Annotated in this window: 59 protein-coding genes and 6 pseudogenes; 34 read left to right on the top strand and 31 right to left on the bottom strand. The window is 41.7% G+C overall.

From position 1 onward, the window contains the following. Positions 1 to 91 precede the first annotated feature (91 nt). The 14 genes and pseudogenes from ACSLFW_RS11115 (at position 92) to ACSLFW_RS11050 (ending at position 14,099) form a co-directional block, all read left to right on the top strand. Complete coding sequence (locus tag ACSLFW_RS11115) at positions 92 to 343, top strand: TetR/AcrR family transcriptional regulator (RefSeq protein ID WP_436555791.1); 252 nt, start codon at positions 92 to 94, stop codon at positions 341 to 343. Further along, positions 331 to 672, top strand: coding sequence for a TetR family transcriptional regulator C-terminal domain-containing protein (locus ACSLFW_RS11110; RefSeq protein ID WP_436555790.1), 342 nt, complete (start codon positions 331 to 333; stop codon positions 670 to 672). The genes ACSLFW_RS11115 and ACSLFW_RS11110 overlap by 13 nt, the downstream gene beginning before the upstream one ends. A 170-nt stretch (positions 673 to 842) precedes the next feature. Then, positions 843 to 1,529, top strand: a complete 687-nt coding sequence (locus tag ACSLFW_RS11105; RefSeq protein ID WP_436555789.1) for an efflux RND transporter periplasmic adaptor subunit — start codon at positions 843 to 845, stop codon at positions 1,527 to 1,529. Between the two features lie 41 nt (positions 1,530 to 1,570). Next, positions 1,571 to 1,807 (top strand): hypothetical protein, encoded by a 237-nt coding sequence (locus ACSLFW_RS11100; protein WP_436555788.1) that lies wholly within the window; start codon positions 1,571 to 1,573, stop codon positions 1,805 to 1,807. 8 nt (positions 1,808 to 1,815) lie between these two features. Beyond that, the gene (locus tag ACSLFW_RS11095; protein WP_436555787.1) at positions 1,816 to 2,073 is read left to right on the top strand and encodes a hypothetical protein; all 258 of its coding nucleotides are present in this window, start codon (positions 1,816 to 1,818) and stop codon (positions 2,071 to 2,073) included. Positions 2,074 to 2,094: 21 nt separating this feature from the next. Continuing rightward, positions 2,095 to 2,955: an efflux RND transporter permease subunit gene (locus ACSLFW_RS11090; protein WP_436555786.1), complete on the top strand. Its 861-nt coding sequence runs from the start codon at positions 2,095 to 2,097 to the stop codon at positions 2,953 to 2,955. Next, positions 2,952 to 5,266, top strand: a pseudogene (locus ACSLFW_RS11085) (efflux RND transporter permease subunit). The gene ACSLFW_RS11090 and the pseudogene ACSLFW_RS11085 overlap by 4 nt, the downstream one beginning before the upstream one ends. Before the next feature lie 20 nt (positions 5,267 to 5,286). Continuing rightward, on the top strand, positions 5,287 to 6,681 hold the full coding sequence (locus ACSLFW_RS11080) for an efflux transporter outer membrane subunit (protein WP_436555785.1): 1,395 nt from the start codon (positions 5,287 to 5,289) through the stop codon (positions 6,679 to 6,681). A gap of 24 nt (positions 6,682 to 6,705) precedes the next feature. Then, the gene (locus ACSLFW_RS11075) at positions 6,706 to 6,882 is read left to right on the top strand and encodes a hypothetical protein (RefSeq protein ID WP_436555784.1); all 177 of its coding nucleotides are present in this window, start codon (positions 6,706 to 6,708) and stop codon (positions 6,880 to 6,882) included. Between the two features lie 497 nt (positions 6,883 to 7,379). Continuing rightward, a pseudogene (locus ACSLFW_RS11070) lies at positions 7,380 to 8,425 on the top strand (glycoside hydrolase family 130 protein). Positions 8,426 to 8,526: 101 nt separating this feature from the next. Next, complete coding sequence (locus ACSLFW_RS11065; RefSeq protein WP_436555783.1) at positions 8,527 to 11,097, top strand: hypothetical protein; 2,571 nt, start codon at positions 8,527 to 8,529, stop codon at positions 11,095 to 11,097. Continuing rightward, positions 11,070 to 11,282, top strand: a complete 213-nt coding sequence (locus ACSLFW_RS11060; RefSeq protein WP_436555782.1) for a T9SS type A sorting domain-containing protein — start codon at positions 11,070 to 11,072, stop codon at positions 11,280 to 11,282. The genes ACSLFW_RS11065 and ACSLFW_RS11060 overlap by 28 nt, the downstream gene beginning before the upstream one ends. Before the next feature lie 44 nt (positions 11,283 to 11,326). Then, a complete protein-coding gene (locus ACSLFW_RS11055) occupies positions 11,327 to 12,289 on the top strand; it encodes a D-2-hydroxyacid dehydrogenase family protein (RefSeq protein WP_436555781.1) in 963 nt (320 codons plus the stop codon). Between the two features lie 142 nt (positions 12,290 to 12,431). Next, entirely contained in the window at positions 12,432 to 14,099 is a 1,668-nt protein-coding gene (locus tag ACSLFW_RS11050) for an FAD/NAD(P)-binding protein (protein WP_436555780.1), read from the top strand. Positions 14,100 to 14,102: 3 nt separating this feature from the next. On the opposite strand, the gene ACSLFW_RS11045 is transcribed toward ACSLFW_RS11050, so the two are convergent. Together ACSLFW_RS11045 and ACSLFW_RS11040 are read right to left on the bottom strand one after the other, a co-directional pair. Further along, positions 14,103 to 15,044 (bottom strand): alpha/beta fold hydrolase, encoded by a 942-nt coding sequence (locus tag ACSLFW_RS11045; protein WP_436555779.1) that lies wholly within the window; start codon positions 15,042 to 15,044, stop codon positions 14,103 to 14,105. A gap of 143 nt (positions 15,045 to 15,187) precedes the next feature. After that, positions 15,188 to 15,454, bottom strand: coding sequence for a hypothetical protein (locus ACSLFW_RS11040; protein ID WP_436555778.1), 267 nt, complete (start codon positions 15,452 to 15,454; stop codon positions 15,188 to 15,190). A gap of 120 nt (positions 15,455 to 15,574) precedes the next feature. On the opposite strand from ACSLFW_RS11040, the gene ACSLFW_RS11035 reads away from it, so the two are divergent. After that, positions 15,575 to 16,135 carry a DUF4256 domain-containing protein gene (locus ACSLFW_RS11035; protein WP_436555777.1) on the top strand — a complete coding sequence of 187 codons (561 nt, stop codon included), beginning with the start codon at positions 15,575 to 15,577 and terminating at the stop codon, positions 16,133 to 16,135. 30 nt (positions 16,136 to 16,165) lie between these two features. Here ACSLFW_RS11035 and ACSLFW_RS11030 read toward each other — a convergent pair whose 3' ends face one another. From ACSLFW_RS11030 to ACSLFW_RS11010, 5 genes are all read right to left on the bottom strand, one after another. Then, complete coding sequence (locus ACSLFW_RS11030) at positions 16,166 to 16,360, bottom strand: hypothetical protein (RefSeq protein ID WP_436555776.1); 195 nt, start codon at positions 16,358 to 16,360, stop codon at positions 16,166 to 16,168. Position 16,361: 1 nt separating this feature from the next. Further along, entirely contained in the window at positions 16,362 to 16,679 is a 318-nt protein-coding gene (locus ACSLFW_RS11025) for a hypothetical protein (RefSeq protein WP_436555775.1), read from the bottom strand. 93 nt (positions 16,680 to 16,772) lie between these two features. After that, the gene (locus tag ACSLFW_RS11020; protein ID WP_436557437.1) at positions 16,773 to 17,012 is read right to left on the bottom strand and encodes a hypothetical protein; all 240 of its coding nucleotides are present in this window, start codon (positions 17,010 to 17,012) and stop codon (positions 16,773 to 16,775) included. Next, the gene (locus ACSLFW_RS11015; protein ID WP_436555774.1) at positions 16,922 to 17,206 is read right to left on the bottom strand and encodes a hypothetical protein; all 285 of its coding nucleotides are present in this window, start codon (positions 17,204 to 17,206) and stop codon (positions 16,922 to 16,924) included. The genes ACSLFW_RS11020 and ACSLFW_RS11015 overlap by 91 nt, the downstream gene beginning before the upstream one ends. Positions 17,207 to 17,218: 12 nt before the next feature. Next, positions 17,219 to 17,578 (bottom strand): hypothetical protein, encoded by a 360-nt coding sequence (locus ACSLFW_RS11010; RefSeq protein WP_436555773.1) that lies wholly within the window; start codon positions 17,576 to 17,578, stop codon positions 17,219 to 17,221. 202 nt (positions 17,579 to 17,780) lie between these two features. Between ACSLFW_RS11010 and ACSLFW_RS11005 the strand changes: the two genes are divergently transcribed. The 9 genes from ACSLFW_RS11005 to ACSLFW_RS10965 all read left to right on the top strand — a co-directional run bounded on the left by ACSLFW_RS11005 (position 17,781) and on the right by ACSLFW_RS10965 (position 26,225). After that, positions 17,781 to 18,725 carry a patatin-like phospholipase family protein gene (locus ACSLFW_RS11005; RefSeq protein WP_436557436.1) on the top strand — a complete coding sequence of 315 codons (945 nt, stop codon included), beginning with the start codon at positions 17,781 to 17,783 and terminating at the stop codon, positions 18,723 to 18,725. A gap of 71 nt (positions 18,726 to 18,796) precedes the next feature. Beyond that, complete coding sequence (locus ACSLFW_RS11000) at positions 18,797 to 20,044, top strand: hypothetical protein (protein ID WP_436555772.1); 1,248 nt, start codon at positions 18,797 to 18,799, stop codon at positions 20,042 to 20,044. A 544-nt stretch (positions 20,045 to 20,588) separates the two neighbouring features. Further along, positions 20,589 to 21,530, top strand: a complete 942-nt coding sequence (locus ACSLFW_RS10995; protein WP_436555771.1) for a hypothetical protein — start codon at positions 20,589 to 20,591, stop codon at positions 21,528 to 21,530. A gap of 364 nt (positions 21,531 to 21,894) precedes the next feature. Beyond that, on the top strand, positions 21,895 to 22,212 hold the full coding sequence (locus tag ACSLFW_RS10990) for a hypothetical protein (protein ID WP_436555770.1): 318 nt from the start codon (positions 21,895 to 21,897) through the stop codon (positions 22,210 to 22,212). Between the two features lie 984 nt (positions 22,213 to 23,196). Then, positions 23,197 to 23,670 carry a hypothetical protein gene (locus ACSLFW_RS10985; protein ID WP_436555769.1) on the top strand — a complete coding sequence of 158 codons (474 nt, stop codon included), beginning with the start codon at positions 23,197 to 23,199 and terminating at the stop codon, positions 23,668 to 23,670. Positions 23,671 to 23,927: 257 nt separating this feature from the next. Continuing rightward, positions 23,928 to 25,184, top strand: a complete 1,257-nt coding sequence (locus ACSLFW_RS10980; protein ID WP_436555768.1) for a hypothetical protein — start codon at positions 23,928 to 23,930, stop codon at positions 25,182 to 25,184. A 159-nt stretch (positions 25,185 to 25,343) separates the two neighbouring features. Then, positions 25,344 to 25,799, top strand: a complete 456-nt coding sequence (locus ACSLFW_RS10975; protein WP_436555767.1) for a VOC family protein — start codon at positions 25,344 to 25,346, stop codon at positions 25,797 to 25,799. Continuing rightward, positions 25,796 to 25,993, top strand: coding sequence for a YqaE/Pmp3 family membrane protein (locus ACSLFW_RS10970; protein ID WP_436555766.1), 198 nt, complete (start codon positions 25,796 to 25,798; stop codon positions 25,991 to 25,993). The genes ACSLFW_RS10975 and ACSLFW_RS10970 overlap by 4 nt, the downstream gene beginning before the upstream one ends. Positions 25,994 to 26,024: 31 nt before the next feature. Next, positions 26,025 to 26,225 (top strand): hypothetical protein, encoded by a 201-nt coding sequence (locus ACSLFW_RS10965; RefSeq protein ID WP_436555765.1) that lies wholly within the window; start codon positions 26,025 to 26,027, stop codon positions 26,223 to 26,225. Positions 26,226 to 26,323: 98 nt separating this feature from the next. On the opposite strand, the gene ACSLFW_RS10960 is transcribed toward ACSLFW_RS10965, so the two are convergent. From ACSLFW_RS10960 to ACSLFW_RS10910, 11 genes are all read right to left on the bottom strand, one after another. Continuing rightward, the gene (locus tag ACSLFW_RS10960) at positions 26,324 to 28,225 is read right to left on the bottom strand and encodes a glycoside hydrolase family 97 protein (protein ID WP_436555764.1); all 1,902 of its coding nucleotides are present in this window, start codon (positions 28,223 to 28,225) and stop codon (positions 26,324 to 26,326) included. 144 nt (positions 28,226 to 28,369) lie between these two features. After that, positions 28,370 to 29,611 (bottom strand): glycoside hydrolase family 71/99-like protein, encoded by a 1,242-nt coding sequence (locus ACSLFW_RS10955; protein ID WP_436555763.1) that lies wholly within the window; start codon positions 29,609 to 29,611, stop codon positions 28,370 to 28,372. Positions 29,612 to 29,679: 68 nt separating this feature from the next. Further along, the gene (locus tag ACSLFW_RS10950; RefSeq protein ID WP_436555762.1) at positions 29,680 to 31,047 is read right to left on the bottom strand and encodes a RagB/SusD family nutrient uptake outer membrane protein; all 1,368 of its coding nucleotides are present in this window, start codon (positions 31,045 to 31,047) and stop codon (positions 29,680 to 29,682) included. After that, positions 31,023 to 31,220 (bottom strand): hypothetical protein, encoded by a 198-nt coding sequence (locus ACSLFW_RS10945; protein WP_436555761.1) that lies wholly within the window; start codon positions 31,218 to 31,220, stop codon positions 31,023 to 31,025. Before ACSLFW_RS10945 ends, ACSLFW_RS10950 begins: the two co-directional genes overlap by 25 nt. After that, positions 31,210 to 31,518 (bottom strand): hypothetical protein, encoded by a 309-nt coding sequence (locus tag ACSLFW_RS10940; protein WP_436555760.1) that lies wholly within the window; start codon positions 31,516 to 31,518, stop codon positions 31,210 to 31,212. The genes ACSLFW_RS10945 and ACSLFW_RS10940 overlap by 11 nt, the downstream gene beginning before the upstream one ends. Next, entirely contained in the window at positions 31,451 to 31,636 is a 186-nt protein-coding gene (locus ACSLFW_RS10935; RefSeq protein ID WP_436555759.1) for a hypothetical protein, read from the bottom strand. Before ACSLFW_RS10935 ends, ACSLFW_RS10940 begins: the two co-directional genes overlap by 68 nt. Continuing rightward, on the bottom strand, positions 31,617 to 32,981 hold the full coding sequence (locus tag ACSLFW_RS10930) for a TonB-dependent receptor domain-containing protein (RefSeq protein ID WP_436557435.1): 1,365 nt from the start codon (positions 32,979 to 32,981) through the stop codon (positions 31,617 to 31,619). The genes ACSLFW_RS10935 and ACSLFW_RS10930 overlap by 20 nt, the downstream gene beginning before the upstream one ends. Next, positions 32,971 to 34,146 (bottom strand): carboxypeptidase-like regulatory domain-containing protein, encoded by a 1,176-nt coding sequence (locus ACSLFW_RS10925; protein ID WP_436555758.1) that lies wholly within the window; start codon positions 34,144 to 34,146, stop codon positions 32,971 to 32,973. Before ACSLFW_RS10925 ends, ACSLFW_RS10930 begins: the two co-directional genes overlap by 11 nt. 29 nt (positions 34,147 to 34,175) lie before the next feature. Beyond that, positions 34,176 to 35,000, bottom strand: a complete 825-nt coding sequence (locus tag ACSLFW_RS10920) for a hypothetical protein (protein WP_436555757.1) — start codon at positions 34,998 to 35,000, stop codon at positions 34,176 to 34,178. Then, positions 34,961 to 35,251, bottom strand: a complete 291-nt coding sequence (locus tag ACSLFW_RS10915; RefSeq protein WP_436555756.1) for a hypothetical protein — start codon at positions 35,249 to 35,251, stop codon at positions 34,961 to 34,963. The genes ACSLFW_RS10920 and ACSLFW_RS10915 overlap by 40 nt, the downstream gene beginning before the upstream one ends. A 6-nt stretch (positions 35,252 to 35,257) precedes the next feature. Continuing rightward, positions 35,258 to 35,776 (bottom strand): DUF5004 domain-containing protein, encoded by a 519-nt coding sequence (locus ACSLFW_RS10910; RefSeq protein WP_436555755.1) that lies wholly within the window; start codon positions 35,774 to 35,776, stop codon positions 35,258 to 35,260. A gap of 385 nt (positions 35,777 to 36,161) precedes the next feature. On the opposite strand from ACSLFW_RS10910, the gene ACSLFW_RS10905 reads away from it, so the two are divergent. Together ACSLFW_RS10905 and ACSLFW_RS10900 are read left to right on the top strand one after the other, a co-directional pair. Further along, complete coding sequence (locus ACSLFW_RS10905) at positions 36,162 to 36,335, top strand: hypothetical protein (protein ID WP_436555754.1); 174 nt, start codon at positions 36,162 to 36,164, stop codon at positions 36,333 to 36,335. A gap of 38 nt (positions 36,336 to 36,373) precedes the next feature. Continuing rightward, positions 36,374 to 37,759 (top strand): DUF6377 domain-containing protein, encoded by a 1,386-nt coding sequence (locus tag ACSLFW_RS10900; RefSeq protein WP_436555753.1) that lies wholly within the window; start codon positions 36,374 to 36,376, stop codon positions 37,757 to 37,759. A gap of 2 nt (positions 37,760 to 37,761) precedes the next feature. On the opposite strand, the gene ACSLFW_RS10895 is transcribed toward ACSLFW_RS10900, so the two are convergent. The 4 genes from ACSLFW_RS10895 to ACSLFW_RS10880 all read right to left on the bottom strand — a co-directional run bounded on the left by ACSLFW_RS10895 (position 37,762) and on the right by ACSLFW_RS10880 (position 41,537). Beyond that, a complete protein-coding gene (locus ACSLFW_RS10895; RefSeq protein ID WP_436555752.1) occupies positions 37,762 to 38,424 on the bottom strand; it encodes a response regulator in 663 nt (220 codons plus the stop codon). Next, positions 38,418 to 39,188, bottom strand: coding sequence for a sensor histidine kinase (locus tag ACSLFW_RS10890; protein ID WP_436555751.1), 771 nt, complete (start codon positions 39,186 to 39,188; stop codon positions 38,418 to 38,420). The genes ACSLFW_RS10895 and ACSLFW_RS10890 overlap by 7 nt, the downstream gene beginning before the upstream one ends. 643 nt (positions 39,189 to 39,831) lie before the next feature. Next, a complete protein-coding gene (locus tag ACSLFW_RS10885) occupies positions 39,832 to 40,143 on the bottom strand; it encodes a hypothetical protein (protein WP_436555750.1) in 312 nt (103 codons plus the stop codon). Between the two features lie 38 nt (positions 40,144 to 40,181). Next, entirely contained in the window at positions 40,182 to 41,537 is a 1,356-nt protein-coding gene (locus ACSLFW_RS10880; protein ID WP_436555749.1) for an MFS transporter, read from the bottom strand. A 114-nt stretch (positions 41,538 to 41,651) separates the two neighbouring features. Here ACSLFW_RS10880 and ACSLFW_RS10875 point away from each other — a divergent pair, with 114 nt between their 5' ends. Then, a complete protein-coding gene (locus tag ACSLFW_RS10875; RefSeq protein WP_436557434.1) occupies positions 41,652 to 42,227 on the top strand; it encodes a pentapeptide repeat-containing protein in 576 nt (191 codons plus the stop codon). Here the strand turns inward: ACSLFW_RS10875 and ACSLFW_RS10870 are convergent. The 6 genes and pseudogenes from ACSLFW_RS10870 to ACSLFW_RS10845 form a co-directional block, all read right to left on the bottom strand. Next, the gene (locus ACSLFW_RS10870; RefSeq protein ID WP_436555748.1) at positions 42,224 to 42,721 is read right to left on the bottom strand and encodes a GNAT family N-acetyltransferase; all 498 of its coding nucleotides are present in this window, start codon (positions 42,719 to 42,721) and stop codon (positions 42,224 to 42,226) included. The two genes, ACSLFW_RS10875 and ACSLFW_RS10870, sit on opposite strands and share 4 nt — an antisense overlap. Positions 42,722 to 42,767: 46 nt before the next feature. Further along, positions 42,768 to 43,355 (bottom strand): tRNA-(ms[2]io[6]A)-hydroxylase, encoded by a 588-nt coding sequence (locus ACSLFW_RS10865; protein ID WP_436557433.1) that lies wholly within the window; start codon positions 43,353 to 43,355, stop codon positions 42,768 to 42,770. A gap of 206 nt (positions 43,356 to 43,561) precedes the next feature. Beyond that, positions 43,562 to 45,598 (bottom strand): outer membrane beta-barrel protein, encoded by a 2,037-nt coding sequence (locus ACSLFW_RS10860; RefSeq protein WP_436555747.1) that lies wholly within the window; start codon positions 45,596 to 45,598, stop codon positions 43,562 to 43,564. A gap of 23 nt (positions 45,599 to 45,621) precedes the next feature. Beyond that, complete coding sequence (locus tag ACSLFW_RS10855) at positions 45,622 to 45,999, bottom strand: carboxypeptidase-like regulatory domain-containing protein (RefSeq protein WP_436555746.1); 378 nt, start codon at positions 45,997 to 45,999, stop codon at positions 45,622 to 45,624. A 191-nt stretch (positions 46,000 to 46,190) separates the two neighbouring features. Continuing rightward, on the bottom strand, positions 46,191 to 47,006 hold the full coding sequence (locus tag ACSLFW_RS10850) for a serine hydroxymethyltransferase (protein ID WP_436557432.1): 816 nt from the start codon (positions 47,004 to 47,006) through the stop codon (positions 46,191 to 46,193). 10 nt (positions 47,007 to 47,016) lie between these two features. Continuing rightward, positions 47,017 to 47,468: pseudogene (locus ACSLFW_RS10845) on the bottom strand (hypothetical protein). Between the two features lie 108 nt (positions 47,469 to 47,576). On the opposite strand from ACSLFW_RS10845, the pseudogene fahA reads away from it, so the two are divergent. Further along, positions 47,577 to 48,858: pseudogene (gene fahA, locus ACSLFW_RS10840) on the top strand (fumarylacetoacetase). A gap of 350 nt (positions 48,859 to 49,208) precedes the next feature. Beyond that, positions 49,209 to 50,396, top strand: a complete 1,188-nt coding sequence (locus ACSLFW_RS10835; RefSeq protein WP_436555745.1) for a hypothetical protein — start codon at positions 49,209 to 49,211, stop codon at positions 50,394 to 50,396. On the opposite strand, the gene ACSLFW_RS10830 is transcribed toward ACSLFW_RS10835, so the two are convergent. The 3 genes from ACSLFW_RS10830 to ytxJ form a co-directional block, all read right to left on the bottom strand. Then, on the bottom strand, positions 50,397 to 50,789 hold the full coding sequence (locus ACSLFW_RS10830; protein ID WP_436555744.1) for a hypothetical protein: 393 nt from the start codon (positions 50,787 to 50,789) through the stop codon (positions 50,397 to 50,399). It abuts the gene before it with no gap. 446 nt (positions 50,790 to 51,235) lie between these two features. Further along, entirely contained in the window at positions 51,236 to 51,733 is a 498-nt protein-coding gene (locus tag ACSLFW_RS10825; protein ID WP_436555743.1) for a DinB family protein, read from the bottom strand. Between the two features lie 71 nt (positions 51,734 to 51,804). Further along, positions 51,805 to 52,191 (bottom strand): bacillithiol system redox-active protein YtxJ, encoded by a 387-nt coding sequence (gene ytxJ, locus ACSLFW_RS10820; RefSeq protein ID WP_436555742.1) that lies wholly within the window; start codon positions 52,189 to 52,191, stop codon positions 51,805 to 51,807. A gap of 164 nt (positions 52,192 to 52,355) precedes the next feature. On the opposite strand from ytxJ, the pseudogene clpB reads away from it, so the two are divergent. The 5 genes and pseudogenes from clpB (at position 52,356) to ACSLFW_RS10795 (ending at position 57,458) form a co-directional block, all read left to right on the top strand. Continuing rightward, a pseudogene (gene clpB / locus ACSLFW_RS10815) lies at positions 52,356 to 54,939 on the top strand (ATP-dependent chaperone ClpB). A gap of 334 nt (positions 54,940 to 55,273) precedes the next feature. After that, a complete protein-coding gene (locus tag ACSLFW_RS10810) occupies positions 55,274 to 55,699 on the top strand; it encodes a hypothetical protein (RefSeq protein ID WP_436555741.1) in 426 nt (141 codons plus the stop codon). Positions 55,700 to 55,711: 12 nt separating this feature from the next. Beyond that, positions 55,712 to 56,267: pseudogene (locus ACSLFW_RS10805) on the top strand (YdeI/OmpD-associated family protein). A 12-nt stretch (positions 56,268 to 56,279) separates the two neighbouring features. After that, a complete protein-coding gene (locus ACSLFW_RS10800) occupies positions 56,280 to 56,744 on the top strand; it encodes a DUF1572 domain-containing protein (protein WP_436555740.1) in 465 nt (154 codons plus the stop codon). A 6-nt stretch (positions 56,745 to 56,750) separates the two neighbouring features. After that, a complete protein-coding gene (locus ACSLFW_RS10795) occupies positions 56,751 to 57,458 on the top strand; it encodes a DNA alkylation repair protein (protein ID WP_436555739.1) in 708 nt (235 codons plus the stop codon). The last annotated feature ends 213 nt before the right edge of the window (positions 57,459 to 57,671 follow it).

The raw sequence follows: 57,671 nt of genomic DNA, 5'->3' as shown, positions 1-57,671 counted from the left end.
ATCAACTTTGGTTAAAAAACTGAAAATAATTTCTATTTTGAAATGATTGTTTCAGAATTAATCATATCTTTGTCCCATAAATTTGCATACCATGGCACGTACTGTTGAATTCAACGAATGTGAGATCATAGAAAAAGCGATGAATGTCTTTTGGGAAAAAGGCTATCACAACACTTCTATGCAGGATCTTGTTGATGCTATGCAGATCAACAGGAGCAGTTTGTACAATACGATTGGCGACAAACATTGTTTGTTCATGAAATGTGTGACGTCTTACGCTGAAATGGGAATTTGTGAAACCAGGAAAAAATCAGAAATGCATCTTCTCCATTGCAGGCGTTAATCAGGATCATCCGCGATAAGGCTGCCTGGGTTGCAGATTCAGACAAAGGCTGTCTCGGCATCAAGACCATCTTCGAAATCGCACCCGAAGATGAAGCAGTCAGAAATCTTTTGCACAAAAACAATGAGATTTTCCTTGTGATGATGACTGATTTGATTCAGGATGCGATTGATAAAGGCGAATTAGACGGAAGCGAAGATGCATCATTATTGGCAGAATACATCATGACAACATTCACCGGATGGAAACAGGCTTTTATTCTGAACAGCGATCCAATCAAGATTAAAAAGATGTCAGAATACCTTATCAAAAGTATTACACGCCAGTAATATTTTTTTGAATAATTTTGGAACATTCATTTCAAAATGAATGTAGGAAAAATTATATAATATTTAAAAAACAGCATTAATTTTGGAACAATCATTTCAGAATTAACAATAAATAAGTGAAAAATTTTAACAATCAGCAATAATTCTGGAACGTTTATTTCAAAATAATTATGAGAACAACAGCAAATAGAAATCAAAAACCATCAATAACAATCAAATCCAACATCATGAAAACCATTAATGAAACCCCAAAAAACAATTTCTTCTCAATGCGCACGAGTTTAATGACCATGAGCCTGCTTGCTTTATTTTTAGCAAGTTGTGCCGACAAAAACGCCAACGCTCCTGCCCCGCCGCCGGCAACGCTTCCTGTAATGGATGTTGCTTATGCCTCAACCACGACTGACACCGAATTCCCGGTAGCCATTCAAGGAAAAACCGATATTGAAATCAGGCCGCAAGTGAGCGGTACACTTGACAAGGTTTATGTTGATGAAGGTGCTTATGTAACTGCCGGACAACCGTTATTCAAAATCAACGACAATCCGTACCGCCAGCAGTACAACAATGCAGTAGCCACTTTAAATGCTGCTGAAGCTGCCGTTATCAACGCACAACTCGAAGTTGAAAAGCTACAGCCATTAGTACAGAATAAAGTGGTTTCAGATTTCCAACTGAAAACTGCAAAAGGAAACCTCGCCATTGCAAAAGCAACTGTTTCTCAATCAAAAGCCGTAGTTGCATCGGCACAAATCAACCTTGATTATACAACAATCAAGTCGCCGGTATCAGGCTACATCGGAAGATTGCCGAAGAAACAAGGCAGTCTAGTGGTCCGTCAGATCCTGAATATCTGACCAAACTTTCTGATACCAAAGAAGTATATGCTTATTTTTCCTTGAGTGAAAATGATTTCATCAACTTCAAGTCGCAATACAAAGGCAATTCGGTTAACGATAAACTGAAAGGATTGGCGCCGGTTTCACTCCTATTATCAGACAATACCGAATATCCCCAAAAAGGCAAAATCGATATGGTTGACGGGCAATTTGACAAAACTACGGGTGCGATTACGCTCAGGCCACATTTCCAAATGCCAATGGATTATTACGTTCAGGCAATACCGGAAAAGTAAAAATCTCGATGCAACACGAAAATTCTATCGTGATTCCGCAAGAAGCGACCATTGAAATCCAGGATAAAGTTTATGTATTCCTTTTAGATAAAAAGAACGCGGTGACCAGGCAACCCGTGGTTGTTTCCGGAAAAAGCGGGTCGACTTATCTGATCAGCGAAGGCATCGCAACCGGCGACCGCATCGTTCTCAAAGGCTTTGAAAACCTGCCTGACGGCGCTGTAATCATTCCTGAAAACGCTAAAAAAACCGTAGCGAAATTATAATCTAAGACAAAAACCAACATCATGTTACAAAAATTCATTGACAGGCCAGTACTGTCGACAGTCATCGCTGTGCTTATTGTGATCCTCGGAGCGATAGGCTTAAAAACACTTCCGTTGCAGCAATTTCCCGATATCGCGCCGCCATCCGTTCAGGTTGTGGCCGTTTATCCGGGTGCGAATGCAGAGACCGTTTTACGTTCGGTTGCACCTTCTTTGGAGGAAGCCATCAACGGTGTAGAAAATATGAGCTATATGAGTTCTACCGCCAGTAACGACGGTTCGCTCGTAATCACAGTCAACTTTAAATTAGGCACTGATCCTGACCAGGCGGCTGTGAATGTGCAAAACCGCGTTTCACAGGCGACGAGCCAATTGCCGCAGGAAGTTGTTCAGGCAGGAATCCAGACTACCAAAAAACAGAACAGTCTTTTGATGGTGGTAGATTTATACACCGAAAATGAAAAACAATACGACCAGACTTTCCTTAATAATTATGCTCAGATCAACATTATTCCCGATATAAAAAGGATTCCGGGTGTCGGACAGGCTTTTATTTTCGGAGGAAGCCGCGATTATTCAATGCGCGTTTGGCTGAATCCTGCAAAAATGGCGACTTACAAATTAAGTGCGCAGGAAGTTCTGGCAGCCATCCAGGATAAAAACCTCGAAGCCGCTCCGGGAAGGTTCGGCGAAAGCAGCAAAGAAGCGTTTGAATACGTCATCAAATACAAAGGAAAATTAAACAATCCGGGTGCGTATGAAAATATCGTAATCCACTCGAATTCGGATGGTTCTGTGTTAAGATTGAAGGATGTAGCGCGGGTTGAATTCGGTTCGTATTCTTACGGAAGTGCCACGCGCATCGACGGAAAATCCGATTGAATATCGGAGTTTTCCAATTACCCGGTTCCAATTCGAGCGATGTACAGATTGCCATTAAAGCGATGATGGAAAAAGCGGCTAAGGATTTTCCGAAAGATGTCAAACACCTGATTCTTTACAATACTAAGGATTCACTTGATATGTCTATCGAGCAAGTTGAACATACTTTAATTGAAGCTTTTATATTGGTATTCCTTGTTGTATTTTTATTCCTTCAGGATTTCAGGGCGACGCTGATTCCGGCGATTGCGGTTCCGGTTTCTATTTTAGGAACATTCTTTTCATGCAGGTTTTCGGATTTTCGATCAACTTACTGACCCTTTTTGCCTTGGTTTTAGCCATTGGAATTGTCGTAGATGACGCCATCGTCGTTGTTGAAGCCGTGCACGAAAAAATGCACAGCAAGAAACTTTCCGCGAAAGCCGCAACGACATCTGCGATGAGCGAAATTACCGGTGCGATTATTTCTATTACTTTGGTAATGTCTGCAGTGTTTTTGCCAGTCGGATTTATGGAAGGTTCGACAGGTGTTTTTTACCGTCAATTCGCCTTTACATTAGCGATTGCGATTGTGATTTCTGCGGTAAATGCCTTAACACTGAGTCCGGCACTTGCGGCTTTATTCCTCAAAGATATCCCGCATGACGATCACCATCATTCAGAAGAAAAGCCGAAAAATTTCAAAGAAAGATTCTTCGTTGGTTTCAACACCGGTTTTGACAAGCTGACCAAAAAATACATCAACAGCGTTCGCTTCCTGATCAAAAATAAATGGTTGAGTTTTGGCGGACTGGCAGTCGTAATTGCTGCAACATTTTATATGGTGAAAACTACGCCGACCGGATTTATTCCATCAGAAGACCAGGGATTTATCGCGATTTCACTTTCAATGCCGGCGGGTGCTTCTCTGGAGCGCACGAAGGAAGCAATGAAAGAAGTGGAAGGCACTTTGGGCAATCTTCCCTCAAAAAAAGTACTGAACATCATTTCCGGATTCAATATGCTGACGTCTTCTACAAGTTCGTCTGCCGGAGTTGCTTTCATCTTATTGAAACCAGCCAAAGAACGTGGCGAAGTTCAGGATATTAACGACATTATGAACGATGTGCGAGGCAGGCTCTCCGGAATTAAAGGCGCGAATTTCTTCGTGTTTACCTTCCCGACCGTTCCCGGATTTAGCAATGTTGATGCTTTGGATATCGTACTCAAAGACAAAACCGGCGGCAGTATCAGCAAATTCTCTGGCGTGAGTAATGCTTTTATTGGTGAATTGATGAAACGCCCGGAAATTGCAGTAGCATTTACAAGTTTCAAAGCTGATTATCCGCAGCTCGAAATGGAAGTCGACGATGTGAAAGCTGAACAATTAGGCGTGAATGTAAGGGACATTCTTCAAACGATGCAAACCTATTACGGAAGCGCACAGGCATCAGATTTTAACCGATTCGGGAAATATTACCGTGTGATGGTACAGGCCGATGTAGCCTCGAGAACAAGCGCTGAATCGCTCAATAATATTTTCGTCAAAAACAGGCTCGGCGAAATGGTTCCGATAAGTTCGCTCGTAACTTTAAAACCGGTTAACGGTTCGGAAACGGCTTCGCGATACAATCTTTTTAATTCGATTGGCGTGAATGCGATTGCAAAACCGGGATATAGTTCAGGTGCCGCCATCAAAGCGGTTCAGGAAGTGGCCGACGCCAAACTGGCAAAAGGGTATACGATTGAATTTTCCGGTTTGACCAATGAAGAAATCGCTTCGTCAGGACAATCGGCTGTAATTTTCGGGTTGAGTTTGTTGTTCGTATTCTTCCTTCTGGCGGCGCAATATGAAAGTTATATCCTTCCGATGGCGGTTTTACTGTCGATTCCAACAGGAATATTCGGTGTATTTGCAGCCATTGGCCTGACCGGAATCGAAAATAATATTTATGTGCAGGTTGCCTTAATCATGCTCATCGGATTGCTCGCCAAGAACGCTATCCTTATCGTAGAATATGCCGTCCAGCGAAGAAAGGCCGGCAAGTCGTTACTGGCTTCGGCGTTGGAAGCAGCCAAATTGCGTCTGCGTCCTATCATCATGACCTCCTTTGCTTTTGTGGTTGGATTGACGCCAATGATGCGCGCAACCGGACCATCGGCATTAGGAAATCACTCGATTAGTATCGGTGCCGCGGGCGGAATGGTTTCAGGGGTAATCCTTGGGATTTTCATTATCCCGGTATTATTCGTCGTATTCCAGTATTTACAGGAATTGATCACCGGGAAACCACTCGCTGTCATCAATAACGAAAAACACGAACAAGTCTAATCGACTAAAATTAAATTCAAATGAAACAATATATTAATATAGGAATGATGATTTTGCTGACAAGCTTTGCGTCATTCGCCCAGCAAAACCAGCCTGAAGTTCCCGGGAATTTCAGGAACAGTACGGCAACTGATACGACGAGCATTGCCGACATCGAATGGAAGAATTTCTTCGCAGAAAAAGATTTGGTGCAACTGATTGACGTCGCTTTGGCGAAAAACAACGATTTGCAAATCGCAGACAAAAATACAGCCATCGCCAACCAATTGTTCAAACAAGCAAAATGGGGCAATGTGCCGCAACTGAACGCTTACGCAAATGCAACAAGCACACGCCTTTCTGATAACAGCCTTAACGGTCTGAGCACGCAGCAATTCCTTGGGCAACATCACGTTGACGATTTTAATGCAGGATTGAATCTTTCATGGGAAGCGGATATCTGGGGAAAAATCCGCAACAGGAAAAAAGCGGCGCAGGCTTCCTACTTACAAACCGCCGAAGCGAAAAAAGCGCTGCAAACAACAATCGTAGCAACAGTTTCAAAAGGTTTTTATGATTTGTTGATGCTTGACGCGCAACTCGCCATTGCTAAAAAAACGCTGGAACTGAATGACAATACGCTTTTCGCAGTGAACCTTCAATATGAATCCGGGCAAGTGACATCATTGGCGAAAGAGCAAACCGAAGCACAAAGTCTGGTTGCTGCGCAATTGATTCCGGAACTTGAAAAAAATATCCAATTGCAGGAAAATGCACTGAGTGTTTTATCCGGAACTTTTCCTGAAGCTAAGGAACGCGAAAGTAAATTGGAGAATATTGTTGTAAAAGACAATCTTTCTGCCGGAATTCCGTCGCAATTGCTAAGCAAACGTTCGGATGTAAAAAGTGCTGAATTAGCGTTAACAGCGGCGAATGCCAAAGTCGGAATTGCTAATGCGAGCCTCTACCCTTCCTTAACCATCACTGCTGTCGGCGGCGTAAATGCTTTTGAATCGAGCAATTGGTTTACAATTCCGGCCTCGCTTTTTGGTTCCGTCGCTGGCGGTTTGACAGCACCTCTTTTAAATGGAAAAAGGCTCAGAACGCAATATGAAGTTGCGAAACTCGAACGTGAGCAATCAGTGATTCGCTTTAGGCAAACAGTTTTGGTGGCTGTAGCTGAAGTGTCTGATGCGCTGGCGAAAATTGATAAGCTCTCACAGCAATATACGATTGCTAACCAACGCGTTGAAACTTTAAAACGAGGTGTCAATAATGCCAATATGCTTTTTAAAAGCGGCATGGCAACTTATTTCGAAGTCAACAATGCCCAGGGAAATCTGTTACAAGCCGAACTCGAACTCGCAAACATTAAAAAAGAAAGACTGTCAGCCAATGTAGAATTGTATCGCGCACTCGGCGGCGGCTGGCAATAATTAATAACAACCAAAACTATAACTATGAAAAACATAATCATTTTTGACCAACTGAAATTTTTCTTTACCGGAAAATGTAACAGCTTTAAAAATGCTGAAAATGCAAGACCTGAAAAAGAAATGACAACCAAAAAACAGCAGGAATCTGGGCTACAATCCAAATTCCAATTATTTGACATTGACAAAGTTTTTGCCAACTGATCTAACTGAAAACCGAAATCAGCTATAACGCATTATTTGATGTTGTTTGTTAAATCAGGATGTTGTTGTTAAAAGTCGTCGCTTTTGAAAAATCCGGCGACCGGATGACGTATTTTGATTGGGTTTTTGTTTGAGTCCCGGAGTGGTTCCCGGGACTTTTTTGTTTTTGGGAAATCTTGAGATAATCGGCGCTGTATAAAAATATCACAAAGATAATTCGGCTATAAATGACTTCAAAACTTTAACAATTTTTACGGCAATCCCGTAACCGAAAATTTTGATTTTTTCGTAGGGATGCATCCTCCCCTTCCCTGAAGGTAAAATACAATTTATTTCGATACGTCGTATTGCGGGATTGCCGTAAAAATTGTTAAAGCTTTTCTCCAAAACCGACTTGCAAATTTTAAACCCAAGCTAAATCTTATAAGAATGCAGCAAACATTGTGTAATAATTACGTTTGAATTTTCCGGTAACTTTGAGCTTACATTCTATTGATATGCCAGACATTGCCCAACGTTTTCCCGAAAATCCGCTGCTGATTCCGAAGCAAATAAATCCAAGTGCTGACGGGCTCGAAGTCATTTGCTTATTAAATCCCGGCGTTTTCAGATATGACGGAAAAATCTGGCTGCTTGTGAGGGTTGCTGAAAGTATTGCTCCAAAAGCTGGTGTTATATTTTTTCCCGTCGTCAATACTAATGGAAAAACAGAAATCATCGAAGTGCCGCTGGACGATCCTGAACTGATTACCGACGATGCGCGCGTTATCCAATACCGCGGATCAGATTATCTCACCACTTTATCGCATCTTCGGTTATTATGCAGTTTTGACGGTATCCATTTTTATGAACCGGTAAATCATGATCCGCTGATCGGCATCGGTAAATTGGAACAATTCGGTATTGAAGATTGCCGCGTCAGTAAAATTGAAGACGTTTATTACCTGACTTACACCGCTGTATCTGATAATGGCGTCGGCGTCGGGCTTCGCACTACAAAAAACTGGAAAAATTTCGAATCCAAAGGTATGATCCTTCCTCCTCACAATAAGGACTGTGCTATTTTTGAAGAAAAAATTAATGGCAAATATTACATGCTGCACAGACCGAGCAGCGTTGCAATTGGCGGCAATTTTATTTGGCTCGCCGAATCAGTCGATGGGATTCATTGGGGAAATCACCAGTGCCTCGTCAAAACCCGCACAGGATTATGGGACAGCGCGCGTGTTGGTGCCGGCGCAGCACCTATTCGTACAAAAATGGGTGGCTCGAAATTTATCATGGCGCCAATTCAGAAAATGAATATTGCCTCGGCGCTTTCCTTATGGATCTGGAAGATCCTTCTTCAATCATTTCGAGAACTGTTATGCCAATTATGGTACCTACAACAGATTATGAACGCAATGGTTTTTTCGGGAAAGTGATTTTTACCAACGGCCACATCGTCGAAGGTGATAAACTCATAATCTATTATGGTGCTGCGGATGAATTTGTATGCGGCGCACATTTTTCGATTGCTGAAATTCTGTCTCTGCTGGAATGAGCATAATACATATTGATTATATTTTTGGAAAGATTAGGGAATTTTAGTTCATAACTGTTACATCCATGAAACTGAAACCCATGTTTAAGTAACCACCAAAGATGAAACAAAAACTACTTTTACTCACGCTCCTATTTACCTTAAATGCCATTTCGCAAGAATTAGACCCGACATTCGGCAACAATGGAAAAACCGTAACGGGTTTTGGCAACAACAGGAGTTCAGCCAACGCCGCTGCATTGCAACCCGACGGAAAGCTCATTGTCGGCGGCTCCTACACCAGCAGCCACGGAGACAATGATTTTGCATTGGTGCGTTATAACACCGACGGTACACTCGATCCAACTTTCGGAGCAGGTGGAAAAGTCGTAACCGATTTCCTCGAAATTAACAACGATTACAGTTACATCAATGCTGTGTATGTATTGCCCGACGGCAAAATTATGGCGCTGGGCACCACCGGAAAAACAGGTTTCATTCCTAGTCTTGTCGTTGTAAAATATAACCATGACGGCACGCTTGATACGGCTTTCGGCACCAATGGAAAAGTCACGAACGATTTATTTCCTTTAGATAGCTTCGGAAGCAAACTCACACTTTTGCCTGACGGAAAATTCGTTGTCACATCAGCAAAGACTTACAATGGCGACCCAAATTATTATTTCGGCTTAAGAAAATATACTGCCGACGGACAGATTGATGAGACATTTGGCACGGCCGGAGAAGTCGTCACTTCATTTGGCAATGGAAAAAGCGGGCCAGCCTCAATAGCCTTGCAGCCTGACGGAAAACTGCTTGTAGCCGGGAAATTCCTGCAAAGCGGCATGCAGCAGATGGCCGTCGCAAGATACAATCCCGATGGTGCTCTCGATACTTCTTTTGACGGCGATGGCAAAGTATTGACGAATTTTGGAGGCACAACTTCCTGCAACGCAATGGATGTTGCCATAAAGCCGGATGGGAAAATAATAGTCTCCGGAATCGTCTATACCCTGGTCAGGAATTTCGGGGTTGTACAGTATAATAGCAACGGCAGCCTGGATACTTCCTTTGATGGCGACGGAAAGGCCACAGCAGCATTTGCAGATGATTACGACAACATAAGCGCTGTCACAAGGCAGCCCGACGGTAAGTTTTTGGTGGCAATCAAATCAGACAATTATATGTTGACTGCTTCTGATATGGTTTTGAGAAAGTTCAACAGTGATATTTCAAAAGACATTTCTTTTGGTAACAATGGTGAAGTCTCGATAACATTCGGCGGAGGCCTAAGTAAGGCCATGGCTGCAGTTGCAACGCCTAACGGAGCGGTATTTCTGGTTGGCGAATCGATTGCAGCAGATAACAGTACAATTGAATTCGCAATTGCGAAGTATATAAATTCAGGTAGCCTTGATGTTTCTTTCGGCAACAACGGAAAAACTACAACAGGTTTTGAACCAACCAATGATCAGGTCAGTAAAGTACTCATAAGCGCTGACGATTCATTTATAGCGGTTGGTATTTCGGGAGGCAGGCGCAGTAACAATTCCTACTACAGCAATATTGCACTGGCAAAATACGACAGCAACGGCAATTTGGATACCAATTTTGGGAACTCGGGGAAAGTAGTTTCTGTTTTCGGAGACAATAACAATAATGTCACTGCCGCAATATTTCAGCCTGACGGGAAGATATTGGTGGGTAATATGTACTACAGTGTCGGTCAAGCGTCTTATTCAAATGAAATTATAAGATATAATGCCAATGGAATTCTCGACACTTCATTTGGCACTAATGGTAAAGCAAGCCTGGCTTTTAGCGCTGTTGCAATGGTATGCCAGCCCGACGGGAAAATCGTTGTCGCCGGTATCGGCTCTGAAGGCAATGGCGACGGGTATATACTGCAAAGATTCAATTACAACGGAACACCAGACACAAGTTTTGATAATGACGGCACCGCATTTGTATCAACCGGCAATTTTTATATCGGCGAAATTGTTGTGCTGTTACAGCCGGACGGAAAACTTGTCGTTTCGGCTTCGGCATCTGATCCGGAATTGTATTCAGGAGCCTTGGCCTATGCGACGGTAAGATTCAATGCAAACGGCAGCCTTGATGCTACTTTCGGTGAAAACGGAAAAACAACAACATTGATAGATGAAGTCAGCCTGGCCGCTACAGGTTTCATTCAACCCGACGGGAAAATCATCATTGCCGGAAGGTCAATTGGTGCCAACATCAATTTTTCGACTGTACGGTATAATTCCAACGGCACTCTCGACACAACTTACGGCAACAACGGCATTGCATCTTCGGCCTTATCAAGTGATTACCGCGAAATCAACGATATTTACCTGCAGCCTGATGGCAAATTCCTGGTAGCCGTGAGCCTGTACAACCAGAACAAGATGTATTACGATTTTAAAATCAGGCGTTTTAACCCAGATGGCAGCTATGATGCGGATTTTGGAGGAATTTTCGGCGTTACGACATCATTTTATAACGGATACGACGAGGCATTTTCAATCGGATTACAATCAGACAGTAAAATTATAGTTGCCGGAGCTACAAATAATGGCATCAATAATGATTTTGCCATCAGCCGCTATACGAATTCACTGCTGAATGTCGAAAATGAAAACAGCCCTTTCAGTCCGGTTATTTGCCCAATCCTGCTACAACTGTTTTAAACATTGGAATTGCCGGTTTGGATGCTTCAGCCGCTCTTAGTTACAACATTTACAACATGTTAGGGCAGTTGGTTGCTTCGGGAAATGATATGCGCATCGATACTGCGAAATTGAGCAAAGGCATTTACAACATCACCGTAAAAACCGATAAAGGCACTTTCAGCAGGAAGTTTATCAGGGAATGACATTCGGATTTTCGTATTTTTGGTATTGAATTAAATGCTTGAAAATGAAAATTACAATCTTAGATGATTACCAAAATATCATTGAGAAACTCGATTGTTTCGAATTATTAAAAGGCCGCGACATTCAGGTTTTGCATGAAACTGAGAAAGATTCAGAAATATTGGCCTCAAAAATAAAAGACTGCGAAATCGTGGTGCTTACACGGGAACGGACTGAAATAACCGAAACCTTGCTTAAGAACCTGCCGAAACTGAAACTCATCAGCCAAACCGGAAAAATCTCCAACCACATAGACCTCAGCGCCTGCAACAAATATGGAATCGCCGTTGCGGAAGGCGCAGGCTCACCCATCGCGCCTGCAGAACTCGCCTGGGCATTACTGATGAATACGGTGCGGAAAATTCCACAGGCAATCGAAGGCATGAAAAATGGAAAATGGCAAATCAACATTGGCTCCTCTATCGCCGGCAAAACTATCGGAATCTGGGGTTACGGCAAAATCGGCCAGCGAATGGCACAATATGCCAAAGCCTTTGGCGCCAATGTATTGGTTTGGGGAAGTGAAGCCTCGCAGCAAAAAGCCATTGCAGACGGTTTCGAAAAAGCAAATTCTAAAGCTGCTTTTTTTGAAAATGCAGATATCATCACTTTGCATTTGCGGCTTAATGAAAATACGCACGGCATCGTCAGGCAAACCGATCTTGAAAAGATGAAAGACAATGCCTGCCTTATCAATACCGCCAGAGCCGAGCTGATAGAAAAAGGTGCTTTACTCAATGTCCTCAAAAGCGGAAAACCAATTTCCGCAGGCATCGACGTTTATGAAGAAGAACCCATTTATGACAAAAATTTCGAGTTGCTGCAATTCGAAAATGTAATCTGCACGCCGCACATCGGTTATGTCGAAAAAAACGGATATGAATTGTACTTCGGAAAAGCGTTTGAAAACGTTGTAAGTTTCATCGACAGGAATCCGGTTAATATTGTAAATCCGCAAGTATTTTAATTGATATCGGCCTGAATTATTAAAAATCAAAGTTCAATAATGTAAAAGTCATTCATTGTAATTGTGCTACTTTAGTGGAAGTGCAAACACAAAACAAACAAATGGCGGGAACAATAAAGAAACGCATCGGCATTATCGGAGGATGCCAAGCGCACTTTTCATGTACAAACGTCTTACTGAAGCCGGCAATAACAACTTCGAAATCACCATTTTTGAAAAGAAAAATTCACTCGGCGCTGGCATGCCCTACAGTCATGAAGGGGCTAACGACGAGCATATTACAAATGTTTCGGGCAATGAAATTCCTGATATGGTGACATCTGTCAGTGAATGGATAAAAACGATTCCTGACGAAATACTGAAGCACTACAACATCAATCCGGAAAAATTTAATGCGTATAAAGTATTGCCGCGACTGCTGTTCGGCGCTTATCTTTCGGCACAATTTGAATTGTTATTGCAAGGTGCAGCCGAAAAGGGCATCACTACAAATGTATGCTTAGGATGCAGCGTCAGCGACATTAATTACAATAACAAGCTTAGCGAAGTAGTCGTTGAACTGACCGACGGCAACCATCATAAATTTGACACCGTCATTATTTGTACGGGTCACCAATGGCCTAAAAAATACGAAGGCAAAATTCCCGGTTATTACGATTCGCCTTATCCGCCGTCAAAAATTGCGATGCAATTGAATCACTCGGTTGCGATAAGAGGAACATCGTTGACGGCGATCGACGCTATCCGTACACTGGCTCGAAATAATGGAATATTTGATGTATCAGGTGAAAAGACTGCCTTCTATCCCGCTGCCGGAAGCGAAAATTTCAAGATGGTTTTGCATTCGCGAAGTGGTCTCCTGCCAGCCGTGCGGTTCCATTTAGAGGATTCTCATCTCAAAAATAATTCTTTATTAACTGAAGTAGAAATCGCCTTGCACCGAAAAGGAAACAACGGCTTTTTGTCGCTGGATTTTATTTTTGAAATGGATTTTAAACGGATTTTCCTCGAAAAAGACCCTGATTTCTACCAAAAAATCAAGTTCATGACGATTGAGGAATTCGTTGAAGCGATGATGGAATTAAGAGAAAAGCTCGATCCGTTCGTGCTATTGAAAGCAGAATATCGCGAAGCCGAACAATCCATTCGCCGAAAAGAATCTGTATATTGGAAAGAAATGCTCGCTACCTTGAGCTTTGCAATGAATTATCCCGCCAAATATTTATCTGCCGAAGACATGCTGCGATTGCAAAAAGTACTAATGCCATTGATTTCTATCGTAATTGCTTTTATCCCGCAGCAATCTTGCAAAGAATTGATTGCGCTTCACGAGGCAGGCCTTCTCGACATTGTTGCCGTCGGGACAGACAGTGAAATCGTACCCGATGAAAATGGCGGAATCCGTTATAAATACACCGATGAAAACGGAAATCCACAATCAGAATACTATAAAACCTTTATTGACTGTATTGGGCAACCACATTTATCCTACGACGATTTTCCGTTTAAAGGGCTTGTTAAAGACAAAGTGATCAGTCCCGCTATGCTGAAATTCGCATCGGCTGAAGAAGGTGAAAAAGCAAGCGAAAACAACAATGTTGAAAAAAACGAAAATGGCGATTACTATCTCAAAGTTCCTGGCATCACCATCAATGATAATTTTCAGGTTGTAGACCGTTATGGCGAGTTTAACGAACAAATTTTCATTATGGCTGTGCCTTACATTGGCGGTTACAATCCTGATTATTCCGAACTTGATTTCTGCGAAGCTGCTTCGTTAAAAATCATTCATGCGATGAAAAGCGCCTGACTTTTATTTCTTCGCCATAAATTCTAATATTCTTTTATTGATGACATCTGCCTGGTCGACACTCAGGAAATGTCCGGCATCTTTGATGATTCCGGTTTCGGCTTGCGGCAAAAGTTCAGCAGCTTTTTCGGTACACTTTTCATCATTGATAATGTCATGATCGCCAATCAAAACCAATACCGGAATTTGCAGCTTTTTGATTTCATCATCTGAAAAACGCTTCATTTTAGTAAGTCCGGGTTTGCTGTGCGCAAATTTATTCGCGAGGTAAAACTGCTCCTTATATTCGAGTCTGATTTTTTTGGGATAAAATGAAAATTGATCAAAAAATTTATTGAGCCTTTTTCGCTTCGGAAAGAGCTTTAACGTGAGTCCGGTCAATGCTTTTCCCAATTGATCGATACCGGTGAAAGTCTGCGCCGGACTCAGCAGCACAAGTTTCCGGATGCCGCTGTTTTCCTGAATCGCAAGATAAGTGGCAATCCATCCGCCGCGCGAGGCGCCAATAAGTGTCATGTCTTTAAGCGCATAATGGTCGAAAACCTCATTGTAGAATTTCAGGATATCACCATTGTCGATTTCAGGCACTGTCGCAATCGATTTGCCGGCTTCCATCGGAAAATCAATCGCATAAACGCGGTATTTTGCACTAAGCGCTTTTACATTCGGGTACCACATGATGGAACTTGCGTCGGTGCCATGCAGCAAGATGACTGGTTTGCCATTTTCGGGACCGCTGATCAGAACGTGCGCCGTTCCGAAACGGGTCCTGACATTGTCTTCTTTGTAAGTAACATTCCATAATGCCTTCAACGATTTGTTGTAAGCGGCAGTATATTTCTGCTGTCCTTTTTTGGTTGGGAAAATACCGAATGGTGAGGATTTCGACGCGCCACAGCTGATGAATAAAGGCGTTATAAAAAGAATAAGTAATAGTTTTCGCATGATTTATGTCGGTACAAACCAATTCCGTTCAACATCTGAAGGAAATTTTGTGCCTTACATAAAGATAAAAATTGAAGCGCGTAGAAAAAAACTTCGGTTTTAATTTTAGTATTAATTTGGGAAAATTCTGTATAAATCGGCTGTTACTCAGTTATAACAACATTTGAAATGACGTCGATAACGTCGCTGATGACTTTCGCACTGGCTTCTGAACGTTCGGAATGGATGAAATCTTTTATCGAAAGCCGGATCAAGTGCTTATAAACCATGTCGGAATAAGGTGTTGAAGCTGTGAAAGTAATACGGTTCACTTCTTCAATTATTGCAATATAAATTTTTCCGATGTTGATTTTTTCGGTCTCTGCAACGAGTTGCCTGAGCAATGCGATTAATTGTGATGGATTTTTCATAATCAGGGTTATTGTAACAAACCTAGTGAAAAAATATCATTTTTAGAATGTTTCCAAAGGTGAAAAAAATGCCGTTTCTTCAAGACTCTTTTTTCATAACTTCGTTTAAAATACACTGACATGAATAAAGAAACATTATCGCCGGAAGAAAGCCAAACATTACTCAACCTTTTAAAAGTGCGTTTTGAAAAGAACATGAGCCGTCATTCCGGCCTCGAATGGAATAAAATACAGGCGAAACTCGAAGCCAATCCGGAGAAACTCCGTTCGCTTCATGAAATGGAAATCACAGACGGCGAGCCTGACGTTATCGGTTACGACGAAAATACAAATGAATACTTTTTTGTCGATTGTGCCGCCGAAAGCCCGAAAGGCCGCAGAAGTTTTTGTTATGACCGCAAAGCGCTTGATTCAAGAAAAGAGCACAAGCCAAAAGATAATGTTATCGATGTTGCCGCAGCGATGGGAATTGCGCTTTTGACAGAAGGGCAATACCGGGAATTGCAGCAATTCGGGAATTTCGATACCAAAACCTCAAGCTGGATTGTTACGCCTGAACCCATCAGGAAATTGGGCGGCGCTATTTTTGCTGATTATCGTTATGGAACCATTTTTGTTTACCACAATGGCGCTGAATCTTATTATGCGGCGCGGGGCTTTCGGGGTTCTTTAAGGGTTTAATCGGAATTTCATAGAAAATCGGCAGTAAAATTAATTTCCAAAATCAAGATTTTCATTAAAGAAGGGCAGCATTTCATTAAGAATACGGCCATCTTCACTCGACACTTTGTTGCCGTGGGTTCCGATATATTCTTCGGCGTAATGCATAATGCCGAGTTGCTCAAGCTTTTTACTAAATGCCAGACAAGTGCGCGGAATGTGCTTGAACTGGTCATTCCGGCCCAATCTAATTTAATGGCGTGGAGTTTTTGAGATTTTCAACATAACTATCAATCATCATAATTGGCGTATTGCGTTGCCAGATATCAAGAATTTCCTGATGTAAAACTGTTTTTCCGTTTTCGTAGGTGTATGGCAAATCTGCGAAAAATGGCGGCTTTTTGGCATTCGGTGTATACGCTCTTCCGACAGCAATCAGGAAATTGGCATCCATTTCATTCCATGCGGTAGTGACTTCTTTCTGTGATTTGAGTTCTGTTAACCTTTTATATCCGGGATCTTCAGGTCCGAATTCATCATCAAAACCCAGCAATGCCGGCGACAATGCATACACATCAGAAAAACACCAGGATTTTGCATCGCTAATCTGAGCGCGCCATTACCGCCCATTGAATGGCCTGCAATCGCTCGGCTTTTTTTATCGGCGATCGTGCATGAATTGCGTATCGGCAAAATTCACCACATCTTTTGTAATATAATCTGCCCAATTGCCCGTCAAAGCAGAATTGGCATACCAACTGCCGCGATAAAGATTATGACTGTCAGGCATTACAACGATTACAGGTTTTATTTTTCCTGTGGCGATCGCTTTGTCAAGCAGTTTATCAATATGGTCACTGGCGACCAACAGGCTGTCGCTCCACGCAAATCCGTGCAGGAAGTAAATAACGGGATATCGTTTTGTCGAAGCGTCGTACCCGGCGGCAGATAAACGGTAATTCTTCGTTTCGGGTTTTCGCCTGCGGTATTTTGCAGGGATTTGCTGTTAAGTGCTGTTACGACAATTTTACCTTGCTGCGCAGAACTTACGGCAACAAACAACAATAGCAGTAACCATGGGCATTTTTTCATTCGGGTAATCATTTATATCAAACTGAACTCTCTTTTGTTTGTTGAAGATTGGAGTCCGGCATACCATAATGCGCATGATGCCATTAAAGAAAAGAAGAAAAGTGCATAACCCATCAACAAATCCGTTGCAGTTGTCCCGACTTTCTGGTTAAAAGTAAATACAGTGCATGCGTATCCGATATATAATGAAATCAAACCTGCAAAAAAGCCATAAGAAATGAGGAATAATTTTTTGTTAATCAATAATGGCAAAATTGAAATTGCAAATAGTATCAAATCGATCCATTGGATCTCATGAACACCGATTAAGTTAGCGATGCCCAATCCGGCGAAATAAATCGCTCCAAATAACTTTATTTTTCTGACTTTCATTGGTAAAGGTTTTGTTTTCAATTCAAACGAATAAAACGAACTGCATATTGTATCTGATACTTTCTTTAGGAACCATAAACGAATTTATGCAAAAAATACTTCAATTTCCGAATTCTGCGAATTAAAAAAATGTAAGTTTTTACGGTAATTCTGCAATATACAAGCAACTATAAAAATCTAATTTTAATTGCTGAAAACTTAAATTGCAGTTGTACACTTTCATGGGAAACCCGCACGCCAGAATCAGGACCTATTCCTCGCTTTATTTATCTCAACTTTTGTTGCGGCGCAGACCGAACGCCCAAAAATCGGGCTTACCTTAAGCGGTGGCGGCGCAAAAGGCATCGCACATATCGGGCTTTTAATGGCTATCGATTCTGTCGGACTCAAAGTTGATTATGTCACCGGAACAAGCATGGGCTCTGTAGTGGGTGGTTTATATGCTGTGGGTTACAGCGGCAAGGACATCCTCAAAATCGCCAGGCGCCTTAAATGGGAATCGCTGCTCACCAATGACCCACCGCTCAATTCACTCAGCATCAAGGAAAGAGAACATATGGGCGAATACATCGAACTTCCTTTAAAAGACGGCAAACTCGCTTTCCAGCGCGGGTTTATCGAATCAAACGAAATGTGGCTCGCGCTCGCCGAACTGTATTATCCCTATTATGAAATCACCGATTTTAATAAATTCGACAAAAAATTTGCCTGCATCGCCACCGACCTCAGCAATGGCGAAATGGTCGTGCTTGACAAAGGCAATATCGTAAAAGCCATCCGCGCGAGTATGGCAATTCCGTCAATTTTTACACCGGTTGAAATCAACGGAAAAATGCTCGTCGACGGCGGGGTTGTGCGAAATTTTCCGGTAGCTAATGTTAAGCAAATGGGCGCTAAAATCGTAATCGGCAGCGATGTTTCTGATGACGAACGGCCTGTGCAAAGTCTTAGTTCACCACTCGAAGTTTACGGAAGACTACCGTTTTATAAAGCTGTCGCCGATTTAGAAGAACAGCGCAAGCTCGTCGATATTTATGTTGACTATCCGCTCGGAAAATTCAATTCTGCGAGTTTTTCATCGGCAGATAAACTAATTGACATAGGTATTGAAAAGGAAAACAGCTTTATCCGGTACTCAAAAAACTAAAGGATTCTCTCGACGTCATTTATGGCCTTTAAAAAATTAAAGAAACAGATTTTACCAAGCGCGATACGGTATTGATCTCAGAATATGAGGTACGCGGCCTTCGCCCTGCTGAAATTCCGGTTTTCCTGAAGCTTATCGATTTTTCTGTCAATACGAAATACACCGCCCGCAACCTCACCGAAGCCTTGCGTTCTGCTTTTGCAACCCGCGATTTTACACGCATCAATTATACTTTGATTCCGGCTGCAGCCGGAAGTGCGCGCATCATTTTTGATGTTGATAAAGCACCGGATACCGCCATTCGTCTTGGACTCAGCTACAATTCGGCGACAGGAATAGCTTTCAAAACCGGACTCGTGAAACGGAATTTCCTTACGTCTTTCTCTACTGCTTCGTTTGCCGTTTCTGTAGGCGAAAACCAGCGGGCAAAAGCGGCATTTTCAAAATACCTTACCAAAAGCCGCAACCTCATTATCCAGGCGACTACGAGCGGCGAAACTACAGATATAACCACATACGACGCCAAATTTTCCGATAGCGGAAGTTATAACCAGAGCGCCCTCAACGGCGATTTGCAATTGCTTTTTCAGCCGAATAACAACATGGTTTTTGGCGTCGGAACAACGTTTGATAATGTGGTTTATGACCCCGAGGGAACGTCGTCACTGGTTGCAGAAGGCAATCTGCATTTCCTGAACTCTTATTTCACTTTGCAATATAACGACCTCAACGCCTCGCTTTACCCGATAAAGGGAACGCGATTTAATGTGCAGGCGGGTGTGGTTTACAGCCAGCGGTCGCATTATACCATTTATAATAAAGATGAAATCGTGGCAACACAGGATTCGCCATTTTTCGATTCTAATCCATATACGCAATTAAGACTTTCACTTGAGCATTACATTCCGACTGGCAGTGATGCGCTGTTCTTACAATTGCAATCGGGGATGAATTTCAATTACCACCAGGCGATCATGAATGATTTCGTGATTGGCGGACTCAACAATATCATCCGCAATCAGGTAAATTTTGCGGGATTGCCCGAGGCGTCGGTGTTTACTTCGAGCGTGGTTTCGTTGCAGGTGGGCTATCAGCATGAAATCATCAACAATTTATACCTGACGGGAAAGATCAACGGACTCTGGTTCGACTTCATCAAAAGCAATTACCGCATCAATTCTACTTCACGTGGTATGGGCTATGCGCTCACCGGCGGTTACAAGACACTTTTTGGCCCGATTGAGGCGAGTTTGATGTATAGTGATTTGAACCATAAGATACTGCCCTATTTTAATATTGGATATGTATTGAGTCTTTAATCTCAATGGTGATTTGCAATTTTGAATTCCCCTCCTTTGGAGGGGTGGCTGAAAGCCGGGGTGGTTAAAATGAAACGCAGATGACCCGAATTACCGCAGATTTCCAATCTTTGTCATCAAATACAATTGCGGCATAAATTCCACCAATCTTTATGTAATTCTTTTCAATACCAGTATCCGTTGTTTTATAACATGTCGATTCAGGCATGCATAAACTACAAGGCAAAACATCCCATCAAAATTTAACAATTTCTACGGCAAACCCGTATCCAAAAATGTTATTTTTTTCGTAGGGATGCACTGCCCCTTCCCTGAAGGTAAAATACAATTTTTTCCAATCGGTTGTATTACGGGTTTCCCGTAAAAATTCTTAAATTATCTGCGGAATTGTTCTTACAGAATATTTTTAATGCGGCAGTTTTCTTAAATACATAAAAATCCACTCCTTCTCCCAACCTTTTCATATAAAATACAATCCTTTTATTTATATAATAAATGATGTTCCAGTTGAGTTGTTACTGGATCATTTACCAAAACCACAGCCATGAAAAATCAATTCCTGAAATTAAACAACCCCTGCTCAGAAAACTGGGATAATATGACACCTAATAGCACCGGCAGCTTCTGCGACGTGTGTGCCAAAAATGTTATTGATTTTACAAAACTCAGTCCACTTGAGATTGCACAGCAGATGAAAAAAGCCAACGGCAGCCTTTGCGCAAGGGTCACTTCGGAGCAGCTCAGGACACCATTGCCAATTCGGGGAACTGATTTTAGCCTGAATTTCCCATATTCCAATATTGCTGCCGGTGTGATGATCGCCGGCGCATTGGCCGCCTGCCAGCCATCCCAGGCAAAGGATAAATCACCTCAAACGGAAATTGCATCGTCAAAAACTACAGCTCCGGCAGCGTTGCGGAATAATCCGTTACCACCATCGCCAACTTCTTCCCCGGACGATTTTACGACCTTTAAAGGGATGGTCTATTTCGGCAACGGTCAAGTGCCTGTTAAGAATGCCAGGATAACTTTGGTAACGGTCGGGAAGATAATCAGTGCCTACAGCGGTGCTGACGGCAAATTTACATTGGATATCCCGAACGAATCGATAGATAACGACAATGTCATCAGGGTCAGCTACAATGAAATCGTTAAAGAAAATAAGGAAGACGTATTCGATGCATATGAAACCCGGGATTATATCCTGTCAAAAAAACAACTTGCCACATTTTATAAAGTCGAAGCTAAAGAGCTCATGCTTGTTGCCGGAGGTATCGGAATGTCAGCAAGCAGAGAACCCGATCCGGTTGTCCTTAGTGCCGATGGCGGTTCAATCAAATATTCAGAATACCTAAAAGCCTATTCAGGGAAAAAAAGCAGTTGCAATCTGAATAATAAAGAAACGATGTATTTTTCGGCTAAAGAAGCGGTTGCGATTTATGGCAAAAAAGCCGCCGGTGGGTTGATAATATTGACGGATAAATAACAATCACATTGCATATTTTAGGTGAAATGAAAATCTCTTCCGGCTGGAGGAGATTTTTGTTTTATATGTACATTTGGCAAACGTGAAATCAACACGCATTTGAATGGAAATCTTCAACAACATCTTACAAATAACCGACACAAATCTCATCATGAGCTTAGTCCCGTTAGTATTTAGTTTGCTAATCATTGAACTTTCATTTAAGAACAGATTCAAGACCAGGAAAGCCCTTAATTTAATCAGTTGGATAATTATTGGCTATACCGCAATAACATCCATTCATTTTCTAATCATAAACTTATTTTCTACCGAACAAACTGCGCTTTCCCAAAGAGCAACCTGACCATATGCAGCGTTGTATTGGATGATGACTTTCTGCGCGACCGTAATGCCTTTTACACTGTTTTTCAAAAGATTACGAACCAATTTTATATATGTTTTATTGATTTCTTTTCTGATGAAAATCGGCGCTCATTTCGAACGCTTTGTAATAATAGTGACGAGTTACCACAGGGATTTTTCTCCGTTTGAAGATAATTCCGATTTGCCGTCTGTTCCAATGCTTATCACAATGATGTTCCTGCAAGGGTTCGTCCTGGCCGTTATCGTTTTGTTAGTTGTGGAGTTTTACAACGCGTCACTTCGAGTGATTTCAGGAAAAATGCGTCAGCTTTTTTACTGAAATTATATCGAGAAGCTTTACATCTTATAACCGTTCTCGATACTTCAAAGATTAGCTGATCGCAAATCTTTTGAGACTCGAACTGACGAATTTGCGTCACTTCGAGTAATCTTGCGTCACTTCGAGTGATTTCAGGAAAAATGCGACAGCTTTTTTACTGAAATTGTATCGAGAAGCTTTACATCTTATAACCGTTCTCGATACTTCAAAGATTAGCTGATTGCAAATCTTTTGAAACTCGAACTGACGAATTTGCGTCACTTCGAGTGATTTCAGGAAAAATGCGACAGCTTTTTTCCTGAAATTGTATCGAGAAGCTTTACATCTTATAACCGTTCTCGATACTTCAAAGATTAGCTGATCGCAAATCTTTTGAAACTCGAACTGACGAATTTGCGTCACTTCGAGTAATCTTGCGTCACTTCGAGTGATTTCAGGAAAAATGCGACAGCTTTTTTACTGAAATTGTATCGAGAAGCTTTACATCTTATAACCGTTCTCGATACTTCAAAGATTAGCTGATCGCAAATCTTTTGAAACTCGAACTGACGAATTTGCGTCACTTCGAGTAATCTTGCGTCACTTCGAGTGATTTCAGGAAAAATGCGACAGCTTTTTCCTGAAATTGTATCGAGAAGCTTTACATCTTATAACCGTTCTCGATACTTCAAAGATTAGCTGATTGCAAATCTTTTGAAACTCGAACTGACGGCGCAAAAAAAATCCCCTCCAAACGGAAAGGATTTACCAGCATCGCCATGCACCTTGCACCCAATACCATGAACCATCAAACGCTACTCCTCTACCCTAACCTCATAACTCCCGGCAGTGGTTGCATCGGCATTCTGAGAATCTTTTTAAAACCTAACTGACGAAAAGAAATATTGTATAAAATGAGGTATTTATACCTAATGAAATATAATTATTTTTTATTATGATTGGTCGTGATAAAAACCCAATAATTAACACTTAAATTATTTTATTATGACCCAAAACCAGATTAGGGTCGAGATACCACAAGAGGTTATCGACCGAGTTACAGAAAAATTACAGGAATGCAGGACAGCTTTGGCACCTTTTCTTCAGGCACTGACCGCCGATGAACGCGAAACGATGTTTAAGATGGGCGACAAGACGGTAGCAACCGTACAAAAAACCAAGTCTTACATGCAGACGAATCCGGAATTCATTCCTGACTATATGGAAAAGGCAGAATTTTTTAAAGATGAAACCGTAGTCACGCAATTACAGCCGATTGCAAATCTGGCTACGCAACTCGCCGCTGACGCCAAAGACACGGTAACGCTCGCAGGAAGCAAGGCATTACAAGCGGCTATGCTCTATTATGGACAGGTCAGGGAAGCGAATTCAAAAGGCGTACAAACAGCCAAGCCGATTTATGAGGATTTGCAGGAGCGATTTGCCAGAAGGCCATACAAACCTAAAATTAATGGTTGATAATCCGATAGATTATAGGCTCCGGGCGTTATGAGCCCCGGAGCTGCTTTTTTGATGCATGAAGGGTGGAATTTGAGCCTTTTTGCATGAATTTTTAAGCTCTTTGATTAGAATTTCAACCTAAAAGGGTGAAATTTGGACCTTAGAGGGTGAAATTTGAACCTAAATGCATGAATTTTGAGGCGTTTTGGTTTAAATTTGGGAATTGACTGGAGTTATTCACCCTCGAAATGAAAATAATTCTTAAAAACGACACAATGAACAAAACTTTACTAGCAGTTGTTGAATCATTAGACGATTTGGAGGCCTCAATAATTTCAGCATATTCTGGAGATGAAACAATGGCAGATACTTGGGGTTGGCATTGCCCACCTTTAACCAGACATGATTTAGCAGAACTTGCATCTAACCTTTCACAAAAGATTACATCGGCCAATATCCAAGATATTGATAAGGATCAAGAGGATTTACTTGAATTTATCCCAGAGAGAATAGAAAATTTCAAATCTCAAAATCTTCCATACTTATTTAATGGAAACGGTAAAGATGCCGCACCGAACTATTTTTCTTTAATCGAATGGATTAGTAGCACTTTAGAACCACTTTTCACTTGGGAAGTAATGCAAGACAATAAAGCGTTACCAAAAGATTTGGCACGGAGACTACGATCAATTCAATCAGAACTCACAGCATTAATCCCTGATAAGGAAGATTTAAAATCACAAATTGATTTAATTCAAAAAGCAACGGAAGCAGCTGAAACATTGCCTACTGATTTAGAAAACCTTAAAGAAGCTCGAGGAAAAGTAGATAAGTTTTCCACTGATTCAGCTGAACAATTTGGAAAAATTGGAACTTATTTAAATCAAATTGAAAAAATATCAAAAGAAATTCTAAACAAAAAAGAAGAAGCTGATAAACTTGTCTCTCAATGTGAAGAAGCATACAAGATAACAACCACAAAAGGACTTGCCGCAGCGTTTGATTTACGAGCTAATAAACTTTCGAACTCCATGTCCCTTTGGGTAATTGGATTACTCAGTTCACTCGCTGCAGCAATGTGGATTGGATATTTAAGATTTGAAATTATAAATAAAGCTTTAGAAGCTAAAAATAATAGTGAGCACATTTGGATACAAGTCTCATTATCTGTTATTAGTTTAGGCGCACCAATTTGGTTTGCATGGATAGCTACAAAGCAAATAAGCCAACGATTTAAATTGTCTGAGGATTATGCATTCAAAGCTTCAGTAGCAAAGGCATATGAAGGTTATAGGAAAGAAGCTGCTCGTATCGATACTAATTTAGAAAAAAGACTTTTTACTTCTGCTTTATCTCGGTTAGAAGAAGCACCATTAAGACTAATGGAAAAAGAGCATTTTGGAAGTCCATGGCATGAATTTATTAGTTCTTCACAATTTCAAGATGCAATGAAATCAATACCAGGATTTAAAGACAAAGTTCTAAGTCTAGGAAAAAAATCTAAACTTGAAGATAATATCCCTAAAGAATAATTTTGCCTCACAACTGCACAAATCCATGCTAGCGAGAGAGCGATAATAAAACCTATAAAAAAGATTGCTTAGTACCTCGCAACGACAGTCAATCACCCATCACATAAAATCTAAATACTTTTCCTTAACTTCGTTCATCAACAAACAAAACTTATAACAATGTCAAAACAAATCTTCATCAACCTCGCGGTAACCGACCTTCAAAAATCAATGGCGTTTTATACCGCACTCGGCTTTACCAACAACCCGCAATTTTCTGACGACAGCGGAAAATGCATGGTCTGGAGCGAGCATATTTTCGTAATGCTGCTCACACATGAAAAGTTTGCAGGCTTTGCCACCAAACCTATCGCAGATACCAAATCGGCTGTAGCGGGACTATTTTCATTGTCGGTTGACAGCGTTGACGAAGTCAACAATATGGTCGCCAGCGGATTAAATGCCGGAGGAACCGAGCCAAGCGAAATGCGCGATTACGGTTTCATGCAACAGCGCACCATTGAAGATTTCGACGGGCATACCTGGAGATTTTTTATATGGATATCACGAAATTTCCTGCTGCGGAATAAGCTTGCAAACGAAAGTTTCTCTATCTCATCAATCAATATGTTATGACACTAATCGCCATCTTTTTCCCGGCTTTATCCTTTTTGCTGCGCGGCAGGATTTTTACCGCTATCATCTGCCTCATCCTGCAGATTACATTGATCGGCTGGATTCCGGCGGCCGTGTGGGCAGTCATTTCATTGCAGAATGCGCGTGCAGAGCGACGCAATGATAAATTGATCCGGGCTATGAAGAATAATTAAGGTAAAATGGGTATGATTGATTCGTTTCAAAATGACAATCAATTATAAATCCGCGAAAATCTGCACCCATCCGCGTCATCTGCGTCCAATTCCCACCCGCCTTTCAGGCACCCCCTCCAAAGGAGGGGAAATTCAAAATTCTAAAAGCATTCAAAAACCAAAAAATCCCCTGCTGCTATCAGGGGACTTCCTTCTTAAAATCAAAAAATTAACTCAAATTACTCCAAACTAAATTTTATTGCCGTTCCTCCGCCCGGAGCGAGATTCAGGTCGAGAACTGTAGTGCTGTTGACTTCTTTTTTTGAAATGGTTACAGGATACGGATTGGTTTTATAATCTGTGCCTGGACCGATCGGTGTAAATTTCGGCAGTGTAATTTCTGCCTTTTTCAAGGAATGAAAGCGGTACTTTTATCACGCGTGCTTCGCGGTTGGTTACTGCGCCTAAATACCAGTTCCTGCCTTCCCAATCTTTGCGGACGATGGTTGTGAACTCACCTATCTTCGAATCCAAAGCCTTTGTTTCAGACCAGATGCAGGGCACTTCTTTTATGAATTTGAATTCAGGTTTGCCAACATAATTCTCTGGTAAATCTGATGCCATCTGCAACGGACTGAATAAAACTACATAAAGGGCGAGTTGATTGGCTAAAGTTGTCTGCACTTTTGCGCCTTGAGGGGTTTTATAATTGAAGTCGAAATTCCCCGGCGTATAATCCATCGGACCTGACAGCATTCTTGTGAATGGAAGCGTTGCGGTGTGCTCAGGTGTATTGCCGCCATCGGCAGACCAGGCGTTGTATTCTTGTCCGCGACCCCCTTCCTGCGTCATGAAATTCGGGTAAGTACGCTGGATGCCTGTTCCTTTTACCGGTTCATGGTTGTCAATCATAATGTGGTATTTGGCAGCAGTTTCGATTACTTTACGGTAATGGCGAACGCCGTATTGGCTGTCGTGCCATTCTTTTTTATCAAGGTATTTGTTGACGTAACCTGTCTTTACAGTATTGACGCCCATTTTATTATACAATTTAAAAGCATCATCCAGTTGGCGTTCGTAATTTTTGGTTGCTCCTGCAGTTTCATGATGCCCGATAAGGCGCACGTTCTTCATCGCAGCATATTTACTGATTTCGTCAAGGTTGAAATCATTGTAAGGCTTTACAAAACTGAATACGTTGCCATCGGCAGTCCAATCACCGTCCCAACCTTGGTTCCAGCCTTCTACAAGTACGCCGTCGAGGCCGTTTTGGGCTGCAAAATCAATGTATTTTTCAGTGTTGGCAGTTGTAGCGCCGTGTTTTTCTCCTTGTCCCCAAGTGTATTTTTCCAGGTGCATGCCCCACCAGATGCCGATGTATTTTGATGGTGCAATCCAGGAATGATCGTCGATTTTTGATGGTTCGTTCAGGTTCAGCATTACTGTAGACGTTACTAAATCGCCCGGTTGTTTGCCTACTACAATGGTTCTCCACGGTGTTTGAAATGGTGTCTGCGCATACACTTTCACGCCATCAGCCCAGGGCACGAGTTCGCTTTTATATTGGTTACTCGGGGTTTTAGTAAGCGTCATCGAGGCGAAATCGGTTAAATTAGCTTCATGGACAGCTACATAAAGTCCGTCCTTGGTTTCGAAAGTTGCCGGTGTGTTGATCGTATCTGTTTTACTCATCGGGGTTTTGCGGTAAAAACTTTCGTAATAACTGTTTTCAGAGTGCACCGGAATCCACCATACGTCATTATCGAATGGGAAAGTGAACTGCGTGATTTCATTTGAAATCTTCACTTTATCGAGATTCGGTTGTTTCGGGAATGAATATCGAAAGCCTAGTCCATCATCAAAAACCCTGAAAATTACGTCAACCAATCGTTTTTCGCCATTCGATTCCTGAAGATGTACGATCAATTCGTTATGGCTGTCGTGCACTTTTCGGCTTTCACCCCACGGTTGTTCCCACGTTTCATTGACGGTATGCTGTTCGGTCTTGACGACTTTAAAACCATCTGTCATTTTTTTGATATCCTGGAATTCAAATCCCAGCAACGATGGCTCGATTACCGATTTTCCGAATGACGAAAAGCGATATTGCGGCTGACCTGTTTCGGTAAGTGCGAAGATGAGTTCGTTGTTCTTGCCGGGTGAAGAGATTTTATAGGTTTTGGCTGTACCGCACGACAGGAGCACTAATAAAAGGCAGCTTGCGATGCAGTAACTGTAGCGTATTTGTTTCATTTTTATTGGCATTATTGGTGTTGTGTTTGGGCTGTGTAAATTCAAACAAGAAAAGATTTTTAAACCATTAAGAAATTAAGGGTCATTTAGGCTTAATGTATCTTAATTTCTTAATGTAAACTTTTAATTGTAGAATTATCAATTTTATTGAATTGCATCAAGAATCAAAACGGCCTTATCTGGCTGCATCGCAACAAAATAATTAAAGGCGTCGTTGAGTTTTTTCTGGATGGCGGTGTTGGATTTGTATTGTTTCCTCAAATCATAAAGACGACCGATGTCACTGAAAACGTTAGCTCCGGACACGCCTGCAAAAGTCTTTACTTTTTCAATGTAAGAATAACCGAATTCATTGGTTGGTTCAATCATCGTACCTTCGCCGAAATCATTCCAGGTTACGAGCTGCAAATAGTCGATGTTGGCGGTAGCTGCCATATTGAGCGTTGTGCTTAAGGTCGCGCCGTTATTGTGATCAATCGTCCATCCTAAACCTGCACCGGCGCCTCCTTCCTGATAAAAATCGTTGAATCCCGGATAAGCGCTTCCCATCGCAACCGCAAGGTTCGGCACATTATTGTTATAGAAATTCGTCAGGTAATTATTGTTTTGATACACCCATGCAAATTCTCCTGAAGCGTTCATTCCGGCTTCGGAAGATTCGTTCCAGAGCGTTAGAAAAGTCGGTTTTGTGCTCAGGTTGCTGAACGCGGAAGTCCAATCGGCGGGCGTTGTCAAAGCCTGCGAACCGAAATCAAGCAACAATGGTTTTCCATTTATTTTGATGTAAGCCGCGTCGTTGAAATAATTGCTTTGCAGGTAATTCATATCCGCTTTCGCCCCGTTGACGTTCGTTGCAGCCAAGCCGGCGGTTACGACATTCGGCAGCGTCTGGTCTTCATAAACGATGGCATATTGCAATCCGACCTCATCGAGCATATCGATCAGGGCTTCGGTATTTTCTTTATTGGATTTGTAATCGTATACGTCGAATGAACCGTACCAATCGATTAAAACGCCATCAATTCCGGCATATTTCATCAACAGTAAATGGTTTTCGATGACGTCCTTATCACCTGAATGGTAAGGCCCGATTTTCGGATAATAATGCGACGCGATTTCCCTTTTTCCATTGGCATCCACGTTATCAGGGTTTTTGTTATTCATTTTCCAGTGATAACCCCATTGGTGGTCGGCGCTGCTTTCCTTAGTTTCAAACCACGGCATATAGTGCACATAAATTTTGGTATTGTTGGTTTTCGTAACCGGAACGGCAGCCAGAATTACAGGTTCGTTGGTTTCTTCTTCAACGGGCGCATCGGAATCTTTGCTGCAGCCTGACATCGCAAGGCTTAAAAATAAGGCCGATAAAAATAAATATCTGTTCATGGAGAAATGGAGTTAAATGCAAAAAACCGGCCCGCTAACTAAACAAAATTAGAAGGCCGGCAATAATATTAGTAGCCTGGATTTTGTACAAGATTGGAATTCGTACTCAAAACCGTCGCCGGAATCGGGAAAATCGCTTTGTAAGCCTCAGTCGTTCCTTTTTCCCACCACGGTTGGAAGTAAGTCCCGAAACGAACGTTGTCAGTACGCCTTCTGCCTTCAAAACAAAATTCGCGCAGCAATTCCTTATTGATGAAATCAAGGTCGATGGTTGCCGGCATTGCAGTTCCGGCACGCGAAGTCACCTGTTGGATGAACGGCACCGCAAGATCCGGAGAACCCAAACGCACATAACATTCTGCCTGCATCATCAGTATTTCAGAATAGCGAATGAGTACCCAGTCGTTATCGCGTTCCCACTTATCCCCTGCTTTCATCTGGTATTTTACGAGACGAACGCCTTCATTCTGCTTGGCATCGGTGAAATTCGTGATGTCTTCGGTGTAGGAAAGCGGCTGCCCACTATCCATAATGATGACCTGGCCGGTTGCAAGACTGATCTGGTCGCCTGATAGCATTGATTTTTTACGCTTGTCGACATCTTCAAAAGAGGAGTAAACGCCCGGTTGTGCACAGATTCCATTGGCACTCCAAGGATAATCGCCGGTTGCCGAAATGGTGAATCTGTGTAAGTAATGACAGCTCATCGATGACAGATAATTCCCTAAAGTTCCCGCGTCTCCGTCGTATGGAATCGATAAGATGATTTCAGGTGAAGTCTGGTTTTCAGTGGCGAAATTCGCAAAATAATCTGTCGTTAAATTGTAACCTGAAATGTTCTGGCACATGTCGATGCAATCCTGCCAACGCGGTGTTCCTACGAAAGCCTGTGAATTCAGGTATAATCTTGCGAGTAAAGCGTAGGCAACATTTTTAGTGAATTTCGAATACACAACATTCGATTGCAGATGTGGCAAAGCAGCCAATAATTCCGATTCAACGAAATCATAAACTTGCTGACGCGTCGAATTAGTCGGTAATCCGGTGTCTTCGAAATTGGTTACAATCGGTACATTCCCAAACATGTCGAGCAATTGGTAATAATAGTAAGCGCGAATCGACTTCAATTCTGCATAAATCGGTGCTTTCGCTTCAGCAGACAACGACGATTTATCGATTTGATAAATAATAGAGTTCACTTTCGCGATTCCGGTGTAGCAATAACGCCACGCCGAAAGGATCATGCCATTATCGGCAGTCCATTGGTGGCGCTGCACCTGTTGGTAGCGGCCACCATCGTACCAGTCGGTTCCTCTGGTTGGAATCGTGGCTTCGTCTGAGGCGACTTCATTTAAAAAGAACACATATTCGCAGGTCGGGTACGAATTGGAAATCGCATCGCCAAATCCCCTTAATGAAGAATAAGCGCTGCCCAACAACCTGCCTGGACTTCACTTGGCGTTTGACCGAAATTGCCGTCTTCTACCCTGTCATACAAATCTTCGTTGAGATTTGTACACGAAAAGTGAGCGCCGCGGTCAATACTAATGCTGTTATTTTGACTTTCATTTTTTTGAATTTTATGGTTATCAGTGCGCTTATTTGTCAAGCGTGAAATTGAGTCCTAGCGAAAAAGTTCTTGGTCTCGGATAGTTGTTAAACCTGTCGATTCCCGGATTTGATAATCCCGTAAGGTCGAGTTCAGGATCAACGCCGCTGTAGTTGGTAAACACTGCGAGGTTTTCTCCCATTACGTAAACGCGCAATTTGGGCCTGATTTTTTGAATGGGACGTTGTAACCTGAAAGTCACCGTCTGCAACCTGAAGAAAGACGCATCTTCAATCCAGTAGCTTGAATATTTTGGTGCCGAAGTGATGCCGCTGTTCAGGAACGTGTTCCGGAACATTGTAAGCCGGCAACCTATTCGGGTCGTTGAGCATCATTGCAGTGGCGTTGAGTACTTTTTGGCCGAAACTTCCGTAACCGGAAATGCCAAGATCTAAATTACCATAAGAGAAATTCATTCCGAGTCCTAAAGTAAAATCTGGTTGTACGCTGCCGATGGCTTTTTCTTCCGTGCCTGAAAATGAATTCTCCGTTTTCATCCAATCCTTTGCTTTCGTAACCCCAGAAAGTCCCTAGCGGATACCCTTCGGCGATGATTTGCGAAAATTGGTTCGACATTCCTGAAAGACCGTGTAATGAACCGCTGTAAATCGCGTCGGTCTGATACACCTGATTCGACAATTTTTCGATGATTTGCTTGTTTTTAGCGAAAGTCAGGTTCGCATCCCAGGTGAATTTTCCTTTTTTGACGATGTTCGCGTTTAAAGTCAATTCGATTCCCTTGTTAGACAATTCGCCTACGTTCGCGAGCATCGTTCCAACCAAATATGGCGGTTGCGGCACCTGATATGTGTACAATAAATCCTTTGTGTATTTGGAATACCATTCGAAACTACCGGTGATGCGGTTGAAAAGGCTGAAATCAACGCCGATGTTGGTCGTTGCTGTCGATTCCCATTTCAAGTTCGGATTCGGGTTTTGCGTTGGTGAATAGGCCGAACTCCAGCTTCCCGTTGCAGGATCGTAATAACTGTCATTTCCAACGCCTAAGATGGAAAGCGATTTGTATTCGCCGATGCCATCCTGGTTTCCGGTAACACCGTAGCTTACACGAAGTTTCAGATTGTTGATCCATTTTTCTGACGATTTCATGAAATCTTCATCGCTGATTTTCCATGCAACTGCCGCCGATGGAAAAACGCCCCATTTGTTATTGGCTCCGAAACGGCTTGAACCGTCACGTCTTACTGTTCCTGTGATCATGTATTTTCCGTCGTAAGCGTAATTTACACGCCCGAAAAACGACACAAGATTTGATTTTCCTTTATACGAATATACATCACCAAGACGGAAATTGTATCCTGCACCGAGGTTGTTATATCCGAACAAATCGGTTTCAAATCCGCTTCGCTGTGCACCGAAACCTTCGTAAATATTTTCAAGGAAAGAATATCCGGCGGTAGCACCAACACTATGTTTTCCGAAGATCTTGTTGTAATTCAGGTAAGCTTCAAGTTGCCCTGTGGTGTATTCTCCGTAGATTTTTTGGGCGTAACCGTGTTCGGTCATTCCTTCGAGAACAGCGTAAGACGGTTTGTAAGTGCTTCCCGTCATCGCATTGTGTTCTAACGAAAGATTCACGACGGCTTTCAAATCACTGAACAAAGTCGCTTCGGTTTTGAAATAACCCAAAAGCCTTGTGCGTTTGTTGTCGGCTGTGCGGTTTTCTAAAATTTCAACTGGATTTTCGTTCAATGTTCCGCCAACGGAAGTGAATTCACCTTCGGCATTTCTAACCGGAATCGTCGGATTGAGGTTGAAAGAGCGTTCGAAAATACGGTAATTCGAACGGATGCCATTTGTCCATATTCGCGTTGATGCCGGCGTCGAATTTGAGGATTTTTCCTAGAGCATATTGATAGGTATTGATGTTCGCGGTGATTCTTTCAAGGCTTGTCGTTTTGATTACGCCTTCGCTGTTGAAATAAGAGAATGAAGTACGCAATCCGCTCAATTCATTTCCTGAAGCAATACTAATGGTGTGCGATTGCGTAAAAGCAGATTGTTGCAATGATTTCTGCCAGTCTGTATTCCCACCAAAATCAATTGCATCAGCAAGGTCGTTGTCACGCACATAACCGCGCCATTGGTCGCCAGAAAGCATATCAAGATTGTTGGAAGCCTCACCTACTCCGGTGAAACCGCTGTAAGTCACGTTCATTCCGGCAGTTCCTTTTTTGGTGGTAATGATGATAACACCGTTCGCGCCTCTTGAACCGTAAATCGCGGTTGCCGAAGCGTCTTTCAAAACGTCAATTGATTTGATGTCGTTGGGTTGTACGATGTTGATGTCTACACCCGCGATCCCATCAATAACGATAAGCGGACTGTTATTTGCCGTTAATGATGTTCCTCCTCGTAATCTTAAAGAACCACCTGCGCTTGGATCGCCTGAACTGCGATAGATGGCCAAACCGGCCACTTTTCCCTGTAATACCAATTCCGTTGACGGAATTACGCCTTTTACGAGGTTTTTATCAGTTACTGTCGAAATAGAACCTGTAAGATCTGATCTTCTCATGGTGCCGTAACCTACGGAAACCAATTCAACTTCGTCGAGTTGCTGTGCATCTTCTGCGAGGCGGATTTCAATCGGGGATTTTGTCGTGGCAGAAATTACCACACTTTGCGTTGTGAAACCTAAGAAAGAAGCGGTAATCGAATTTCCGGCAGTTACGCCAAGTGTAAATTTCCCGTCTGCGTCTGTTGAAGTGCCATTGGTTGTGCCCGATTCCTGAATGGAAACACCCGGCAACGCCACGCCCATATTGTCAAAAACAACGCCTGATATCAGTTTTTTGTCCTGTGCATACAATCCCACCGACAGTAACAACATGACAATCAGCAGTAGCCATGGCGCATTAGTCGGCACTTGCGGCCGGACGACATTTTTATTTTTACTATTCATTTTATTGGTTTTAAGTTGATAGTGTTTTGTTAGTCGAGTGTCTTGAGCGGAATCGTCGTATCGGAAATCGTATGGTTGGCATTGTCTTTTACCAAAACATGAATTTCACTCACATTTACATTTTGAAGCGCAGATGGCAGATTTACGAATCCTTTGATTTCATTCATAGTGCCCGTGAATTCCCCGTTCAATACAGTCGTTCCGGCCGTAACGGTATAAATCAGTTTGTTGATGCCAGGCTCGTTGTTTTTTCTGGCGATTCCGAGGAAATCTTTTTTACTGATTTGTAATGGATAGAACCTGAATTCCGGCGGCGGCGGCGCAACATATTCAGCAGCGTAAATAATCTGATCCGGAGAAGTACCCGCCCAATTGTCTTTTACGAAAAGAAAAACCATATTTTCCATGATGAAACCGTCGGGAACCGGATAATAGGTTTTCGGAACCAAATCCATTTTATAGAAACCGTTACCGAGGTTTTTGAGTTTTGTTTTTTCAACGATTTCGGGTAACCAAGCTTGATATTCCTGCAAAACCGCCCAATTGTTGAGTCCGCTGTGAAAGTGCACGCTGGTTGCATCGGCAAATCCGGGAACGAGATTCGAGTTGAATAAGATACTTACACCTTTATCCAGACTCGGTGCTTCCGGATACGAACGCTTGATTTCATTGGCGGTGTAGAAAGAAGAAAACGGCGTATAACCCACGTTCGCAACATCAGACTGTTTCGTGCCGGTTTTGTCTTTCAATCTGAACCAGAAACCTGCGCTTGCCGCGATGGCATCCGAAGTCATAGAGAAATAAACCGTTGGCGTCAGTTTGAAACTCCACACCATGTTTCCTTCATAATGCAATTTGGCGAATTCAGAAGAGTTTTCCCAATGGCCTGCATCCGGCTCAGACGGCGACCAAATCCAGATGTAAATGTCAGATTCGGCGGCGAAAGTGGTCCCGATAAATCGAAATACCAGGTCACTTCTTCATCATAATTATAAATCACCGGGAACGACCAAATGGTGCCCACCGGACCTGCAGCTTCCTGCGCCTTCGTTAGGTTCGGCAACAGCAGCATTGCAAATAAGATTGTATATAGTATTTTTTTCATGGCAGTTTAGTTGATTGCGGTTAATTTGAAAACGTAAGAAATAAACGGCGTTCCGCCTGAAGTACGAACCAATTGGAATTCCATTTCTTCATTGCTTCCCGGAACGGAAGTCAGCCTTAAAGAATCCGTTAACTGTGTTTTGGCGGCGTCACTATAAAGCAGTACCATTACGGAACCGGAGTTCGTCGGCTGGAAATCGGTGCTTAATGCCCAAAATCCTGTTGGCGCGAACAATGGAGGAACGTTTCCTGTTACCTCATAACTGGTCGGTTTCATCTTTTCGTCAACATTGAGGTTGATTTTGAAATCGGCATAATTGAATTGGGAACTTAAATTTTCCTCGTGCGGTTCGAGTGCGTTGGCTTTGGCAAATTCGTCGACCATTTTTAAACTGGAAAGGCTCCAGCTGCCACCGACTTTTTCGTACAACGTGATGGCATCAACGTGATCGCCGTCGTCGGTCTCGTTGCAACCTGCGGATAACATTCCGATGACCGCCAGCAAATAAATAATTCTGCGTTTCATAAGTTTTGTGGTTTTTGTTAGTTAAATAATATTTTTTGAAAGAGTTGGAACGAAGCTAAACGTTAAAAAATTCTAAAAAAAAATGTGTACTAAAAATCAAGGTACTATAACGTTTTCTTTCTATTTAAAAATTTGATTTTCAACAAATTGAATAATAAGTGTATAAATAAAAATCAAGTAGTTGTAGAGGTCAAAAAATGCAGATTTTAACACATCAAAATACAGATTTAAAAAAATTATCCGATATTTTTCTGAATAGCATATTTATACAGTTTCTTTTTTGCCGAATTGAAAATTTTTACATTATATTTAACACGCCAATCCAACTTCAGGCCATTTAAGAGTGAATTTTCAAACCTATCATTCCGATTCAAAACCACAAAAAATGCGAAGGCTTACCGTCTTATTGTTACTGTTGACTTCTACATTCATTTTTGCGAAAGACATCAATCCGATTCTGAAAGAGCTCGACAAAGCCCTTCAGAATAAAGATTTGTATGTAAAACAGAAATACGGCAAGATAAAAGCACTCAAAGACAACGTGCACAATTCACTTTAAGTCAGGACAACCGGAATCTTTATACCAATTATATGTCGTTGTTTGACGAGTACAAATCATTCAAATATGACTCGGCTTATTATTATCTGGAAGAAGCAAAATCGACTGCAATCATCCTGAAAGACCAGCAATTGCTGTCGAAAACGAAAATCAAGGAAGGATTTGTGCTGCTTTCATCCGGGCTTTTCAAAGAGGCGATTGATACGTTGAGCAGCATCGACATCAACAAGCTCGACAAAAAAAATCAATTCGATTACTATTCGATTAAAGCCCGCGCCTTTTATGATTTAGCCGATTATAACAAAGACCAGCGCTATCAGATTAATTATGTACAAAAGGGAAATTTATATTTGCAGCGGGCATTGGCTTTAATTACACCGAACACCAATGAATACTGGGCGACAGAAAGCTTAAAGCGCATGAAGCAGCAGGATTGGAAAGGTGCAGAATTCGCCTTCAGTTACTGGATCAATAATTTCACTTTGCCGCCTGATTACTATGGCATCGCAACTTCGAGCCTTGGTTATATTTACTCAGAGCGCGGATTTACTGAGAAAGCCATTGAATATCTGGCTTTGGCCGCCATCGCAGATGTAAAAAACGCCACAAAAGAAACTGTCGCTTTGCGCAATCTCGCCAATGAACTTTTCAAAATTGGTTATCTCGAAAAAGCCAATGAATACATCAATCTGGCCATGGATGACGCGACTTTTTATGATGCAAGACATCGGAAAATCGAGATTTCTTCGATATTGCCGATCATCGAAAAAGCACAGTTGAATAAAGTGCGCGATAAGAATGACAAACTCGAAAAAATCGTGGTTTTACTGACAATTTTAGCGTGTATCATCATTTTGTTCCTGATAATAATCTTCAAGCAATTGAAAGAAAAGAATGCCGCTAAAAAAGTAATGGCGAAATCGTACAGCCAATTACAGGAAATGAACGTCAGCCTCAGTGAAGCCAATACGATTAAGGAAGAATACATCACTTATTTCATCAAAGCGACTTCTGATCTTATCAATAAAATCGATCATATCCAGAAAAGTACCATCCAGAAAATCATTTCGAAGAAGACCGATGAAGTGATGGCGAGCCTTAAAAAATACGACGTCAGGATGGAAAGAGAGCAGCTTTTTCATCAGTTCGACGAAATCTTCCTGAAGCTTTTCCCGACTTTTGTAAGCGATTTTAACCAATTATTTCCGGCTGATCATAAGACCACGATAAAAAAAGGAGAACTTTTAAATACGGAACTCCGAATCTTCGCATTGTATCGTTTAGGAATTCAGGATGGAACGCAGATTGCTGATTTTATGGAACTTTCAGTATCAACGATTTACACTTATAAAGCGAGAATCAAAAGCAAATCAGATTACAAAGAATCTTTTGAGGAAAAAATAATGGCAATCAAGACGATTTGATGCTATAGCTCCTCAATCATCAATATGCCGTGGCGCAGCGCATATAAGACCACGCCGATAAAATTCTTAGAGTTGGTTTTTTCGAGAATCCGCACTTTATGTCCTTCGACGGTTCTTTTGGTAATGCACAATATTTCCCCAATTTCGGTGCTGTTGAGTTCACCCGCAGTCATTTTGATGATTTGCAATTCACGATCCGATAAAATCATTTCGGGTAAATCTTCTCCTTTGGGAATTTCATCGCTTTGCCAGCGCAAGGCTTCGCGCATGACGCTTCCGAATTCCATTTCGAAGAAAAAACCTTTTTCTTCAAGACTGCGAATGGCCGATTCCAGCAAATTTGGATCGGAATTTTTAGTGAAATAACCGTGTGCGCCAATCTCCATGATTTTGTGAATGCTTTCTTTCGATGTAAGTTGCGAAACAATCAAAATCAGGATTTCAGGATATTGAAGATGAAGAATCTTACAGGTTTCAAAGCCGTTCATTTCGGGCATTTGAATGTCTAAAAGTACAATATCGATTGGTGTGTCGGCTAGTTTTTCAAGGAATACTTTTCCGTTATCGGCATCGAGTACGACTTCCATCCCATCGAATGAATTGATGAGCAAAGACAGGCTTTTCCTGAAAAGCTTGTGGTCGTCTACGATTCCGATTCTTAACATGGCTGCTCTTTTAAGACAATTAAGAAATGATTTCCTTTAGTGGTTTCTTTTTGTATTAATTCCGCTTCGACCACTTTGACACGCGAATTGATATTCTTCAATCCGGTACCTTTAGATGTAGTGAGCAGGTTTTTAAAGTTATAGGATTTTCCGTTATCTTCTACAGCGATTTGTACTTTTTTATTTTCGCAGGAAATGGTGACCGTGCATTTTGTTATGGCGCCGTATTTCAGCATATTGGTGATGAATTCCTGGATAACCCGGAACAGTTCATAAGCAATTTGTGAAGGAAAATGAACCGGATCGCCGATGCTTTTCAACTGAAAATCGATTTCAGTTTTTTTCCTTAATCGTTCAAAATAATCATCGATTGTAGCCGCTAATCCTGAAATTTCGAGTAATGGCGGAATCAGGTTATAGGAAACCATTCGGGTATTTTCAATCGCCGTTTCTACACCATCGCGAAGTTCATGAAAGAGTTCCTTGCGCTCCTGATCGATTTCGCTGTTGTGCAGGATGACTAGGTAATTCCGGATCGCACTCAAATCGCTTGAAACACTGTCGTGAAGATCGGCGGCAATGCGGTGGCGCTCATTTTTTTCACTTTCGAGAGAGGCTTTCAGAAGCAATTCAGCTTCTTTCCTTTTGATTTTGGAGAAATGATTCTGGTAAAACATCACCAGGAAAATCAATCCGAACGCAAAGAAAAGCATGACCGTAGTGCCAATCCAGAAAACCGTTTCTATTTCTTTTGTCCCTTCCAAATGCCTAAAATTATGAATATTCTGAGTATAATGGTCATCGCCAGGCTTATTTGCATCCAATATTCCTGGAGACTGAGCTGTTTGTCTTCAAATATATAAGAACTCATTAAGAACAAAAACAGTGTTCCGGAAAAATAAATAACTAAACCCGAAATAAAATAAAATACCGGACTTAACAACAAAGATTCGGTGGTAAGATTGGTAAAAATGTCCTTCAACCAAATGAATGAAAATAGGAATACAAACAGAATTTCTATCAGTGACATATAGGATTCCATTTGCAACTCTGTTGTTTGATTCTGAATTTCAGGCCCTAAAAAGAAAATATACACGAAACTGCAAGAATAAACTAACGCAAAACCAATAAAAGCAGTCTTGAACCGCTTGTTCACCAACCTGTAAAAAAAGTAGCAAAGACAGTAAAATTCTAAAAATATATAAGTCCGAAACCAGACGTTCGAATAAATCTCGAACATATCTTCTATTACGCCTTCATAAACACTCGCAAAGCAACTCAGCCATAAAAACGGAGCCAGGTAAGCTACTTCTGCTGTAAATTTTTTTCGTCGCAGTTTTACAAGCAAAATCGGGATTATTCCCAACAGCACAGTAAAATAGAAAACCAGTTGAAGTAGCGGCATTTTTAAAAGAGTTCGCTCGTAATATCACAAAATAGCGGGCAAGGTTTCAACCTGTCCATAATAATACCGCTTGTCATGTCTTTTCCGTCGTTATCAACGCCAACAAGCACAAGTGTCTGCTGACCCGATTTATCGTCATGACCGTGATACATCCTGATACCGGCGCAATTGTCCTGTTGTAATATCGCTTTTACATTATCAGCGCTGACGTAATGCGCTTTAATCTCATTTAGAAATTTAGTTCTGTAGGCACTAACTAAATTTTTTGCATCTTGTAATAAAATAACTTCTCCGGAATTTAAATCTGATGACATAATGTTGTTTTTTAATGATTAGGTTCACCAAATATAATTCACTTTTCGACACCAAAGTCAATTAGAAACTGATTATTTTGTGGGCATCGAAAAAATTCTACATCAATTCGGAAGTTCCTCTTTTTCTCGTCGAAAGTGAAATTACGCAGTTGTGGCGCCCTGAAAAAAGTATACACAACGACACCTAACGTAATACAACCACCTGTCACTACGGCCGTTACCGTTCCGAGCCAACTCGCCATTACGCCGCTTTCGAAATCGCCGAGCTCGTTTGACGAGCTAACAAACATCGTATTTACCGCTGAAACACGGCCGCGCATATGGTCGGGCGTCATTAATTGCAGGATCGTACTGCGAATGACAACGCTCACCGCATCGAACATTCCTGAAAAAAGCAGCATTAAAAACGACAGATAAAAATTAGTAGAAATTCCAAAAACTATAATTGAAACCGCAAAACCGGCTACACAAAAGAAAAGCTTTCGTCCGGGATAAGTTTTTAAAGGAAGAAATGCCAATAAACCAAGCGTGAGCAAAGCACCGATTCCGGGAGCGGAACGCAAAATTCCGAAGCCCATTTCATCAACATGTAAAATTTCCTTCTGATACACCGGAAGCAAGGCAACTGCGCCGCCAAAAAGCACCGAAAACATATCGAGGCAAAGTGCCGAAAGCAATGCAGGCGTTTTCCAGACGAATTTCAATCCTTCTGTGACACTTTGCAAAACCGGCTCTTTTTCCTTCTTCAGGATTGGTTTGACCGCAATTGAAAAAAGCGGAAACAGCATCAGCAATTCAAAACACAAAACCGCGAAAAGACTGGTTGGAATACTGAACGAAGCGATAAAAAATCCGGCAGCCAACGGGCATAAAACTGAACCCAATTGCCACGCCATACTGCTCCAGCTTGTCGCATTCGGGTAATGTTGCCTTGGGACAACGAGTCCGAAAAGGGCAAACATCGACGGACTGTAAAATGACCGCAATGCGCCGCCAAGGAATACGAAGAAATAAATCAGATATAATAAAGTCTGTTGCTCGAGGTTAATCTCTGCCGCCGGAAGTGCCAATACAAACAGGCAAATCGCTACCAAAATATAACCGAAAAGGCATAACGAAACCATTTTTCTTTTTTCGTTCTGGTCGACTACATGGCCTGAAAAGAAAGAACAGCAAATTGCCGGAATTACTTCTGCAAGTCCAACCAATCCGAGTGAAAGCTTGTCATTCGTCAAATGGTAAACCCAATAATAAATGACGGTCGATTGCATGTTCAGCCCGAAAATAATACCAAGTCGCAAGCTCAGGTAAGACTGAAATTCTTTTATTTTAAGCGATGGGTTTTTTCCGAAAAAGCCTGTTGGCGGAATGGGCATTGGATTTTCTGATTCCATTTTTTGGCGCAGGGTTATATTGTCGCGAATTTACGGCAATCACCAAAATAAATACGTTATAATAATGTCAAAAAAATAAATTAATCCATCTTTGCATTGCTGCTAAAATTGAAGATGCAAAACGTCGATTACATTTTTGAAAAACATTTTAATAAAGTCACTTATAAAGTTGACGGAGCGAATTTTAAAGAATTCGAATGCTGTACTTTCAACGATTGCGACTTTTCAAAATGTACATTTCTCGCAGTAACTTTCATTGATTGTACTTTCAACAACTGTATTTTTTCGGGCGCTAAAATTAATTACGTTGCTTTTCGCACTGTTTATTTTAATGGATGTGAAATAAAAGACGTGAATTTCGCCATGTGCGACAAGCTTATTTTTGAAATCCATTTTGATGATTGCATCCTGGATTTTTCTAAATTTTATACATTGAAAATCAAAGGAACCGATTTCAAACACTGCAGCCTTATCGCTGTTGATTTTATGAAAACCGATTTGACCGGTGTTTTGTTTGACCATTGCGATTTATACCGTACAGAATTTTCGGGCGCAATTGCGAATAAAGCCAATTTCAAAACCAGCCGAAATTATACGATTGATCCTGAAAAAACAAAATTGAAAAAAGCAGTTTTTGCGTTAGAAGGCGTAAAAGGATTGCTTTTCAAACACGATTTGGTGATTTCCTAAAGCGGTTTGGTCATGATAAAATCTTCCATCAAATAACAGTGATCGAGTTGTATATCGACGGTTTCGGTGATTTCAAATCCTGATTTCCTGTAGAATTCCTGTGCTTTGTTAAAACGATTTACGTTCAGGGTAATCGCATCAGAATTATTATGGCGCGCTGATTTCTCAACCGCTTCAATCAGCAATTTCCCGATTCCTTTGCCTTGCGTTTCCGGCAAAATATAAAGCTTGTGGATGTGTGTGACGTTTTTGTTGCTGTAATTGTGCTCAAAAGAAGTAAATCCCAGCACATTTTCATTTTCTTTCGCCAACAGAAACAAATGCCCTTTTTCAACCAGATTCTGTGTAAGCGCAGCGTCAGTATAGAAAAGCCCAAGCATATAATCGAGTTGCTCCATCGGTAAAATCGCGCCGTAAGCAATTGGCCAGGTTGTATGCGCAATCTGCCTGATTACAGGAAAATCTTCAATGGAACCCGTAGTAACAATCACCATTTTAAATTGAAATTTGAAATTGAGCTTGAAATTGATTTTTGAAGTTCTATCCGTGAATCGTCTCGCCTTTTCCGTATTTCGCAATCACCGAAGCTTCAAAATCAAGCCATTCGCGCCATCTTTTTTCAACGTCTATTCCTTGCCCGTATTTTCTGGCGTAAGTGATAAAAGTCGTATAATGTCCGGCTTCGCTTTCCATCAGATCGCGGTAAAAGGCGGATAATTCCGGATCGTTGATATTTTCAGAAAGCACTTTGAAACGCTCGCAACTTCTGGCTTCAATCATCGCAGAAAACAATAGCCTTTCTACAAATCCGGAAACGCGGCTGCCGTTATTGCTTTTTTTCATGTATTGCGCGAGTTCGCCCACATATTCATCTTTGCGCTCGCGACCGAGTTTCAGTCCGCGCTTTTTGATGATTTCGTGCACCATTTCAAAATGCTCGATTTCTTCCTTCGCCAAAGCCAGCATATCGGTCACCAAATCAGGATATTCTGAATTGATGGTGATGATCGTGATTGCATTCGAAGCCGCCTTCTGCTCGCACCAGGCGTGATCAGTCAGGATTTCTTCGATATTTTTTTCAACGATATTGACCCATCTCGGATCGGTTGGCAATTGCAGGCGTAACATCATGAGTGGTAATTTTATGTGCAAATTTACGAAACAAAGTTCAATATCAATTTCAAAAATCAATGACAATCGCAATATCAAAAATCAATGAAAATCACAATATCAAAAATCAATGGCAATTCAAATTGGAATTTATTTTTGATATTGAGGTTGAGTTTTGATATTGAGGTTGATTTTTGCAATTGAAATTTGACATTGCCATTGAATTATCCCTTCACCCTTCCCTGCTCTTCCTCAGCACCCGAACGCTCGCGGCTTTTCGGCTGGAATGCCTTTCCGAAACCATAAACGAAAGTCAGTGAAACGAAGCGGCTGTCGGGTTTATTTTTCCATGTCGCGTCAGTATTCTGCAAATTATTGATGATACCATTCCTGATTCCGGAATAGAAAATATCGTTGACACCGAGTTTCAGAGAGCCCTGATCGTGGAAAATCTTTTTCTGAACACCAATATTAACCATGCCAAGTGCGCCCAGCGTAAATTGTGACGAAGTGATTTCAGAAGTATAGCGTCCGACCAGTTCTGCCGACCAGCTTTTATCGATCATAAAACGTGTATTTCCTGAAAATGAAAAGAATGTTCCCGATGAATTCAAGCCTTCGGTATACAAATCGCTTTTGTAATCGGTGTGCGTGACTTCGCCGTAAAGACCTGTGGCTAACCATTTCGTCACGTTAAAATCGGATTGCGCGTTAAGGCTGACGTATTCGCTTTTTCCGATATTTCCGGGGCGGCTGTAATAAATTTCGTCGACGATTTCAATCGTTTCGTTGATTTCGTCTTTCGATTTGGAATAACTCAAAGTGGTGCTGAAAAGGCTTGTGTAGCGATAGGAGAATTCAACATTGTGCGCAAAAGACGGATTCAAATATGGATTCCCGGAGTAAAAAGTAAATTTATCCAGCGGACTCAAAAACGGATTCAAATCCTGATAATACGGGCGGTTGATGCGTTTTCCATAAGAAATCACAAGGCTGTTATTCCCAATCGAATCGAGTTTATACATCGCATAAGCCGTCGGGAAAAGATTGGTGTAATTGCGCTCAAATTTCGAAGCCGGCTTTTCGATATTGCCCAATTGATTGCCTTTCGAAATCGTGGTTTCAAGACGCAAACCTGCCTGAAATGACAATCTTTTATAGCTTTTATTGAAGTTGAAATAAGCGGCATGGATGACTTCATCGTACTTAAAATGATTGCTCGTGTTGTAATTCGGAACCGCATTCCCATTGATGATATCCGAATAATCGGCAACATTGTCGGTTTTAGAAAAACTCACTTTATAGCCTGTATCAAACGACGCCTCGTTTTTCATCGGCTGCACATAATCGGTTTTGAAAGTATAGATTGAGATTTTCGACGGCAAATTACCTTTCGACTCATCACTGCTGCTTAAAGAATTGTCCGGTTGATAAATATAATTGCGATAACGCTGTGCCGTTTCATCAGAATAACTAAGAAAATCGGCATCGGCAGTGAGCCTTTTTCCGCCATTGAATTCATGGCTGTAATTGAGCGTAACGCCGCCATTTTTAAAGGTTTTGTCTTCATTATTATCGGCGACAATCGTCGAATCAAGCACTGAAGCTGCATTTGTTAGTTCGCTTCTGCCTTTGGAATTGTTGTTGCCGTTACGCGAAAGTCCGTTCAGGCTGATGCCCAAAGTCGTTTTATCCGAAAGATAATAATCCAATCCGATTTTCGCATTCGCGGATTTGGATTTTCCATAAATCATCGTATTCTGGTAAAACAATGTTTTCGTGCTTTGGTCATCATTTTTATAACGTCGGAAAATGTATAGATCTGTGACTGATTCCTGCGCCGCATAACCGATATTGCCATACAACCTGATTTTTCCGTCGGTGTAATTCAGGTTCAGGCTGTTGCGGTTCACAGCTCTTTTTCCTTTGGAAACCCGCGAAGTAAAACTGCCATTGAAGCCTTTCACTTTACTTTTCCTGGTTTTGATGTTGATGACACCTCCGCCTCCGGCAGCATCATATTTTGCGGGCGGATTGGTCATGAATTCAATCTGACTGAGCGTTGACGCCGGAAGCGATTTGAGATAAGCTTCCAAATCTGCGCCTGAAAGATAAGTTGGTTTGTCATCGATAAAAACGGAAACGCCGGTTTTTCCTTTGAACGTAATCGTTCCGTTTTGGTCGATTAAAATGCCCGGAGATTTCTCGAGAACTTCCATCGCATCTGAACCTGCACTTGAAATCATGGCATCGACATTCACGACCGTGCGATCAATTCTCTGCTCTACAAACGGCTTCTTTTTCTGGATGACAACTTCCTGAAGCTCGTTTTTTCTAACGGAATTAGTTTGATTTCAGGTAATTGGATATTGCTTTTTGAAATGATGATCGGTTCGCTTTTATATAATTTATAAGCCGGATCTTCAATGATCAAAGTGTAATTATTACCGGAAAGATTTCCAATTTGAAAGCTGCCGTCAGGTTCAGAAAGCGCCGTTTTCACAAGAGAATTGTCGGAGGTTAAAAGCAATGAAATTACAATAGCTTCGAGTTTTTGATGCGTTGCATTGCTAATTGTTCCGCTGATGGAAAACGTGTTTTGTGCATTCAGGAAGCCCGTAAAAAGCATTAAAATGCCAACGAGCGCGATTTGATTTTTCATGATTGATGATTAGGTTTACAGGTTTGTTGACCGAAAAAGGTTATTGTTACAGTTACAAACGTTAAAACCTGAATTTTATGTAATAAAAAACCCACACCGGAAAAAGTGTGGGTTTACTTATATTTTAACACGAATTGCACAAATTACCACAAATTCAATTCGTGAAATTTGTGAAATTTGTGTTAGTCAATTTAAAAAACGAAAATCGCCCTTTCGCCCATCATTTCATTTACCTGATCGGCAACTTCTTCGATGATTTCTTCATTCGTGTGGTTCATCAAAACGCGGTCAATCATTTCAACAATCACTTCCATATCAGATTCTACAAGGCCTCTTGTTGTGATAGCCGGTGTCCCGATTCTGATTCCTGAAGTGATGAACGGCGATTTGTCATCAAAAGGCACCATGTTTTTATTGACGGTGATTTCGGCTTTTACCAACGCGTTTTCAGCTTCTTTTCCTGTGATATTTTTATTTCTTAAATCGATGAGCATCATGTGATTGTCTGTTCCGCCGGAAATAAGATTGTAGCCTCTTTTCATAAATGCTTCTGCCATTGCTTTTGCATTTTTTTGCACCTGCATCGCATAGTGGAAAAACTCATCTGATAAAGCCTCGCCGAATGCTACAGCTTTTGCAGCGATGATATGCATTAACGGGCTTCCTTGATTCCCTGGAAAAACCGCCAGATCCAATAACGAAGACATCATCCTGATTTCGCCTTTTGGTGTTGTCAATCCCCACGGATTTTCAAAATCCTTGCCCATTAAAATCATACCGCCTCTAAGGCCGCGCAACGTTTTATGCGTAGTTGTTGTGATGATATGGCAATGCGGAACCGGATCGTTCATCAATCCTTTAGCAATCAATCCTGCAGGATGCGAAATATCAGCCAAAAGCAAAGCACCAACGCTGTCGGCGATTTTGCGGAATCTTTCAAAATCCATGTCACGGCAATAAGCAGAAGCGCCAGCGATGATCATTTTCGGCTGTTCACGCGTCGCAATTTCCTGTATTTTATCGTAATCGAATCTTCCGGTTTCTTTTTTCTACACCGTAAAATACCGGATTGTATAGTTTTCCTGAGAAATTCACCGGAGAACCGTGCGTCAAATGCCCGCCGTGCGAAAGGTCGAAACCTAAAATCTTATCGCCGGGTTTCAGACAAGCCGCGTAAACTGCGGTATTGGCCTGTGAACCTGAATGTGGCTGTACATTGGCATATGCTGCACCGAAAAGTGCTTTCGCGCGGTCAATCGCGATTTGCTCGACTACGTCAACGACCTCGCAGCCACCATAGTATCTCTCTTGCCCGGATAACCCTCGGCATATTTGTTGGTCAGTACAGAACCTGCAGCTTCCATGACCTGGTCGCTAACGAAATTTTCTGAAGCGATAAGTTCCAGTCCGTTGATTTGTCTGTCCTGTTCTTCAAGAATTAAGTCAAAAATTTGTTCGTCGTGTTGCATTTGCTAATTTTTCGTTAATTTGAATGCAAAATTACTAAATTCGTTTGTTAAAATGAATGATAACTTTATATTTACTCAATCAATTTAATTACACTAACAAACCTTATAATGGCCATAACCGCAAATAATCCGCATCGAAAATCATGGCTTGACGTCCCCGCCGACAGTGATTTTCCGATACAAAATATACCTTTCGGCGTCTTCCTGACCAAAGATGATGTCATCACCATCGGCACCAGAATCGGCAATAACGCCATCGACCTCGGCGCCTTGCAGCAGCTCAATTATTTTGAGGGTATCGAACTGACAGACGATATGTTCATGCAGGACACATTAAATGATTTTATTTCCGATGGAAAGAAAACCTGGCGATTGGTGCGTAACAGGATTGCTGATCTTTTCGATGCCGAAAATGCCGAATTGCGCGACAACACAGAACACCGCGACGTTATCGTTTTTAATATAGAAGATGTAGAAATGCAATTGCCGGTCCTGATTGGCGATTACACCGATTTTTATTCGAGTAAGGAACATGCGACGAATGTCGGTAAGATGTTCCGCGATCCGGAAAATGCGCTTTTACCGAACTGGCTGCACATTCCGGTGGGTTACCATGGAAGAAGTTCTTCGATTGTGCCGTCGGGAATTCCGATTCACAGGCCGATGGGGCAAACTGTTCCGAATGGGGAGACAACTCCGGTTTTCGGGCCATCACGTCTGATTGATTTTGAACTCGAAACTGCTTTCATCACGACAGACGCCAATGTAATGGGCGAAAACATTCCGGTTTATGAAGCCGAAGATTATATTTTCGGGATGGTTTTGCTTAACGACTGGAGCGCGCGCGACATCCAGAAATGGGAATATGTGCCGCTTGGGCCGTTTTTGGCGAAAAACTTCGCTTCTTCGATTTCACCGTGGATTGTGACGATGGATGCTTTGGAGCCGTTCCGTACGAAAAGGCCGAAACAAGATCCGACGCCACTTCCGTATTTACAACAAAAAGGGAAAAACGCTTTTGATATCAATTTAGAAGTTTCTATTGAGCCTGAAAACGGCGAGCCGACTGTGGTTTCGCAATCGAATTTTAAGTACATGTATTGGTCGATGAACCAGCAACTGGCGCACCATACTTCGAACGGATGCCGCGTGAATTCTGGAGATATGATGGGTTCAGGAACGATTTCCGACGAACGCCGGATAGTTTCGGATCGATGCTGGAGTTGACCTGGGCGGAAAAAATCCGATTAAATTAAAAGACGGAACCGAGCGTAAATTCATCAATGATAACGACAGCGTTACGATAAAAGGCTGGTGCAAGAATAATGAAGTGCGCATTGGCTTTGGCGAAGTTTGCAATAAGCTGCTGCCGCCGTTTGTGAGGAAATAATCTTTGTTAATTATAAATTCAATTGAACCCGGGAAATTAAAGTTCCGGGTTTTTTATTTTTGACGCGAAGGCACTAAGTTTTTGGTTTGTTAATTTTTTAATTAATTCTTAAGTTTTGTGGATAGCAATTTGGCAAATGTGGTATGTGTTTTGGATTGTTTCGGTTGAAGCGGATGCCCTGGCCAGGATTACCTCACAGAATTTTATCATATAGGTGTTCGGTGAATGCTGCGCATTTGCAGAGGAAATCCTTTTATTTTTTTTGCTGCCAAAAAAATAAAGATTGGAACGGATAGCCGGAAACAGCTTCAAAAAAAATATATTTGTCGAACCAAAAACAAAACCAAATCATGACTAAAAAAATTACTTTATTACTTGCCGCTTTCGTTTTAGTTGCTGCCTGTGCAGTCAAACAAACCAAGAGCATGCTGACTTCGGGCGATTATGACGGCGCAATTGAAATGTCGGTAAGTGGCCTGCAGGGCAACATGAATGCCAAAGGAAAACAGGATTATGTGCTTATGCTTGAGGAGGCGTTTGCGAAAGCGAAGGCACGCGACATGGCGAATATCAATTTGTGGTTTAAGGATGCGAATCCGTCTAATCTCGAGAAAATTTACCAGGCTTATGTGAATCTGAACAGCAGGCAGGAGAATGTGCGTCCGCTTTTGCCGTTGAAAGTGATTAAGGAAAACCGCGAGGCGAAGTTTGAATTTGAGGATTATTCTGATCAGATTGTAAGCAGCAAAAAGGCGCTTTCGAAATATTTATATGACAATTCACGCGGCTTGTTGGGCACGAAAGTCAAGCAGAATTACAGACGCGCTTATGACGATTTGGTGTATTTGAATTCGCTCGATCCTGATTATAAAGATGTAAAAAAACTCACTGAAGAAGCGCTTTTTAAAGGAACAGATTTCGTTAGCGTTTATACCAAAAACGAAACGAATCTGATCATTCCGGCGCGATTGGAAAGCGATTTGCTTGATTTCAGTACGATGGGACTTAACGACAAATGGACAGTTTATCATAGTAATCGCCAGCAAGGCATTGATTATGATTACGGAATTATCGTTAATTTTCGCCAAATCAACGTGTCTCCGGAGCAGATTAAGGAAAAGGAATTTACGAACGAAAAGCAGATTAAAGTCGGTACAAAAAAGTTACTCGACAACCGCGGCCATGTTGTCCTGGACAGTTTGGGAAAACCGGTTATGGTTGACGATATGCGTTTGATCAAAGCGAAAGTGAACGAAGTACGACAGTTCAAAACCAGCCAGGTTACAGCGAAAATTGACTACATAAATTTCAGGACAAACCAATTGTTGCAGACATTTCCGTTAAGCAGCCAGTTTGCGTTTGAAAATGTTTATGCAAGAATAAAAGGCGATAAACGCGCGGTTGATAAGGAATATTATCAAAATTTCAACAGGGTAAAAGTCCCGTTTCCATCCGATGAGCAAATGGTTTATGATACCGGCGAGGATTTGAAAGCCAAACTTAAAGACATCATTACGCGCAATCGTATTACAAAATAATTACTGCGGGTTTGTTTCTGTTTCGAAACCTTTAAGATTAATCGCAAAAACCAGGTCCGAAGTTTTCCAGCGGAGGTTGATGGCGCAGAGCAAAAGAAAAACCGTTGTGTGAAATAACATCAATAAACCTATTGCATACAACGGGATTTCTAATATTTTATAATTGCCTACATAACTCCAAACACCAAGATTAACAGCCACTATTTCACCAATTGTTGGCAGGACAGCCGTTGCCAGCAACGTCAATAGGATTTTGTTTTCGAGGCGTTTTATCTTTAATTCCTTTATATAATATTTCTCAAAATCATGCAGCACTGCGAATGCCAGTCCCCATGCGAACGGCAGCCAGTATGGAAATTCTCTGCCGTTGGAAAGATCGTGATAAGTCCACAAGCCGCTTTGAATGCCAAAATTTTCTGCGAAGATGCCGCAAACCGCCGAAATTACGAATCCGAGAAAATAGAGTTTTCTGCCCTGGCGATTTTCTTTTCATGAAATAAATCACGCCGGCACCAACTGCAAGAATTGCCATTACGATGATATCGCGGTCGTGAAAAACGGAAATTATAATTCCGCCAATTACAAGCAATGCAAGTCTTATCAGTGTAAAAATCAAAAGTCTGGAAAACATTTGGCGCCTTTTAGGTCGGCAAAAATAATGTTTTTTTTGGAAACGCCTTCGGCTAAGGAAACGCTGACTATGGAATTCTGAACACGTGCAATTTAAACATTAAGCATAAAAAATGCGATTCGTCAATGAATCGCATTTCTTATTTTCAAAGCTTATGAAGTCTGAAAATACAAAGGTGCAGCCGTTTCCATAGCGCAGCGTCTCCAAATCAAAAACCCATATCATCAGCACTAGGCCCATAACTTGCCGGCACATTGATATCGAGCAGTCTGAAATAAACGCCCAATTGTGCGCGATGGTGCGTCATTTGATTGAAGGCATGGCGAATTGTTTCCGCTTTTGTGTCTTCGGAAAAAATCTGATCGCCCGAACGCAAAGTCCATTTTTCTTCGAGTTTGCCTTCGTTTTCAGGAATGAGTTGCTTGCGGGCTTTTACTAGCGATTCATCGAAAAGCTTTACGAGTTCTTCTGCAGAATTAATTTCTGTCGGCTTATAATCCATTTTGGCGAAATCCAGGCCTTCGGTTGTGAGTGCAACTTCTACCCAGGCAGGTAATTCGGCTAAATGCGTGGCGAGACTTTTCAAAGTCATGCTTTTTTCATGCGGCTTGAAATCGAATTTGCCCTCGGGTACTATTGTAAGGAATTTCCGTGTTATGAGCGCTTCTTTCTCCATTTCTTTAAGGAACATCGGGATTAAGTTCATTTGGATCAGTGTTTTGAGGTTAAGGTTCAGGAATTGGCTGCTGTCTGAAATCTGCTGTCTGCTATCTTCTTTCAGACGAATTCTTTGAGTTTTTCCGCATCGATATCACTGTGGGAAACATTATAAACGGCTTTTCCGTCTTTGATTACAATCAGTTGCGGCGATTGGTGCTGCACTTGGTAACGCATTGCAATGGCATCGGAAATATCACGATGTGCCAGTAAATCGAGGAAATATAACTCGAGTTTTTCAGTTTCGATATTGTGCTCGTTCTCGAACTGCTTCAGCGAAAAGCGGCTGATGCTGCAACGCGTGCTATGCTTGAAAATGGCGACGGGTTTCTGCATTGAAATGTTGTCGATGTCGTCAAGTTCAGCCATGGATTCTAAATAATACCAATGTACTTTCGGTAATTCCTCCGGCTTATCATCGCCAAATATATTTTTAAAAAAGCTCATTTTTGTCGGGTTTTAAGACATTTTGTCTGATTTAATTCGTTGAATTACAACTTAAACGGTCATTTTGTCCTGAATTCTGAATTGGAACATAAATTGAGAATTACCCAAAGTTAGCGAAAAGCGACGATTAAAAAATACAACTTTAAAAACATTAAGAAAACTATATGAATTTCAATAATTTCACAATCAAATCACAGGAAGCCATCCAGAAAGCGCAGCAGATTGCACAGCAAATGGGGCACCAGCAGATAGAAAATGAGCACATCTTCAAGGCGATTTTTGATGTCGATGAAAATGTGGCGCCTTTTATCCTGAAGAAACTCAACGTGAATGTGCCGTTATTCCAAAAGATATTAGACAGCACACTCGAAAGTTTCCCGAAAGTGTCGGGCGGCGATATCCAATTGTCGCGTGAAGCTTCGAAAGCTTTGAACGAATCGGTTTCGATTGCACAAAAAATGAACGACGAATTTATTTCGATTGAACATTTATTGCTTGGTATCTTCAATTCAAAAAGTAAAGTCGCGCAGATCTTAAAAGGCAGGGCGTGACTGAAAAAGGACTTCGTACCGCCATCGACGAACTTCGCAAAGGTGAACGCGTGACCTCAGCTTCCGCTGAAGAAACTTACAATGCATTAAACAAATATGCGAAAAACCTCAACGAGCTCGCCAAAAATGGTAAACTTGATCCTGTAATCGGCCGCGATGAAGAAATACGTCGTGTGCTGCAAATATTGACGCGAAGAACAAAAAATAATCCGATGCTCGTTGGCGAGCCAGGCGTTGGTAAAACCGCAATTGCCGAAGGTCTCGCCCACCGTATCGTTGATGGTGACGTTCCTGAAAACCTCAAAGATAAAATCGTATTTTCTCTTGATATGGGCGCGCTGATTGCCGGTGCGAAATTCAAAGGTGAATTCGAGGAAAGGTTGAAATCTGTCGTAAAAGAAGTGACTTCAGCCGAAGGCGATATCGTATTGTTCATCGACGAAATCCACACCCTTGTTGGTGCCGGCGGCGGTGAAGGCGCGATGGATGCGGCCAATATCCTGAAACCAGCATTGGCGCGTGGCGAATTGCGTGCGATTGGCGCCACAACTTTAGATGAATACCAGAAATATTTCGAGAAAGACAAAGCATTAGAACGTCGTTTCCAAAAAGTAATGGTTGATGAGCCGGATACTGAAAGTGCGGTTTCAATCCTTCGCGGAATTAAAGAAAAATACGAAACGCATCACCAGGTCCGTATTAAAGACGAGGCGATTTTAGCAGCAGTAGAATTATCACAGCGCTACATTACGAATCGCTTTCTTCCAGATAAGGCAATTGATTTAATGGACGAAGCGGCTTCAAAATTGCGTATGGAAATCAACTCTAAACCTGAAGAGCTCGACGTACTCGACCGCAAAATCATGCAGTTAGAGATCGAAATCGAAGCCATCAAACGCGAAAACGATGACCAGAAGCTGAAATCGCTCGGCATGGAACTCGCCAACCTCAAAGAAGACCGCAACGAAATCTTCGCGCAATGGAAAAGCGAGAAAGACATCGTTGACAATGTACAAAATGCAAAACTTGAAATCGAAAATTACAAAGTCGAAGCAGAACGTGCAGAACGTGATGGCGATTACGGAAAAGTAGCCGAATTGCGCTACGGAAAAATCAAGGAAGCACAGGAAAGACTGGATCAATTCCAAAAACAATTACAGGAAAAAGACGGCAAAAACCTCATCAAAGAAGAAGTTACGCGTGAAGACATCGCTGAAGTCGTTGCCAAATCGACCGGAATTCCGGTGATGAAAATGCTGCAAGGCGAACGCGAAAAACTGCTGAAACTTGAAGAAGAGCTGCACAAACGCGTTGTGGGCAGGAAGAAGCAATTGAAGCCGTTAGTGATGCCGTTCGCAGAAGCCGCGCGGGTTTGCAGGATGTGAAAAAACCAATCGGGACCTTCTTATTTTTGGGAACAACCGGTGTCGGAAAAACCGAACTAGCCAAAGCGCTTGCCTCCTATTTATTCGACGATGAAAATGCGATGACACGTATCGACATGAGCGAATACCAGGAAAGACACAGTGTTAGCCGCCTGGTTGGTGCGCCTCCGGGATATGTTGGTTATGACGAAGGCGGGCAACTGACCGAAGCCGTCAGGAGAAAACCGTATTCTGTCGTATTGCTCGATGAGATTGAAAAAGCGCATCCGGATACGTTCAATATTCTGCTTCAGGTACTTGACGAAGGCCGATTGACCGACAACAAAGGCCGTGTAGCTGATTTCAAGAATACGATTATCATCATGACTTCCAATATGGGAAGTGAAATCATACAAGAGAAATTTGAAAATCTCAAAGGCAGCGTCGAAGCTGCAACGGAAGCCGCAAAAACAGAAGTGCTTGGATTACTGAAACAAACCGTGCGTCCGGAATTCATCAACAGGATTGACGACATTGTGATGTTCGCGCCGCTTACGCAAAATAATATCCGCGAAATCGTCAGTCTTCACCTGAAAGGCATTACGAAAATGCTCGCACAGCAAAGCATTACGCTCGACGCTACTCCGGAAGCGATTGATTACCTTTCGCAAAAAGGCTATGATCCGCATTTCGGCGCGAGACCGGTGAAACGTGTGGTGCAGAAAGAAGTTCTGAATGAATTGTCAAAGGAGATTTTGGGAGGAAAAGTGGCGACCGACAGCATCATATTGCTTGACAGTTTCGATGGGAAATTGGTATTTCGAAACCAATAATCTTAAACATCTTATCTAATTATAAAAATGCGATTCGTTGATGGATCGCATTTTTTGTTTATGGAAGTTTTCATAACTTCGTTAAAATTTCTAACGATGCGAAAAACCGTCTTAATTTTTACCGCGTTATTGATGATAATCTCCTGTAACCGTAAGGACAATGAAACCATTAAATCTATGGTGAAAGAAAATCCGCTTTTACAATTCTACAGGGATACAACGTTTTCTGAATTGTATGTTTATCCGGATACGACCTACGGGAAATCAAAATACCTTTTCAAAGGCAAGATGATTGATTCGCTGACCTGCGCGAGCCTTCCGAAAAGCGTCACAGATGGCAGACACCTGGACGGAAGGCTTCTACGGAATTTACTCCTTCAAATTCGACAAAAACAACACCGGATTGATTACGCGAACGCCCGGAGAATATGATTCTTCAATGATTTCCTTATGGATATACAACGATAAAAGTCAAACGATAACCCGAAGTATGAGATTGTCAAATATTTTCGGCGATGCCGGCGACTTCGACGTTTATAATTCCTGGTTGTTTTCTGAAAAGGACAACGGACTGAAAGTGCTGATGTATGATTATTATTCTTATGACCATTCCGTTGAAGACGAGAACGATACGATTGTAGATATTACGAAAGAATATTTATTGTTGAAAGTTAAAGCAGAAGTTAGTGACACGCTTTCGAAAAATCCGGATGAATTGAAAAAAAGGTTTGCAAGGCAATTGGAGAAAATGTCTTTTTAAAATTTGTTTGAAATGAATCCAACCTTCTTCCCCACGCCTGCCGATTTCCGAAAATGGCTCAAAAAGAACCACCGTTCGGAAACAGAACTGCTTGTCGGTTTTTACAAAATCGGCAGCGGAAAACCTTCAATCACCTGGCCCGAGTCTGTCGATCAGGCACTTTGTTTCGGATGGATTGACGGTGTCAGAAGATCCATTGACGCTGAAAGTTACAGCATCCGCTTCACGCCTCGAAAAAAAACGAGTATTTGGAGTGCCATCAACATTAAAAAAATCGAAGAATTGACGAAAGCCGGACTAATGACAACCGATGGAGAAAAAGCTTTCAGCGAGCGCACCGAACAAAAATCGAAAATCTATTCTTACGAAAAAGAACCGGCGCTACTCGATCCGGCTTACGAAAAATATTTCGGGCGAATAACAGCGCATGGGATTTCTTTGAAAAACAAGCGCCTTCTTATAAAAGGCTTATGATCCACTGGATTATGAATGGCAAGCAAGAAAAACAAGAGAATCGCGGCTAGAAAAAATGATACAGGCGAGCGCAGCACAAAAACGAATTCAATAAAAATCTTAAATTATGCATCAAACTGCCGGACGATTTCGGGAAGTCATTTTAAACGGAACTTTCATTGCCAATACCAATTACAAAGCGCAATTGGACGGATCAGATTGGAAAATGGCGACTGAAAAAGTAGGTGATCTCAATACAATTGCCGTTCTTGCGCAGCATATCCATTATTACATCAGCGGCGTCAATAATGTGTTTCGCGGTGGAATGCTGGATATAAAAGACAAATTCAGTTTTGATTTTCCGCCAATCGAATCACAGCAACAATGGGATGATTTTTTGGCGAAATTCTGGAATGATGCGGAAGCATTTGCTATTTTCATCGAAAAATTGCCCGGAGAAAAATTCAACGCGCCATTTACAGACGAAAAATATGGCACTTACCTGCGCAACATCGACGCGATGATTGAGCACAGTTATTATCACCTCGGGCAGATTGTGCTGATTAAAAAAATCTTATTAAACGAAAAATAAAGCAATATGACAGTAGATGAAGTTATGGCCGAACTGGCTTCTTACGGAAGTGAAAATATCAAAAAGATATTGCTGAGGCACGGCGTAAAAGAGCCATTCTTCGGTGTGAAAGTGGAATATTTAAAGATTATCCAGAAGAAAGTAAAAATGGATTACGAGTTATCACGAGGCCTTTTTCTGACCGGAAATGCTGATGCGATGTATCTCGCCGGACTCATAGCCGACGACAAAAAAATGACCAGAGAAGATTTACAGCAGTGGGCAGATTTGGCGGTTTCTACCAATATTTATGAATATACGGTGCCCTGGGTTGCGGCAGGAAGCAATTTCGGTTTTGAGCTTGCCATGCAATGGATTGAATCAGATGAAGAACGCATAGCAGTTTCCGGCTGGGCGACTTTAAGCGGACTCGTAGCCTTAACAGCAGACGACCAACTGGATTTGACAACTTATAAAAACCTGCTGAAGCGCGTTGAAAACGACATTCACTCGGCTAAAAACCGCGTGCGTTATGCCATGAACGGGTTTGTGATTTCCGTCGGTTCCTACATTAAGGATTTAACAGAAGAAGCTTTGAAGGTGGCCTCAAAAATTGGCGACGTAGAAGTGAATATGGGCAGGACATCCTGTAAAGTTCCTGACGCCGCGGGATATATTAAAAAAGTTGCTGATAAAGGTGCGATTGGAAAAAAGAAGAAAACAGTAAAGTGCTGATTTAATTAAATCAAATCTTCAAATTCAAAGCAACCTTTTGCAAGAAAAATCATCTAATTAAACAAAGCAACTAATCCCATGCTTAAAAAGTTTCGCAAACAATACATGGTATCAATTAGTTAATAATATTTGTTTAGATTACTTTTTTAGAACACCGTCTTTTAGGCGGTGTTTTTTATTTGGATTTTATTGATTTCTTATATTTACCAAAAA

Source organism: Flavobacterium sp. 3HN19-14 (genome assembly GCF_051373205.1).
Classification (GTDB): Bacteria; Bacteroidota; Bacteroidia; order Flavobacteriales; family Flavobacteriaceae; genus Flavobacterium.
This window is presented reverse-complemented; position numbering and strand designations above follow the sequence as displayed.

Excerpts from the sequence above, each read along its gene's own strand:
- ACSLFW_RS10895 (WP_436555752.1), bottom strand. The coding sequence starts at position 38,424 with ATGTTAAGAATCGGAATCGTAGACGACCACAAGCTTTTCAGGAAAAGC.
- ACSLFW_RS10810 (WP_436555741.1), top strand. The coding sequence starts at position 55,274 with ATGGCAGACACCTGGACGGAAGGCTTCTACGGAATTTACTCCTTCAAA.
- ACSLFW_RS10960 (WP_436555764.1), bottom strand. The coding sequence starts at position 28,225 with ATGAAACAAATACGCTACAGTTACTGCATCGCAAGCTGCCTTTTATTA.
- ACSLFW_RS10940 (WP_436555760.1), bottom strand. The coding sequence starts at position 31,518 with ATGTTCCGGAACACGTTCCTGAACAGCGGCATCACTTCGGCACCAAAA.
- ACSLFW_RS11050 (WP_436555780.1), top strand. The coding sequence starts at position 12,432 with ATGCCAAGCGCACTTTTCATGTACAAACGTCTTACTGAAGCCGGCAAT.
- ACSLFW_RS11055 (WP_436555781.1), top strand. The coding sequence starts at position 11,327 with ATGAAAATTACAATCTTAGATGATTACCAAAATATCATTGAGAAACTC.
- ACSLFW_RS10970 (WP_436555766.1), top strand. The coding sequence starts at position 25,796 with ATGACACTAATCGCCATCTTTTTCCCGGCTTTATCCTTTTTGCTGCGC.
- ACSLFW_RS10905 (WP_436555754.1), top strand. The coding sequence starts at position 36,162 with ATGCGAAGGCTTACCGTCTTATTGTTACTGTTGACTTCTACATTCATT.
- ACSLFW_RS11090 (WP_436555786.1), top strand. The coding sequence starts at position 2,095 with ATGTTACAAAAATTCATTGACAGGCCAGTACTGTCGACAGTCATCGCT.
- ACSLFW_RS10885 (WP_436555750.1), bottom strand. The coding sequence starts at position 40,143 with ATGTCATCAGATTTAAATTCCGGAGAAGTTATTTTATTACAAGATGCA.
- ACSLFW_RS10825 (WP_436555743.1), bottom strand. The coding sequence starts at position 51,733 with ATGAACTTAATCCCGATGTTCCTTAAAGAAATGGAGAAAGAAGCGCTC.
- ACSLFW_RS11040 (WP_436555778.1), bottom strand. The coding sequence starts at position 15,454 with ATGAAAAATCCATCACAATTAATCGCATTGCTCAGGCAACTCGTTGCA.
- ACSLFW_RS11010 (WP_436555773.1), bottom strand. The coding sequence starts at position 17,578 with ATGAAAGTCAGAAAAATAAAGTTATTTGGAGCGATTTATTTCGCCGGA.
- ACSLFW_RS10795 (WP_436555739.1), top strand. The coding sequence starts at position 56,751 with ATGACAGTAGATGAAGTTATGGCCGAACTGGCTTCTTACGGAAGTGAA.
- ACSLFW_RS10975 (WP_436555767.1), top strand. The coding sequence starts at position 25,344 with ATGTCAAAACAAATCTTCATCAACCTCGCGGTAACCGACCTTCAAAAA.
- ACSLFW_RS11035 (WP_436555777.1), top strand. The coding sequence starts at position 15,575 with ATGAATAAAGAAACATTATCGCCGGAAGAAAGCCAAACATTACTCAAC.
- ACSLFW_RS10995 (WP_436555771.1), top strand. The coding sequence starts at position 20,589 with ATGAAAAATCAATTCCTGAAATTAAACAACCCCTGCTCAGAAAACTGG.
- ACSLFW_RS10980 (WP_436555768.1), top strand. The coding sequence starts at position 23,928 with ATGAACAAAACTTTACTAGCAGTTGTTGAATCATTAGACGATTTGGAG.
- ACSLFW_RS11095 (WP_436555787.1), top strand. The coding sequence starts at position 1,816 with ATGCAACACGAAAATTCTATCGTGATTCCGCAAGAAGCGACCATTGAA.
- ACSLFW_RS10915 (WP_436555756.1), bottom strand. The coding sequence starts at position 35,251 with ATGAAAAAAATACTATATACAATCTTATTTGCAATGCTGCTGTTGCCG.
- ACSLFW_RS11015 (WP_436555774.1), bottom strand. The coding sequence starts at position 17,206 with ATGAAAAAATGCCCATGGTTACTGCTATTGTTGTTTGTTGCCGTAAGT.
- ACSLFW_RS11045 (WP_436555779.1), bottom strand. The coding sequence starts at position 15,044 with ATGCGAAAACTATTACTTATTCTTTTTATAACGCCTTTATTCATCAGC.
- ACSLFW_RS11065 (WP_436555783.1), top strand. The coding sequence starts at position 8,527 with ATGAAACAAAAACTACTTTTACTCACGCTCCTATTTACCTTAAATGCC.
- ACSLFW_RS10955 (WP_436555763.1), bottom strand. The coding sequence starts at position 29,611 with ATGAACAGATATTTATTTTTATCGGCCTTATTTTTAAGCCTTGCGATG.
- ytxJ (WP_436555742.1), bottom strand. The coding sequence starts at position 52,191 with ATGAGCTTTTTTAAAAATATATTTGGCGATGATAAGCCGGAGGAATTA.
- ACSLFW_RS10990 (WP_436555770.1), top strand. The coding sequence starts at position 21,895 with ATGATGACTTTCTGCGCGACCGTAATGCCTTTTACACTGTTTTTCAAA.
- ACSLFW_RS10985 (WP_436555769.1), top strand. The coding sequence starts at position 23,197 with ATGACCCAAAACCAGATTAGGGTCGAGATACCACAAGAGGTTATCGAC.
- ACSLFW_RS10965 (WP_436555765.1), top strand. The coding sequence starts at position 26,025 with ATGACAATCAATTATAAATCCGCGAAAATCTGCACCCATCCGCGTCAT.
- ACSLFW_RS10935 (WP_436555759.1), bottom strand. The coding sequence starts at position 31,636 with ATGAATTTCTCTTATGGTAATTTAGATCTTGGCATTTCCGGTTACGGA.
- ACSLFW_RS10835 (WP_436555745.1), top strand. The coding sequence starts at position 49,209 with ATGACTAAAAAAATTACTTTATTACTTGCCGCTTTCGTTTTAGTTGCT.
- ACSLFW_RS10865 (WP_436557433.1), bottom strand. The coding sequence starts at position 43,355 with ATGTTACGCCTGCAATTGCCAACCGATCCGAGATGGGTCAATATCGTT.
- ACSLFW_RS10910 (WP_436555755.1), bottom strand. The coding sequence starts at position 35,776 with ATGAAACGCAGAATTATTTATTTGCTGGCGGTCATCGGAATGTTATCC.
- ACSLFW_RS11115 (WP_436555791.1), top strand. The coding sequence starts at position 92 with ATGGCACGTACTGTTGAATTCAACGAATGTGAGATCATAGAAAAAGCG.
- ACSLFW_RS10800 (WP_436555740.1), top strand. The coding sequence starts at position 56,280 with ATGCATCAAACTGCCGGACGATTTCGGGAAGTCATTTTAAACGGAACT.
- ACSLFW_RS11105 (WP_436555789.1), top strand. The coding sequence starts at position 843 with ATGAGAACAACAGCAAATAGAAATCAAAAACCATCAATAACAATCAAA.
- ACSLFW_RS10875 (WP_436557434.1), top strand. The coding sequence starts at position 41,652 with ATGCAAAACGTCGATTACATTTTTGAAAAACATTTTAATAAAGTCACT.
- ACSLFW_RS10870 (WP_436555748.1), bottom strand. The coding sequence starts at position 42,721 with ATGGTGATTGTTACTACGGGTTCCATTGAAGATTTTCCTGTAATCAGG.
- ACSLFW_RS10925 (WP_436555758.1), bottom strand. The coding sequence starts at position 34,146 with ATGAATAGTAAAAATAAAAATGTCGTCCGGCCGCAAGTGCCGACTAAT.
- ACSLFW_RS11075 (WP_436555784.1), top strand. The coding sequence starts at position 6,706 with ATGAAAAACATAATCATTTTTGACCAACTGAAATTTTTCTTTACCGGA.
- ACSLFW_RS10880 (WP_436555749.1), bottom strand. The coding sequence starts at position 41,537 with ATGGAATCAGAAAATCCAATGCCCATTCCGCCAACAGGCTTTTTCGGA.
- ACSLFW_RS10855 (WP_436555746.1), bottom strand. The coding sequence starts at position 45,999 with ATGAAAAATCAAATCGCGCTCGTTGGCATTTTAATGCTTTTTACGGGC.
- ACSLFW_RS11080 (WP_436555785.1), top strand. The coding sequence starts at position 5,287 with ATGAAACAATATATTAATATAGGAATGATGATTTTGCTGACAAGCTTT.